The organism is Kitasatospora sp. MAA19 (assembly GCF_029894125.1).
Lineage (GTDB): Bacteria > Actinomycetota > Actinomycetes > Streptomycetales > Streptomycetaceae > Kitasatospora.
Window position 1 is genome coordinate 1 of record NZ_JARXYZ010000015.1, and the last position, 55923, is coordinate 55923.

49 protein-coding genes and 5 pseudogenes (1 of these 54 only partly in view) are annotated in these 55923 nt (G+C 74.3%); 20 read left to right on the top strand and 34 right to left on the bottom strand.

Annotated features, from left to right (window positions below; translation table 11 throughout):
- The 9 genes and pseudogenes from P3T27_RS22600 to eccD all read right to left on the bottom strand — a co-directional run.
- Positions 1-2644, bottom strand: a pseudogene (locus P3T27_RS22600) (hypothetical protein); the annotation flags it as partial.
- Between the two features lie 77 nt (positions 2645-2721).
- A complete protein-coding gene (locus P3T27_RS22605) occupies positions 2722-3024 on the bottom strand; it encodes a hypothetical protein (RefSeq protein ID WP_280681240.1) in 303 nt (100 codons plus the stop codon).
- Positions 3017-3484: a YbaB/EbfC family nucleoid-associated protein gene (locus tag P3T27_RS22610; RefSeq protein WP_280681241.1), complete on the bottom strand. Its 468-nt coding sequence runs from the start codon at positions 3482-3484 to the stop codon at positions 3017-3019. Before P3T27_RS22610 ends, P3T27_RS22605 begins: the two co-directional genes overlap by 8 nt.
- 38 nt (positions 3485-3522) lie before the next feature.
- Positions 3523-5853: a hypothetical protein gene (locus P3T27_RS22615; protein WP_280681588.1), complete on the bottom strand. Its 2331-nt coding sequence runs from the start codon at positions 5851-5853 to the stop codon at positions 3523-3525.
- 69 nt (positions 5854-5922) lie between these two features.
- Complete coding sequence (locus P3T27_RS22620) at positions 5923-6384, bottom strand: hypothetical protein (protein WP_280681243.1); 462 nt, start codon at positions 6382-6384, stop codon at positions 5923-5925.
- 39 nt (positions 6385-6423) lie between these two features.
- Positions 6424-6708, bottom strand: coding sequence for a hypothetical protein (locus P3T27_RS22625; RefSeq protein ID WP_280681245.1), 285 nt, complete (start codon positions 6706-6708; stop codon positions 6424-6426).
- Between the two features lie 69 nt (positions 6709-6777).
- Complete coding sequence (locus P3T27_RS22630) at positions 6778-7122, bottom strand: hypothetical protein (protein WP_280681248.1); 345 nt, start codon at positions 7120-7122, stop codon at positions 6778-6780.
- A gap of 104 nt (positions 7123-7226) precedes the next feature.
- Entirely contained in the window at positions 7227-8675 is a 1449-nt protein-coding gene (gene eccB / locus P3T27_RS22635) for a type VII secretion protein EccB (RefSeq protein WP_280681250.1), read from the bottom strand.
- Positions 8676-8725: 50 nt separating this feature from the next.
- Complete coding sequence (gene eccD, locus P3T27_RS22640) at positions 8726-10117, bottom strand: type VII secretion integral membrane protein EccD (protein WP_280681252.1); 1392 nt, start codon at positions 10115-10117, stop codon at positions 8726-8728.
- A gap of 304 nt (positions 10118-10421) precedes the next feature.
- Here eccD and eccCa point away from each other — a divergent pair, with 304 nt between their 5' ends.
- From eccCa to P3T27_RS22660, 4 genes are all read left to right on the top strand, one after another.
- Positions 10422-14402, top strand: coding sequence for a type VII secretion protein EccCa (gene eccCa / locus P3T27_RS22645; protein ID WP_280681254.1), 3981 nt, complete (start codon positions 10422-10424; stop codon positions 14400-14402).
- A gap of 76 nt (positions 14403-14478) precedes the next feature.
- Entirely contained in the window at positions 14479-17313 is a 2835-nt protein-coding gene (locus tag P3T27_RS22650) for a hypothetical protein (RefSeq protein WP_280681269.1), read from the top strand.
- Positions 17314-17453: 140 nt separating this feature from the next.
- Entirely contained in the window at positions 17454-20231 is a 2778-nt protein-coding gene (locus P3T27_RS22655; protein ID WP_280681270.1) for a BTAD domain-containing putative transcriptional regulator, read from the top strand.
- Positions 20232-20430: 199 nt separating this feature from the next.
- Complete coding sequence (locus P3T27_RS22660; protein WP_280681606.1) at positions 20431-20619, top strand: hypothetical protein; 189 nt, start codon at positions 20431-20433, stop codon at positions 20617-20619.
- 9 nt (positions 20620-20628) lie between these two features.
- On the opposite strand, the pseudogene P3T27_RS22665 reads toward P3T27_RS22660, so the two are convergent.
- A pseudogene (locus P3T27_RS22665) lies at positions 20629-21006 on the bottom strand (helix-turn-helix domain-containing protein); the annotation flags it as partial.
- Positions 21007-21148: 142 nt separating this feature from the next.
- On the opposite strand from P3T27_RS22665, the pseudogene P3T27_RS22670 reads away from it, so the two are divergent.
- A pseudogene (locus P3T27_RS22670) lies at positions 21149-21238 on the top strand (DUF664 domain-containing protein); the annotation flags it as partial.
- Positions 21239-21248: 10 nt separating this feature from the next.
- Here P3T27_RS22670 and P3T27_RS22675 read toward each other — a convergent pair.
- The 3 genes from P3T27_RS22675 to P3T27_RS22685 all read right to left on the bottom strand — a co-directional run bounded on the left by P3T27_RS22675 (position 21249) and on the right by P3T27_RS22685 (position 23519).
- The gene (locus P3T27_RS22675; RefSeq protein WP_280681271.1) at positions 21249-21650 is read right to left on the bottom strand and encodes a TIGR03618 family F420-dependent PPOX class oxidoreductase; all 402 of its coding nucleotides are present in this window, start codon (positions 21648-21650) and stop codon (positions 21249-21251) included.
- An 80-nt stretch (positions 21651-21730) separates the two neighbouring features.
- Entirely contained in the window at positions 21731-22360 is a 630-nt protein-coding gene (locus P3T27_RS22680; protein ID WP_280681273.1) for an MBL fold metallo-hydrolase, read from the bottom strand.
- A 73-nt stretch (positions 22361-22433) separates the two neighbouring features.
- On the bottom strand, positions 22434-23519 hold the full coding sequence (locus P3T27_RS22685) for an S-(hydroxymethyl)mycothiol dehydrogenase (protein WP_280681275.1): 1086 nt from the start codon (positions 23517-23519) through the stop codon (positions 22434-22436).
- 643 nt (positions 23520-24162) lie between these two features.
- Between P3T27_RS22685 and P3T27_RS22690 the strand changes: the two genes are divergently transcribed.
- The 3 genes from P3T27_RS22690 (at position 24163) to P3T27_RS22700 (ending at position 26969) form a co-directional block, all read left to right on the top strand.
- The gene (locus P3T27_RS22690) at positions 24163-25380 is read left to right on the top strand and encodes a cytochrome P450 (protein WP_280681277.1); all 1218 of its coding nucleotides are present in this window, start codon (positions 24163-24165) and stop codon (positions 25378-25380) included.
- Positions 25377-25640 (top strand): ferredoxin, encoded by a 264-nt coding sequence (locus P3T27_RS22695; RefSeq protein ID WP_280681280.1) that lies wholly within the window; start codon positions 25377-25379, stop codon positions 25638-25640. The genes P3T27_RS22690 and P3T27_RS22695 overlap by 4 nt, the downstream gene beginning before the upstream one ends.
- 132 nt (positions 25641-25772) lie before the next feature.
- Complete coding sequence (locus P3T27_RS22700; protein ID WP_280681282.1) at positions 25773-26969, top strand: MFS transporter; 1197 nt, start codon at positions 25773-25775, stop codon at positions 26967-26969.
- On the opposite strand, the gene P3T27_RS22705 is transcribed toward P3T27_RS22700, so the two are convergent.
- The 4 genes from P3T27_RS22705 to P3T27_RS22720 form a co-directional block, all read right to left on the bottom strand.
- A complete protein-coding gene (locus P3T27_RS22705; protein WP_280681284.1) occupies positions 26962-27867 on the bottom strand; it encodes a LysR family transcriptional regulator in 906 nt (301 codons plus the stop codon). The two genes, P3T27_RS22700 and P3T27_RS22705, sit on opposite strands and share 8 nt — an antisense overlap.
- Positions 27868-27913: 46 nt before the next feature.
- Positions 27914-29158 carry a phosphotransferase gene (locus P3T27_RS22710; protein ID WP_280681286.1) on the bottom strand — a complete coding sequence of 415 codons (1245 nt, stop codon included), beginning with the start codon at positions 29156-29158 and terminating at the stop codon, positions 27914-27916.
- 74 nt (positions 29159-29232) lie between these two features.
- Entirely contained in the window at positions 29233-30090 is an 858-nt protein-coding gene (locus P3T27_RS22715; RefSeq protein WP_280681288.1) for a PhzF family phenazine biosynthesis isomerase, read from the bottom strand.
- 94 nt (positions 30091-30184) lie between these two features.
- The gene (locus P3T27_RS22720) at positions 30185-31282 is read right to left on the bottom strand and encodes a DUF5937 family protein (RefSeq protein WP_280681290.1); all 1098 of its coding nucleotides are present in this window, start codon (positions 31280-31282) and stop codon (positions 30185-30187) included.
- 101 nt (positions 31283-31383) lie between these two features.
- Between P3T27_RS22720 and P3T27_RS22725 the strand changes: the two genes are divergently transcribed.
- The 5 genes from P3T27_RS22725 to P3T27_RS22745 all read left to right on the top strand — a co-directional run bounded on the left by P3T27_RS22725 (position 31384) and on the right by P3T27_RS22745 (position 36155).
- The gene (locus tag P3T27_RS22725) at positions 31384-32682 is read left to right on the top strand and encodes an MFS transporter (protein WP_280681292.1); all 1299 of its coding nucleotides are present in this window, start codon (positions 31384-31386) and stop codon (positions 32680-32682) included.
- A gap of 90 nt (positions 32683-32772) precedes the next feature.
- On the top strand, positions 32773-33339 hold the full coding sequence (locus P3T27_RS22730; RefSeq protein ID WP_280681294.1) for a hypothetical protein: 567 nt from the start codon (positions 32773-32775) through the stop codon (positions 33337-33339).
- 96 nt (positions 33340-33435) lie between these two features.
- The gene (locus P3T27_RS22735; protein ID WP_280681296.1) at positions 33436-34239 is read left to right on the top strand and encodes an MBL fold metallo-hydrolase; all 804 of its coding nucleotides are present in this window, start codon (positions 33436-33438) and stop codon (positions 34237-34239) included.
- Positions 34240-34245: 6 nt separating this feature from the next.
- Entirely contained in the window at positions 34246-34677 is a 432-nt protein-coding gene (locus P3T27_RS22740) for a nuclear transport factor 2 family protein (protein WP_280681298.1), read from the top strand.
- Between the two features lie 215 nt (positions 34678-34892).
- A complete protein-coding gene (locus tag P3T27_RS22745) occupies positions 34893-36155 on the top strand; it encodes an FAD-dependent oxidoreductase (protein WP_280681301.1) in 1263 nt (420 codons plus the stop codon).
- An 87-nt stretch (positions 36156-36242) separates the two neighbouring features.
- Here the strand turns inward: P3T27_RS22745 and P3T27_RS22750 are convergent, their stop codons facing one another.
- From P3T27_RS22750 to P3T27_RS22785, 8 genes are all read right to left on the bottom strand, one after another.
- A complete protein-coding gene (locus P3T27_RS22750) occupies positions 36243-36803 on the bottom strand; it encodes a hypothetical protein (RefSeq protein WP_280681302.1) in 561 nt (186 codons plus the stop codon).
- 443 nt (positions 36804-37246) lie between these two features.
- The gene (locus P3T27_RS22755; RefSeq protein WP_280681303.1) at positions 37247-37435 is read right to left on the bottom strand and encodes a hypothetical protein; all 189 of its coding nucleotides are present in this window, start codon (positions 37433-37435) and stop codon (positions 37247-37249) included.
- Positions 37432-37581: a hypothetical protein gene (locus P3T27_RS22760; RefSeq protein WP_280681305.1), complete on the bottom strand. Its 150-nt coding sequence runs from the start codon at positions 37579-37581 to the stop codon at positions 37432-37434. Before P3T27_RS22760 ends, P3T27_RS22755 begins: the two co-directional genes overlap by 4 nt.
- Entirely contained in the window at positions 37578-37910 is a 333-nt protein-coding gene (locus P3T27_RS22765; protein WP_280681307.1) for a hypothetical protein, read from the bottom strand. Before P3T27_RS22765 ends, P3T27_RS22760 begins: the two co-directional genes overlap by 4 nt.
- A 94-nt stretch (positions 37911-38004) precedes the next feature.
- Entirely contained in the window at positions 38005-38856 is an 852-nt protein-coding gene (locus P3T27_RS22770) for a helix-turn-helix transcriptional regulator (protein WP_280681310.1), read from the bottom strand.
- A gap of 13 nt (positions 38857-38869) precedes the next feature.
- Positions 38870-39394, bottom strand: a complete 525-nt coding sequence (locus P3T27_RS22775) for a DUF6879 family protein (protein ID WP_280681312.1) — start codon at positions 39392-39394, stop codon at positions 38870-38872.
- A complete protein-coding gene (locus P3T27_RS22780) occupies positions 39366-39608 on the bottom strand; it encodes a hypothetical protein (RefSeq protein ID WP_280681314.1) in 243 nt (80 codons plus the stop codon). Before P3T27_RS22780 ends, P3T27_RS22775 begins: the two co-directional genes overlap by 29 nt.
- A 140-nt stretch (positions 39609-39748) precedes the next feature.
- Entirely contained in the window at positions 39749-39907 is a 159-nt protein-coding gene (locus P3T27_RS22785; RefSeq protein WP_280681316.1) for a hypothetical protein, read from the bottom strand.
- Between the two features lie 177 nt (positions 39908-40084).
- Between P3T27_RS22785 and P3T27_RS22790 the strand changes: the two are divergent.
- Positions 40085-40291 (top strand): annotated as a pseudogene (locus P3T27_RS22790) (oxidoreductase C-terminal domain-containing protein); the annotation flags it as partial.
- Positions 40292-40474: 183 nt separating this feature from the next.
- Here the strand turns inward: P3T27_RS22790 and P3T27_RS22795 are convergent.
- Positions 40475-41199: pseudogene (locus P3T27_RS22795) on the bottom strand (ABC transporter permease); the annotation flags it as partial.
- 11 nt (positions 41200-41210) lie between these two features.
- Entirely contained in the window at positions 41211-42146 is a 936-nt protein-coding gene (locus P3T27_RS22800; RefSeq protein WP_280681590.1) for a right-handed parallel beta-helix repeat-containing protein, read from the bottom strand.
- A gap of 180 nt (positions 42147-42326) precedes the next feature.
- On the opposite strand from P3T27_RS22800, the gene P3T27_RS22805 reads away from it, so the two are divergent.
- Positions 42327-42743 carry a DUF3592 domain-containing protein gene (locus P3T27_RS22805; RefSeq protein WP_280681318.1) on the top strand — a complete coding sequence of 139 codons (417 nt, stop codon included), beginning with the start codon at positions 42327-42329 and terminating at the stop codon, positions 42741-42743.
- A gap of 55 nt (positions 42744-42798) precedes the next feature.
- Here P3T27_RS22805 and P3T27_RS22810 read toward each other — a convergent pair whose 3' ends face one another.
- The 5 genes from P3T27_RS22810 to P3T27_RS22830 form a co-directional block, all read right to left on the bottom strand.
- Positions 42799-43896: a Clp protease N-terminal domain-containing protein gene (locus tag P3T27_RS22810; protein WP_280681320.1), complete on the bottom strand. Its 1098-nt coding sequence runs from the start codon at positions 43894-43896 to the stop codon at positions 42799-42801.
- A gap of 118 nt (positions 43897-44014) precedes the next feature.
- Positions 44015-45574, bottom strand: a complete 1560-nt coding sequence (locus tag P3T27_RS22815; RefSeq protein ID WP_280681322.1) for an APC family permease — start codon at positions 45572-45574, stop codon at positions 44015-44017.
- 331 nt (positions 45575-45905) lie between these two features.
- Positions 45906-46322 carry a hypothetical protein gene (locus tag P3T27_RS22820; protein ID WP_280681324.1) on the bottom strand — a complete coding sequence of 139 codons (417 nt, stop codon included), beginning with the start codon at positions 46320-46322 and terminating at the stop codon, positions 45906-45908.
- A 6-nt stretch (positions 46323-46328) separates the two neighbouring features.
- A complete protein-coding gene (locus P3T27_RS22825) occupies positions 46329-46883 on the bottom strand; it encodes a universal stress protein (protein ID WP_280681326.1) in 555 nt (184 codons plus the stop codon).
- Positions 46884-47163: 280 nt separating this feature from the next.
- On the bottom strand, positions 47164-49563 hold the full coding sequence (locus P3T27_RS22830; RefSeq protein WP_280681328.1) for a DUF4118 domain-containing protein: 2400 nt from the start codon (positions 49561-49563) through the stop codon (positions 47164-47166).
- Between the two features lie 136 nt (positions 49564-49699).
- Between P3T27_RS22830 and P3T27_RS22835 the strand changes: the two genes are divergently transcribed.
- The 4 genes from P3T27_RS22835 (at position 49700) to P3T27_RS22850 (ending at position 52976) form a co-directional block, all read left to right on the top strand.
- The gene (locus P3T27_RS22835; RefSeq protein WP_280681330.1) at positions 49700-50047 is read left to right on the top strand and encodes a GntR family transcriptional regulator; all 348 of its coding nucleotides are present in this window, start codon (positions 49700-49702) and stop codon (positions 50045-50047) included.
- On the top strand, positions 50044-51087 hold the full coding sequence (locus tag P3T27_RS22840; protein WP_280681332.1) for a DUF1648 domain-containing protein: 1044 nt from the start codon (positions 50044-50046) through the stop codon (positions 51085-51087). The genes P3T27_RS22835 and P3T27_RS22840 overlap by 4 nt, the downstream gene beginning before the upstream one ends.
- Positions 51088-51217: 130 nt before the next feature.
- On the top strand, positions 51218-51988 hold the full coding sequence (locus P3T27_RS22845) for a hypothetical protein (RefSeq protein ID WP_280681335.1): 771 nt from the start codon (positions 51218-51220) through the stop codon (positions 51986-51988).
- A gap of 148 nt (positions 51989-52136) precedes the next feature.
- A complete protein-coding gene (locus P3T27_RS22850; RefSeq protein WP_280681337.1) occupies positions 52137-52976 on the top strand; it encodes an SAM-dependent methyltransferase in 840 nt (279 codons plus the stop codon).
- Between the two features lie 6 nt (positions 52977-52982).
- Here P3T27_RS22850 and P3T27_RS22855 read toward each other — a convergent pair whose 3' ends face one another.
- Together P3T27_RS22855 and P3T27_RS22860 are read right to left on the bottom strand one after the other, a co-directional pair.
- Positions 52983-53711, bottom strand: a complete 729-nt coding sequence (locus P3T27_RS22855) for a response regulator transcription factor (RefSeq protein WP_280681339.1) — start codon at positions 53709-53711, stop codon at positions 52983-52985.
- A complete protein-coding gene (locus P3T27_RS22860) occupies positions 53708-54898 on the bottom strand; it encodes a histidine kinase (protein ID WP_280681340.1) in 1191 nt (396 codons plus the stop codon). The genes P3T27_RS22855 and P3T27_RS22860 overlap by 4 nt, the downstream gene beginning before the upstream one ends.
- 132 nt (positions 54899-55030) lie before the next feature.
- On the opposite strand from P3T27_RS22860, the gene P3T27_RS22865 reads away from it, so the two are divergent.
- Positions 55031-55923, top strand: the 5' portion of a protein-coding gene (locus tag P3T27_RS22865) for an ATP-binding cassette domain-containing protein (RefSeq protein WP_280681341.1). The gene runs 19 nt beyond the window's last position; the window shows 893 of its 912 coding nt (coding positions 1-893); its start codon is at positions 55031-55033; its stop codon lies beyond the right edge, outside the window.

Here is a 55923-nt window from a genome sequence, read left to right on the forward strand (position 1 = left end):
ACGCGGGATCGGGCAGCGGCTCCTTCTCCCCACCCTCCGGCCCCTTGGGCGCCTCACCATCCGCCTGGGACCGCTTGGCCGCCTCCGCAGCCTCCCTCGCCCTCCGAGCCTCCTCAAACCGAACGCGATCCGCCTCACCCTGTAGGCGTTGTTCCCGGACGCGTTCCCGCTGGAGTTCGAACTCGGACTTGGGTACGTCCTTGTCAGGACCGTTCGGGCCGGGATCCTTCCGGTCGCCCGGGCCGCCCTCGGTCTTGGGCGGCGGTCCGTCGCCGCCGCCGTCCTTCGATGGGTTCGGGTCAGGCGTCTTCGGGCCCGGCTTGTGATCAGGGTTCGGGTCGGGCTTGATCGGGCCCGGCTTGTGATCAGGGTTCGGGTCGGGCGTCTTCGGGTCCGGCCTGTTCGGGTCCGGCCTATCCGGAAGCGGCTTGTTCGGGTCCGACTTGATCGGGTCCGGCCTGTTCGGGTCCGGCCTATCCGGAAGCGGCTTGCTCGGATCCGGCTTGATCGGGTCCGGCCTGTTCGGGTCCGGCCTATCCGGAAGCGGCTTGCTCGGATCCGGCTTGATCGGGTCCGGCTTGATCGGGTCCGGCTTGCTCGGATCCGGCCTATCCGGAAGCGGCTTGCTCGGATCCGGCCTGTTCGGAAGCGGCTTGTTCGGCTCGCCGCCGCCCGCCGGCGCCGTGGTGCCACCGGTCTTCTTGCCCTGGTCGCCCCCGGACTCGGTGGGGCGGGGGGTGGCGGGGTCCGGGGCGGTCCGGCCGCCGGTGCCGGTCTGCGAGCCGGGCTTGGAGGTCTTGTCCCCGCCCGGCGCCTCCGCGCCGACCGTCGACTTCGAGCCCGTCGACCCGCCGTCCGTCTTCGACCCGCCCTCGGTGCTGGGCCCGCCGTCGGTGCGGTGCGAGCCGGACGGCGGGGTGAGCGAGGGGGTGTGGCCGCCGCCCTCGGTGCTGGTCAGGTGCGCGCCGCCCTCGGCAGGGGCGGGGAGGCGCTCGCCGAGCCTGGGCACCGGGAACGGCACGGCGTGGCCCGACAGGTTGGTGGCCACGGACAGCAGGGTGAGGGGGTGGAGCGGGTGGAAGTACTTGCTGCCGTCGTGGGGGATGTCGGCGTGCTGGAGGTCCCGGACGAAGTTGACGTACTTGGTCATCAGGGGCGAGGTGACGCCGTGCAGCAGGTGACGCGCGCCGCCCATGAGGAAGCCGGCGAGGAAGCTCGAACCGCTGGCCGAGAACTCGTGGTTCGGTTCGAAGATCAGGTTGTAGAAGCCCTCACTCAGGTACTGGTTGACGCCCATCTTGACCTGTTCGCCGAGCGCGTGGCCGAGCACGAACATCTTGTTCATCTTGTCGACACGGCCGGCGAGTTCGGGCAGCTTCTCGGCCAGGACCCGGAGTTCTCCGTTGGCGATCTTGGAACTGTTCGCGATCTCGCGCAGGGTGGCGGCCAGGCCCGCGCGGGCCCCCGGCGACTTGGCCCACTTCTCGGCGAACTCCTTGCCGAACTTCGTTCCCAGCTCGCGGGCGAGGTCCTTGCCGAGGGCGGCGCCGAGATGCTTCTCGAAGGCCTCCGCCATGCTCTTCGTGAACTGGGACCCGGCCTTGGCGCCGGTCTTGCCGGCGGCCGCGAAGCCCTTGGAGAGGTAGTTGGAGTGCTCCCGCAGGATCTTGTCGAGGCTGTTGGCGAACTCGTTCGCCGTCTTGTCGCCGATCGCCCGACCGGCGCCCGACCCGGCCTCCTTCCCCCCGAGGTTCCCGGCTTCCTTGCCACCGAGGTTGCCGAGTTCCTTGGACCCGAGGTTCTTCAGTTCCTTGGCGCCGAGGTTCGCGAGCTCCTTGGCCCCGAGCTTCTCCAGGTCCTTGGCCCCGCCCTTGGCGAGCCCGGTGGCCAGGCTCTTCAGCGAGGCACTCAGTTCCTTCGAGACGAAGAGCTTTCCGAACATCTTGCCGAAGAGCTTGCCCAGGCCCATGCCCAGCAGGTGCAGCGGACCGGCGATGACGCCGCTGATCGCGCCGAAGATCGCGGCCTGCTTGGTCAGGTCCTTGTCCCACTCGTGGCGGTCGCCCCGCCCGAACTGGATGCCCTGGATGATCCCGTCCATCACCAGGCCGCCGACCACACCGAAGAAGGTGTGCATCAGGATCACCTGGAGGAGCTTCTTCAGCAGGTTGATGATGATCGTCTTGACGACCTGCTTGCCGGGCTCGACCGCGAGGAGCGAGGCGCCGCCGGTGAACGGGGACCAGAAGATGGCCAGCGCGATCTCGATCAGCAGCTGGATGATCTGGCCGACGATCATCCACTTCGTGTACTCGACGGTGTTCGCGACCTTTCCCGCGAACCCGCTGAGCTGCTTGCAGAGTTCGGTCGCGACACCGACGTAGTCGGTGTCGCTCCCGTCGCCGATGAACCGCCCCATCTCGCGTTCGAAGGCTTCGGCGGCCTCCCCCTCGAACTGCTTCCGGCACGCGGCCACCAGATCCGCGATGTAGGTCTTGAGCTGCGGCAGCTCCTCGGCGAGCGTCGCGTACTCGTCCCGGACGTCCCGCAACGCCCCCTCGTTGGACTCCGGCCACGGCATCCCGGTGAGGATGTGGAAGAACGTCGCGACGCCGGGCGAGACGTTCATCGAGGAGTGGGCCATGGCGGGGAGCCTCCGGCTGCGAAGCCTGCTGAGTGCGGTGCGGGTGGGGAACGGCGCCGTCCGGCGCTATCGGCGGGTCACTTCACCAGCTCGGTGTTGTGCTCGTCGGTCGAGTCGAACAGGTTGGCCGTGCTCACGCCGTGCCTCCCGACGCTCGCCAGCTTGTCCCTGATGGAACCGACCAGTTCGAGCAGGTTGGCGGTCGGCTCGTCCACCTTCTCGTGGTACTGCTTGCCGATCTCGTCGGAGCCGGCCGCCGTCTTGTTCATGATGTTGACGTTGTCGACCTCGCCGTAGATCTTGTCGACGAACGCGGACATGTCGTCGAACTTGGTGAACGCTTCCTTCAGGTCCTCAAGCTTCCTCAGCTGCTTAGCCATTGAACTCGTCCTGCTTGTGGGAGGTCCTGGCCCGGTCGGCTCCCGGCCGCATCGCGGTGAGCGGCGCCAGCAGCGCGTCCAGGTCCAGACCGCCCAGCGCCGACAGCAGCGGGTCCTCCTCGCGCTCGCCGGTGACCGCCAGGCGCAGCGTCTCGCCGACCCCGTCGAAGGAACGCATCGACTGGCTGATCCGCTCGCCCATCCGGGCCTTGGCCTCGTTCAGCACGTCCTTGAGGACGGCGGCCAGTTCGGCGGGAGCCATCTCCTGGTAGGCGGTGGTGTGGAAGGTCAGCGCGAGCACCTCGCCCTGCGCGCCGACCTTCGCGGTGACCATCCGGTCCTTGGTCGTCGCCGAGGCCGTGGCCACCTGCAGTTCCCGGGCCATCTCGGCCATCTTGGCCTGCTGCTCCTCCATGGCCGCCATCGCCTGGGCGAGCTGCTCCTCGAACGAGAACGTCATCTCCGTGTTCCTTTCCACTCTCGAAACGCGAGGCCGGCTCAGCGGCCGATCACTCCGCTGACCGCACCGGTGTCGGTGCCCCAGACCTCTTCGTCCTCGGCCAGCCAGGTGGTCCGCTGACGGCCCTTCTCGCCCTGGCCGCCACCCATGCCGCCGCCCATCGGAGGCATCATGGGCATCCCGCCGCCGCTGGTGTTCACCGAGCGGCCGCGCATCGCGGCGGCCTCCTCGGCGGCGAGCGCGGAGGCCTTCTGGCTCATCGCGGACTTCTCCGCGGCGGCCGCGCCGGCACCGGCACCCGCGCCGGCACCGGTGCCGCCGACCTTCGGCGCGGGCGGCAGTCCGCCGTTCTCCGCCACCTGGGGGCCGACCCCGCTGGAGGTGTTGAGGATCCGGGGGCTGCCGCCGGAGGTGCTGAGGCCGCCCCCTCCTCCGCCCACGCCGCTGAACAGCCCCGGGTAGGAGCCGAACGAGCCGATGCCGCCGTTCTGGTCGAGGCCGCTGCCGCCGGTCCCCAGGTCCAGGGTCCAGGGCGCGCCGGTGGACGGCGGGCGCGCACCGCCGCCGATGTCACCGCCCCAGGTGATGGTTCCACCGCCGCCGCTGCCGGTGCCGCCGGCCGTGGTCCAGGCGTGCTGGAGGTCCCGCGAGCGCTGGATGTAGTCGGAGATCGGCTTCTTCTGGGCGTCCAGCAGGGTGCCGTCCTCGGCGATCGAGGAGTCCTTCTCCACCACGATCGGGTTGCCCTGGGAGTCCAGGACGGGCTTGCCGTCGGCGTCGACGACCGTGCCGTCCTCGCGGATGGTCGAGCCCTTCGGCACCTTGGCGTTGGGGCCGTAGATCCCGCCGCCGGTGCCCGCCGGCACGTTCGCGCCGGGCGGCACGACGATCGGCTTGCCGTCCTTGTCCAGCACCTCCTTGCCGTTGGCGTCGTACACCTTGCCGCCCGAGAGGTAGCCGCCGGGCGGGAGGAGGATCGGCTTCTTGTCCTTGTCCAGGAGCACGTTGCCGTCCTTGTCGCGGATCGGCGTCCCGGCACCGGTGCCGCCACCGGCACCGCCACCGGCGCCGCCGCCGTTCCCGCCGGCGCCGCTGCCACCGATGATCGGCGGGGGGATGTGCAGGTTGTTCCCGTTGCCGCCGCCCCCGCCACCGCCGGTGCCCCCGGCGCCGTCGCCGAGGTTGAACTTGTTCCCGGCGCCGCCGCCCCCGCCACCGGCCCCGCCGCTGCCCCCGCCGCTGCCCCCGCTGCCGTCGCCGATGTTGAACTTGTCGTTGCCGCCGGTGCCGGGCGGCGGAGGCGCGTCGGGGTTGTTGGGGTCGGGCACGGCCTTCGGGGGCAGCGTGATGCCGACCGGCAGGAGGTCGAAGCCGAGCTTGGAGATCAGCGGCTCGTACGCGGTCCCCAGCGCCGTCATCGCGTCGTCACCGGGCTTGTCCAGAAGGGTGGCGACCTTCTCCAGCCACCTCAGCTTGGCCTTCGCGTCGAGTGCGGTGTAGAAGGCGTCAGTGCGGGGGTCGCCCAGCGAGGAGGTGTCGTACTTCCAGGTGCTGTCCGCCGTCCAGTACATGGGCGCCTTGCCCATCTCCTCCCGCAGTACCTCCAGGATGCACTGGTACGGGAATCCGACGGCGTACCAGGCCACCTGTGCCGCGTTGACGGCCTCGATGGCGACGCCGATCCGCTGCGCCGCGAACTTGAGGTACGGCCCGTAGCCGGCTCCGACCAACTGGTGGCTCAGGTCGTCGAGTTCGACGGCGAACCGCTCAAGGAGCTTCTTGAACTCGCCCGCCGCGTCCCCCTCCCACGTGTCGCCCGGGCCGTCGATCTGGTCGGCCCACTTGCGGAACTCCTCGGCCTGTGTCGACAGCCACTTGGTGGTGTCGTCGATCGCCTTGGCCCCGGCCACCAGACTCTGCGGGTCGATCGTGTCGTTCCCGCGGGTGCTGATCGGGAACTCGCCCTGCTTGGCGTCCGGAGCCACCGTGGTCGGGACGTCCGGCCGGATCGGGCCGAGGATCAGCTCGGCCTGGTGGTTGAACTTGGAGAGCACGCCGCTGGGGTCGTTCCCCCACTTGCTGTAGTCGATGTAGACGTTGATCTTGAAGTGGCGCGGGCCCCCCGTGTTGTTGTTCGCGGTGCCGTCGTAGAAGTTCATCGCCCACCAGACGGACGGGTCACCCGTCCCCGAACCGTCCTTCAGGTACGAATGGGTGGAGGCGTCGTTCGGGTCGAAGTACCCGTTCTCGACGGTCATCTTCCCGGTCAGCCAGGGAGCGGCCTTCGGTCCCGCGACGTCCTCCCGCTTGGTGATCCCGACCGGAGACTGCTTGGATTCGAAGGCGGCGAGGACCGCCTCCCAGAGCATGGACACGAGGGTCTCCAGACGAGTAGGAGGGTTCAGGGGTTCAGGGGGCCGATCAGGAGGGGGAATCCACTACTTCCCGCCGCCTCCACCACCGCCGCCACCACCGGCGCCGATGACGTCCTGCAGGATCTGCATCACCTCGGCGGCCGTCAGGGCCTCGTCGTGAGCGGTGTCCATCGTCTTGAGGAAGTCCAGGACGTCGAGCCGGGCCTTCTCCATCTGGTTGTGGAAGATCTTGAAGTCGCCCACCACGGAGCCCGCCAGATGCGCGAACCCCTTCTGCAGGTTGGTGCCGCCGTCGAAGTTCCCTGCCAGCAGCGCGACGTAGTGGTGGTCCTTGGCCGCCGTGCCCTGGCCGCTGAAGCCCAGCATGGCCGAGTAGCCCGGGTCGGTCTCCAACTGGCTCAGGTAGGACGGCAGGATCGTGTTGGCGAAGTACTCCAGGTCGTCGTGGTTGACGCTGAGCGTGTGGCCGTGGTCCGGCTTCGAAGGCCCTGGCGGGGGCGCGGGCAGCACCGGATCAGTGGACATCGCACCCGCCCCTCCGGTCGAGCCGCTCCGTGGCCGTCATCAGATACCCGCCGCACCGCGCCGGTCCGCGTCGCGGAGCAGGCCGTGCATGGTGCGCAGGACGTCGGCGCCCTTGGTGATGTCGTCGGTCATGGCGGCGTCCTGTCCGGCCAGCACCTGGTAGAAGGAGTGGGCGGCGGCGGCCAGGTCACCCTTGAGCTGGTGCTCGGCGGTCTGGATGGCCTGCAGGCAGTCCTGCATCGCGGCGTGCATACCGCTGCCGGCCTGGGTCAGGGCGTCCGCCGCCTCGTCGATGTTGGCGTGGTGGAGTTCGATGCTTGCCATGGCTGGTCCTTTCGGTCGGCTGGGGTCCGGCCCGGGGTGGCCCGGTCCGGTGGGTCGGCGGGGGTGGGATCAGGGGTTGAGGCCCTTGTAGACCTCGGACCCCGGACCGCCGCCGCCCCAGCCGTTGTTGACGTCGAAGGCCTGGTCGTGGGCGTTGTTGATCTGGACGTGCCCGGCGGAGAAGCGCCCCTGGAAGCTCTGGTAGGCGTTCTTGAGCTGCTGGTACCGCTCCTGCCAGTCGTGGATCTTCCCCTGGTAGGCGGTGCTGCACGCGGCCTTGAAGTGCTGCTGGACCTCGTCGTTGACGTCCTGGACGCGCTGACCGGCGTTCATCATGGCCTGGATGTGGTTGTCCAGGGTCGCCATCACGGCCTTAACGGCCGCGTCGTCTGTCTGAACGATGGGAGTGCTCACTGCTTTCCCTTCCTCGGTGCGGATTCCCGGCTGCGGCGGGTGCCGCGCGGGCGGGTCGGCCGACCCGGTCCATTTGCTTCAACGGGCCCGTGGCGGACACAGGTTCACCTCGAACAGGCCGGTCCTGAGGGCCGCGGCGCGGGGGTCGCGGCGCCGGTCAGCGCGGCCGGGTCGAGGCTGGGCCCGGTCGGCAGCAGGGACAGCAGGGCCTCGGGGACGGCCGACGGGACGGTCTCGCCGTAGCCGAGCTGCTTGACGGCCGCGACGGAGGCCAGCGGGTACTTCACCCCGGCGTCGGTGACCAGGTAGAGGGTGGCGCCGACGCCCGCGCTGGACAGCGCCCGGACCAGGGCGCCGCCGCCGGGCTTGACGGCGATGCTGTCGGCGCCGGCGCAGGCCGGGTCCACGCCCGGCTGGGCGGCCGGCGGCGGGCCCGCGACGGCACCGGTGTCGACCAGGGTGACGGAGGTGGTCGGCGCCTGGTCGGTGAGCCTCAGGTCCGCGCAGACGCCCCGGCCCTGGGGGACCGTCACCAGTTCGGGCGGCGCGGTGGGCAGCCCGGCCGCGGCGGGGGCGGCCGGGGCGGGCGCGGTGTGCGCGGTGAGGTCGGCCGGGCCGAGCTGCGCGGGGGCGACGGCCTCGCCCGCGTAGGCGGCGTTCTGGGTGCGGGGGTCGTTGCGCAGCAGCTCGAAGGCCATCCGGCTGAGCGGGGCGAGCCCGGCCGTGGTCAGCAGGTAGGGGTCGCCGCCGGGGCCGGTGAACAGCTGGCCGATCCGGGTGGCGTGGGTGCCGAGCTGCGGGCCGGGCTTGCCGCGGTCCGCCGGGTCGGGGGCGGCCAGGTCCGGGCCGGCGGCCAGCGCGTTGAGGAAGGCCGCCGTCACCGGGTAGGGGGCGACGGCGGTCTGGCCGAGGGCCTGGCGGGCGCCGTTGGCGGTGTCCAGGCGCAGCCGGCGGCCGTGCCAGAGCAGGTACACGGCACCGTCCGGGGCGGAGACCAGGGCGCCCTGGCCGTCCGTCAGGCCGGTGCCGCGGCGGCCCGGGCCGACCGCCAGGGCCAGCTCCGGGAGGCGGCCGCCGGACGGTCCGGGCGTGCTGACGGCGCAGGCGAGCCAGGGCGCGTCGGCGAGCTGGTCGGCCCCGGGCAGGCCGTCGGGGGCGCCGAGGATGCCGATCGGGGCGCCGCGCGGGGTGTCGGCCAGCGAGTGCACGCTGACCTGGTCGACCACCAGCTGGTCGCCGGCCAGCAGCCGGGCGCTGGCCTCGTTCAGGACGGGGTGCAGGCTGCCGTCCAGGAAGAGGTAGCGGACGCCGCTCTCCTTGACCACCACCAGGGTGCCGGGCTTCTGCCAGCCCGTGGCGCCGCCGGGGACGAGCGCCCCGAACACGGCGGCCCCCAGGCACACCAGCACGGCGATGATCACCCCGATGACGGTGCCCCGCGAGGTGCGCCCGGCCGGGGTGTCGGCGGCATCGGGCTCGCCGCGCAGCATGCCGGTGGCGAGCCTGCCCATCACGAACAGGTGGGCCTGCACCTGGTCGCGCTTCGACTGCATCTCGTGGTTCTCCTCGGGGCGGCGGAAGGTGAGGGTCCGTCAGGGTCGGCTCAGCCGGCCAGGGCGCGCAGCTCGTGGTAGACCCCGGCCACGGCCAGGGCCAGCGGGATCACCGCCATCGCCGCGGCGGTGTGCAGCAGGTCCGCGGCCCGGCCCCAGTAGGGCAGCAGCCGGCGCCCGGGGATCGTCCAGGAGACGACGGCCAGGGCGGCCGCCAGGGCGAGCAGGCCGACCAGCACCAGCAGGCGGCCCCCGGTCCCCTCGCCGAGGGCCAGGTGGCCGAGCAGCAGCGCCAGGCCGTAGGCGCCGGGCAGCAGGACGGACAGTCGCTGCGGGATGCTGCCGATCGCCCGGGAGTGCAGCAGCAGCAGGACGGACAGGGTCACCGTCAGGGTCGTGGCCGCCCAACCGGGTTCGCCGGCCACCAGCGTCACGCATCCCGTGAGGACCGTGCCGAGCGCCAGGTGGAAGGCGGTCAGGAAGCCGTCGGCGACGTCGCTGCGGCTGCGGACGGTGGCGCTCGGGACCGGGGCGATGCCCTCCTGGAGCTCCTCGGCGTTGCGCGGCAGCGCGGGCAGCCGCAGCCCGGACAGGCGGAAGCAGATGCCCGGGACGAAGGCCCCGAGGATCACCGCGAGCACCGCCAGCACGGCCGCCACCTGCGGGCCGCCCTCCCCGCCCAGCGTCAGCCCGCCCGCCACCATGACGTACAGGGCGAACAGCACCACGCCGAGGAACAGCGGCGCCGAGCAGCCGACGGCGGCCAGCGCCAGCACCGCCGCCCCGGCGGCCGCGCAGCCGCCCGCCAGCATCCGGGCACCGACCGCGCCGGCCCCGCCACCGGCCGGCAGCAGCGCCCCGGCCATCGCGAGGTAGGGCACCGCCATGGCGCCGAGCGCGGTGCCCGCGCCGGCGTCGCCGACCGCCCGGGAGGCGCTCAGCGCACCCAGCAGCAGCAGCAGGCCGGTGACGGCGGCGGCCAGGGCGCGCGTCTGCGCCGGGCCGGGGAGCAGCAGCACCGCGAGCCCGCCGGCCAGGACGGCCACGGCCAGTCCGAGCGCCACGTGGTGGGTGAGCGCCGGGCGCCAGGTGTCGGAACGGGCCCGCATGCCGGTGGCGACGCCGTCGGCCAGGTCGTCGTAGTGCACCTCGGGCAGGGCGTCGCGGCGCGGGCGCAGGTAGAGCTCGTCCCCGTCGTGCAGGTCGAGCGCGTCGGCGCCGAGCTCCTCGTCCAGCGGCGGGCCGCCGAGGCGCTGCAGCACCCAGCCGTCGTGCTCGACGCCCTGTTCCTCCAGCTCGGGGCCGGCCTGCGCGAGGACGGCCGGCAGCAGGTCGGCCAGCGGTACATCGGCGGGGACGGCGAGTTCCAGGACCGCCTCCGGCGTCCGGAACCTCAGTCGGCACAGTCCGGCGACGGCGGTGCCGGTCGCGCTCCCGTTCACACTTCTCCCTTTTGCCCTGGCCTCCGAACGGCGTGGCGAGGTGACGGCCCGGGAGCGCCTGGGGGAGGACGAGCCCGGGCGTCACCTCACCAGGAGGGACGGCCGGTGGCGCCCGCGGGGTTCAGCGCGTGGCGGAATCCGTTCGCGCGGCCGTTCCCGGCGAGCGTTCCCGGCAGCACCGCGAGCGTTCCCGGCGAACCGGGTGAACCCGGCCGGGCCCGCCGCCCGTCGTCCCGGGTGGACGGTGCGCGTCCCGGGCCGCCGAAGCACCGAGCGGCCGTTCCCCTGCGCGAGGAGCCCTTCGTTGAGTGTGGTGCTGGTCGACCGTCCGCCGCGGCGCCCTGGCCCGGCGATGCCCGACGGCGAGATCCAGTTGCAGGAGCCGCCCGTCCTCCCCGAGGCGCAGAGCGGTATGTCGAACATGATCGCGATGGCGCCGATGGCGCTCAGCTCGCTCTCGATGGTGTTCGTCTTCCTGCGCCCCGGCGACGGCGGCGGCGTCCTGACCTACGTCGCGATCGGCATGATGGCGCTGTCCGCCGTTGGCATGCTGGTCACCCAGCTGATCCGCGGCGCCAGTGACCGCAAGCGCGAACTGCGCGCCGAACGCCGGGACTACCTGCGCTACCTCTCCCAGGTCCGCCGCCAGGTGCGCGGCCACATCGCCCGCCAGCAGGAGGCGCTTGCCTGGCGCCACCCCGCCCCCGACACGCTCGCCTCGCTCGCCCGCACCTCCCGGCTGTGGGAGCGGCGCAGCACCCACCCCGACTTCGGCGACGTCCGGATCGGCCTCGGGCACCAGCGGCTCGCGGTACGGCTGGCACCGCTGTCCACCAAGCCGGTGGAGGACCTGGAACCGCTGTGCGCGCACGCGCTGCGCCGGTTCATCAACGCCTACGGCACCGTCGCCGACCAGCCCATCGCCGTCTACCTGCGCGGGTACGCGCAGGTCCTGCTGCGCGGCGACGACCGGGCCGCGACCCGCGCCCTGGCCCGCGCCATGCTGGCGCAGCTGGCGCTCTTCCACGCCCCCGACGAGCTGCGGATCGCCGTCGTCACCGACGCAGAGCACCAGGCCGAGTGGGAGTGGACCAAGTGGCTGCCGCACGCCCTGCACCCCGAGGACACCGACGGGGTCGGTCCGGTGCGGCTGGTCGCGGGATCCGTGGTGGAGATCGAGCAGCTGCTCGGCGGCGAGTTCGCCGGCCGGCCCCCGTTCGAGCCGGAGACCCAGCCCGGCCGGGACGAGCCGTTCACCGTGATCGTGCTGGACGGCCCCCAGGCCGGGGCCACCAGCCGGGCCGCGCTGGCCGGCTGGCGCAACGCCGTCCTGATCGACCTCGGCGACACCCTCGAATGGAAGCCGCTGCGCTTCCGGCTGCGGCTGCGGATCGAGGACGGCCGACTCGACATGGTCGGCGCCGACCGCAACCACCGCGACGACGTCACCGACCTCGGCCGGCCCGACGCCCTGTCCGGGACGGCCGCCCGCCGGCTGGCCACCCTGCTCGCCCCGTACCGGATCGGCGACTCGGCGGACGCCGGGGAGCCGCTGGCCACCGACTACGACCTCGCCTCCCTGCTCGGCATCCGCGACCTGCACCGGCACGAGATCGCCCAGGGCTGGGCCGGACGCGGCGTCCGGGACCGGCTACGGGTGCCGCTCGGCGTCTCCGGCGACGGCACGCCGGTCGAACTGGACATCAAGGAGTCCGCCCAGGGCGGCATGGGCCCGCACGGCATGCTGATCGGCGCCACCGGCTCCGGCAAGTCCGAACTGCTGCGCACCCTGGTGCTGGCGCTGGCCCTCACCCACTCCTCCGAGGTGCTCAACTTCGTCCTGGTCGACTTCAAGGGCGGCGCGACCTTCCTCGGCCTCGACCGGCTGCCGCACACCTCGGCGGTGATCACCAACCTCGCCGACGAGGCCGCCCTGGTCGACCGGATGCGCGACGCCCTGCACGGCGAACTCGTCCGCCGCCAGGAGCTGCTCCGCTCCGCCGGCAACTACAGCTCGCTGCTCGACTACGAGACCGCTCGCGCCGCCGGCACCCCGCTGGAGCCGATGCCCACGCTGTTCGTGGTGGTCGACGAGTTCAGCGAACTGCTCGCCGCGCACCGCGACTTCATGGAACTCTTCATCATGATCGGCCGCCTCGGCCGCTCCCTCGGCGTGCACCTGCTGCTGGCCTCGCAGCGCCTGGACGAAGGCCGGATGCACGCCCTGGAGTCCCACCTGTCCTACCGGATCGGCCTGCGCACCTTCTCCGCGATGGAGAGCCGGGGCGTCCTCGGCGTCCCCGACGCCTACCAGCTGCCCTCCCAGCCCGGCAACGGCTTCCTGCGCAGCGACATCGCCACCCTGACCCGGTTCAAGGCCGCGTACGTCTCCGGCCCCTACCGGGCCCGGCGCGCCGCCGCCGCCCGCCAGCAGGCGGCCGGCCAGGTCGCCCGGTACGGCACCGCCTACGTGGCGCCGCGTCAGCCCCTCGCCCCGTCGGCCGCCGAGGAGCCCGAGGAGACGCCGGAGCAGACCCACACCCTGCTCGACCTCGCCGCCGAGAAGCTCACCGACGCCGGCCCGCCCGCCTACCAGGTGTGGCTGCCGCCGCTGGGCGTCCCGCCCACCCTCGACCAGCTGCTGCCGCCCCTCGCCCCGCACCCCGAGCACGGCCTCACCACCGAGAGCGCGGCCGACCGCGGCACCCTGGCCGTCCCCGTGGGCGTCATCGACCGCCCCTTCCAGCAGATCCGCGACCTGCTCACCGCCGACCTCTCCGGCGCCGGCGGCCACATCGGCATCGCCGGCGGCCCGCAGAGCGGCAAGAGCACCCTGCTGCGCACCCTGATCACCGCCCTCGCCCTCACCCACACTCCGCGCGAAGTGCAGTTCTACTGCCTGGACTTCGGCGGCGGCACGCTGTCCTCGCTGCGCGGCCTGCCGCACGTCGGCGGCATCACCGGGCGGCACGACCCCGAGCGGGTGCTGCGCACCATCGCCGAGGTCAACAGCATCCTGAGCCGGCGCGAGCAGCGCTTCGCCGAGCTCGGCATCGACTCCGTCTCCGCCTTCCGCCGCCGCCTCGCGGCCGGCGAACTGCCCGACGAGCCGCACGGCGACGTCTTCCTCGTCATCGACGGCTGGAACACCATCCGCCAGGAGTTCCCCGACCTCGCCCCCGCGCTCACCCTGATCGCCCAGCGCGGCCTCAACTACGGCATCCACCTGATCGTCGGCACCACCCGCTGGGGCGAGGTCTCCAGCGCCCTGCGCGACCTCCTCGGCACCCGCTTCGAACTGCGGCTCGGCGACGCCGTCGACTCCGCCATCAACATGCGGGCCGCCGGCACCGTGCCGAACATCCCCGGCCGGGGCCTCACCTCCGACCAGATGCACTTCCTCACCGCCCTGCCCCGGCTGGACGGCAGCGGCACCGCCGCCGACCTCGGCGAGGGCGTCGCCGACCTGGTCGACGCCGTCGCCGACCACTGGACCGGCCCGCGCGCACCGGAGATCCGGATGCTGCCGCTGCAACTGCCCGCCGCCGCCCTGCCCGCCCCCGAAGGCCGGCTGCGCATCCCGATCGGCCTCCAGGACGTCTCGCTCACCCCGCTGTGGCACGACTTCGAGGAGAGCCCGCACCTGCTGGTCGTCGGCGACAGCGAGGCCGGCAAGACCAACCTGCTGAAGCTCGTCGCCGCCGCCGTCACCAGCGCGTACCGGCCCGACGAGGCCCGGATCATGCTCATCGACTACCGCCGGGTCCTGCAGGAGGCGGTGCCCCAGGAGTACCGGCTGGGCCACGCCGTCAGCGTGGACGTGCTGCGCCAGATCGTCGACGGCGCCGCCCGCGCCATGGCCAACCGGCTGCCCGGCGCCGACATCGCCCCGGCCCGGCTGCGGCTGCGCGACTGGTGGGAGGGGCCGGAACTGTTCATCGTGGTCGACGACTACGAGCTGGTCTCCGGCTCCCCCGGCGGCCTCCACGACCACCCCTTCGCGCCGCTGCTCGACTACCTGGCGCAGGGCGTCGAACTCGGCCTGCACCTGATCGTCGCCCGCAGCGCCAACGGCATCGGGCGGGCCTCCTCCGACCAGCTGCTGCGCAAGCTGGAGGAGGTCAACACCCCGGTGGTGCTGCTGTCCTGCCCGCCCAGCGAGGGCTTCCTGTTCGGCTCCACCAAGCCCCGCGCCTTCCCGACCGGGCGCGGCCTGCACATCACCCGCCGGCGCACGGTCCAGGTGCAGACCGCCGTCCTGGAGGAGGACGAGGACGAGGGGTGAACCCGGAGGGGCACGGGGGCCGTAGAGCCGGGTGACACGTGCGGCAGACGCGGCCGGGCGGACGGAGGGCGGGACGATGAGCACATCAGCGCAAGCGGCAGGGGACGCGCCCGGCGCCGCACCGGCGAAACGCCGGCTGACCCTCCGTCGGAACTCCGCCGCCGCGACGCCCGCCACCCTGCACCAGGTGGGCCCGCACTTCGTCATCGCCCCCGGTGGCGGGGACGGCACCGGCCCGGCCGCCCCACCCGCGGCACTGACCGCGGCACTGGCCCGGCTCACCCACGTCGCCCGGACCGTCACCGTCCTCGCCGCCGCCCCCGACGCGCCGGCCGTCCTCTTCGGCCGGCTCGACGAGCTGACCCGCACCGCCACCACCCGGGACGCCACCGCGCTCGTCCTCGCCGCCTCCGGCCTGGCCACCGCCCCGGACACCGGGCGCCGACCCGCCGAACGGATCGCCGAACTGACCGGCCTCGGCGTCGTCGCCCCGGACGGGCTGGTCACCCTCCGGCCCGACGGCACCCTGCTGACCAGCGGGCCGGCCGACGACGCGCCGTCATCCTGGTGGCTCTGCACCCCGACCGGACAACTGCGCCGGCTCGGGCCGGTCTGGCCGCTGCCGACGGAGCCGGCCGCCGATCCACCGACGGAGGAACCGGCGGGCGGCGAAGCGGCGGAGACCGTGGTGATGGCGAGCCCGGTGGCGGCGGCCGAGCCGACCGTGGCGGTGTCCGTCCCGGCCGTGCCCGTCCCGCCGACGCCCGAGCCCGCCGAGCCCGCCGAGCCCGTCCGGCGCGGCCCGGCCACGCCGCCGGGCGGCGCCGCCGACCCGCTGGTCACCGCGCTGCCGCACGGCTACTGGTTCCGCAGCAAGCCCGACCCCGACGGCCCCCCTGGCCCGCTCACCAGGGCCACCGCGGGCGAGGACACGGTGATCCTCGTCGTCGGGCACCCGGGCACACCCCTGCCCCCGGCCGCCGACCTCGCCGCCCGGCTCCGCGCCCTGCTCCCCGGCCCCTCGGCCGACCTGCTGCTCAGCGCCCCCTGGGCCCCCACCACCGCGCTCACCGCCCTTGCCGCCGGGCTCGCGGCCGAACTCGGCCACGACCTCCGCGCCGCCGTCGGCCTGCCCATGCGCACCACCAGCGGCCTCTCCTCCCGCGTGCTGACCGCGGACGGCACCCCCGGCTGGGAGCCGTGGCTGACCGAGCTCACCGCCTCGCCGGAGCGGCACCGCGTCGTCGCCTCCGCCTGGCGCACCACCTCCGACGGCCCGGCCACCTGCGGACCCGCTCTCTACGAGTCCCCGGTCACGGGCTGGCGGCTTGAAGCCGTGCCCGCCGGCCTGTGGCTGCGCCCCGAGGAGCCGCCGCAGGACCGCGGCCCACGCCTGCGCGACCCGGACCCCGCCCACCCGCTGCTGATCGCCGGGGCGGACGGGCGAACGGTGCCCCCGGAGGTGCTCGCCGTCCTCGACGACCTGCGCGCAGCCCTCACCGCCCCCGGCACGACCGCACCCGAGTTGCTGATCGACGGCGCGCGCCGCCCAGGCGCCCTCCGCTCGGAACAACCCGCCCGGCCCGCCCTCCCGGCCACCCCGCAGCCCCCTGCCGAGCTCGCTGAACAGCCTGACTCTGCAGGCGAGTTCACCATCGTCGCGGCAACGGTCACGCCGGCACCCACGCCCGCTCCCACACCCGCACCCGCACCCGCACCGCAGGCCACCGCCGAACCCGCCGTCACCGCCCCCGAGCCGCCCGTCCAGACCGCCACGGCGGCCATCGGACCGGCCCCGGCCGTCCGGACCCACACCGCTGACCCCGAGGGCCGGTCCGCCACCGCGACGAGCGCGCCCGCACCCACACCCGCACCCACCCCCGTACCCGCACCCGCACCCACACCCACCCCCACCCCCGAGCCGCCGGCCCACGGCACGATCCGCCGAACCACCCCCGACGCCGAGTCCGCCGCCGCGCCGGACCCCGCCCCCCACCCCGACGCCGAGTCCGCTGCCGAACCCGGGTCCGCCCCCGAGCAGGCCGCCCCGAACCTTGAGCCGGCCACACCTCCCGACACCGCCGAGGAGCCCGCACCCCGCGCCGGCACCGCGCCCGAGGCCCCCCGCACCGCCCGACTCCTCACGCCCGACGGCACGGCGGTCTCCGGGCGGCCGAGCACGGCCGCCGAGCGGACCGCCTTCCGGGCACTGCTGGGCGAGCACTTCCAGCGCTGCGCCAGCCGCGCCGAGCAGGTCGCGATGCGGCTCCCGGCGCTGCGCTCGCACGCCCGGGACGACCTGAAGAGTGACCTCGCGGCGGTCTACCTGCACCACACCGACACGGGTGTCCCGGCCTTCCACGCAGACCTGGTCGAGGCGGCCCGCCGGCCCGGCTCCGGACCACTGGATCCGTATCTGGCGTGTCTGGGGTCCGGACTGCGGCGGCTGCCGAACCACCGGGGCGCCGTTCTGCTGGGCGCCGACGCGGGCGAGGAGGAGTTGCGCCACTACGTGCCGGGAGCGCTGCTGGCGGAGCCCGCGCCGGTGGTCGGGACGCCTGCGGCGGAGGTCGTGCCGGGGACGTCCGTCGAGTTCCTGGTGTGGTCCGCCACCGGCCGCCGCACGTCGGTGATCTCCGAGGACGGCGAGCCCGAGGTGGTGTTCCCGCCCGGCTCGTGGTTCTCCGTCCTGGAGGTCCTGCCGGGCGGCGAGGACCTCCCGACCCGCGTCCTGCTCCGCGAGGTCGGCCCGGGCACCATGTCCGGGACGGCGGACGACCGGGACCAGCAGGCCCGCGTCCGACTGCTCGCCTGGCAGTCGCGCCGCGACCTCCTCTCCCCGGACGAGCTCCGCCCCCCGTCCCGCCCCGAGCGCCTCCACCTCACCCCGGGTGTCACCACCTGCCGGTGATCGGTCCCACCCGGAAGAGGCCCTGACGGCAGGTCGACGTCCGGCACTCCCCGGACGACGGGGTGCCGACCACCGGTTACCCACGGGTAAACTTCCCGACGGCCTGTCCGGTCCCTCCGGACGACGGCGGGACGGGAGACATGGGGATACGACTGCTCGGCCCGGTCGAGCTACGGCACGGCACCGGTGCGGACGATGGCACCGACTCCGCCGTCCCCGTCGGCAGCGCGCAACGGCGGGCCGTACTCGCCCTGCTCGCACTGGAGTTGGGCCGCACCGTCGCGGTCGGCCAACTCCTCGAACTGCTCTGGGCCGAGCGGCCGCCCACCCGCGCGAAAGCCGCGCTGCAGGGGCACGTCGCCACCCTGCGCCGGCTGCTGGACGGCTCGGGCCTCGCCATCACCACCAGCGCCCCCGGCTACCGGCTCACCGGGCACCCCGAGGCCGTCGACGCCCTGCACGCCGAAGCCCTGGCCGCGCGCGCCGCCGCCACCGACGACGACACCACCGCCGCCGCGCTGCTGGAGCGGGCCCTGCGGCTGTGGCGCGGCGCGGCCCTCGCCGACCTCCCCGCCACCCCGCTCGCCGCCGCGCTCGCCGCCCGCCTCGACGACACCCGGACCGAGCTGCTCACCGCGTGGACACGATGCCTGCTGCGCCTCGGGCGCGGCCATGCGGCCGTGCCGGCGCTGGAACAGAGCGTGCGCGCGGACGGGCTGCGCGAACCCACCGCCGCCCTGCTGGTCCGGTGCCTGCACCAGAGCGGGCGCGGCGCCGACGCCGTCCGCCTCCACCGGCAGGCCACGGCCCGGCTCGACGAGGAACTCGGCGTCGGCCCTGGACCGGAGCTCCGGGCCGCCCTGGCCGAGCTGACCGAGGCCGGCGAAGCCCTCACCGACGGCGCCCCGACGATCCGCCACTTCCCCTCCGCGCCGGACGGGTTCGTCGGCCGCGAAGCCGAGGAGCGGTGGCTCGACCACCACGGCCGGGCCGAGCAGGGCGGCGGCGGGCTCGCCGTGGTGGTCGGCCCCGCCGGGGTCGGCAAGAGCGCGACCGTCCTGCGCTGGGCCCACCGCGCCGCCGCCGGTTTCCCCGACGGCCGCCTCTTCGCGGACCTGCGCGGCTTCGATCCGGCGGGCCCCGCCGACCCGGCCCAGATCCTCGGCCGCTTCCTCCGCTCCCTCGGCCTGCCCGAGCAGGCCGTCCCGGAGGGCCTCGCCGCCCGGGCCGACCTGTTCCGCGCCCTCACCCGACGCCGTCGGCTGCTGGTGGTCCTCGACAACGTGCGCACGGCCGCCGAGGCCACCGAACTGCTGCCCGCCGGACCCGCCTGCGTCACGGTCCTGACCAGCCGCAACACCCTGGAGGAACTCGTCGTCACCGACGGCGCCGCTCTGCTCCACATCGACGCACTGCCCGCCTCCGACGCGCACCGCCTGCTGGAGCATCGGCTGACCGCCGAGCGGGTGGCCGCCGAGCCCGCGGCGGCCGCCCGGCTGATCGAACTGTGCGACCGCCTCCCCCTGGCGCTGCAGATCACCGCCGACCGCCTCGCCGCCCGCCCCGGCTGGAAACTCGCCTCCCTCGTCGACGAGTTGGCCGACGAACGGACCCGCCTCACCGCCCTCCGCACCGACGGCGGCGCGGTCAGCGTCCGGACCGCGCTCTCGCGCACCTACCCCCACCTCCCCGGACCCGCCCGCCGGCTCCTCGCCCTGCTCACCGCGCACCCCGGCACCACCACCGACGTGTCCGCGGCCGCCGCCCTGCTCGCCGCCGACGCCGAGACCGCCCGGCACGCCCTCGGCAGCCTCGCCGCCCACCACCTGCTGACCGAACCCGCGCCCGGCCGCTACGGTCGCCACGACCTCGTCCGCCTCTACGGCGCCGAACTGTTCGACGGCCTCCCCGCCGAACGGCGGGACACGGCGTTCCAACGGCTCGCCGACTACGAGCTCGCCGCCGGCGGCCACGCCGTCCAGCGCACCAACCCCCACTACCGGCCGTACCGGCCGCCCGGCCCCGGCCCGCAGGCTCTCCCTCGCCTGTCCGATGTCCGCGCCACCCTCGACTGGTGCCGCGCCGAGGAACCGGTCCTGCGGGCCCTGGTCACCGCCGCCGCCGAGCGCGGCGACCACGAACGCGCCTGGCGCCTCGCCGAGGTGACCGCCGTCCTGTACTACGGCGCCGACCGGGTCGTCGACCGGCTCTCCTGCCTGCGGGCCGGCCTCCACGCCGCCCGGCTCGACGGCGGTCGGGAGGGCCTCGCCGCGATGGAGGCCGCCACCGCCTGCGCGCTCGGCACCGTCGGGTACGTCGCCGAGGCGCTGCCCCTCGCCGCCCGGGCCGTCGACCGCACCACCCCCGAGGACGGCGACCGCCACATCCACGCCCTCTCCGTCCTCTCCTCGATGACCGCCCTGTCCGGCGACCCGGCCGAGGCGGACCGGATCTCCCGGGCCGCCCTCGCCCTCGTCCGGAGCAGCGGGCTGCGCCAACACGCCGCCACCATCCTCAGCAACGCCGCCGCGATCAAGCTCAGCCTCGGCGACCCGGCCGCGGCCCTCGCCCACGCCCGCGAGACCCACACCCTGCTGCCCCACCGGCCCAGCGCCAACGCCGCCATCTGGGCAGTGGTCAGCGAAGCCCTCGCCCACCAGTCGCTCGGCGACCGCGACCGCGCCGAACTCGCCTGGCACGACGCCCTCCACCGCTGCCGCTCCACCGGCAACGTCCGCCTGCACGCCCTCGCCCACCGGCAGTTCGCCGAGTTCCTCACCGTCGGCGGCCGCTCCGCCGAAGCCGCCACCCACCACCACGCCGCCGCCGAGCTCTACACCGCCCACGGCGACGCCCCCCGCGCCGAACACCTCGACCGTCAGCTCGTCGAGCCCGCCCGCCGCACGGCCCCGCGGTAGCCCCGCCTGCCGCATCCGGTCGGTGCGCCAACCGGCCCGCACCTCGACAAGTCGTCAAGTTGTCTGTACATCTCCGGTCCCCTTGGCGGCCATCGGATCGTCATCGAACTCCCCGGCCCCGGTCATCTCGGTCCCTTACAACAAGGCTCGTCCGGGTCGAACAGATGGCCCGGCGCCCGTCAGCAAGGAGCCCCACCCGATGAGTCCGATGCCCGAACTGTCGCGCCGCAGCCTGCTCGGCGGCGCGGCGGCGGCCGCCGTGCTGTCCGCCCTCCCGATCAGCATCCAGCAGGCACTCGCCGCGCCGGCCCGGCCCGGGCGGCTGGCGGACATTCAGCACGTCGTGGTGTTCATGCAGGCAACACCAACACCAACCGCGACCACCTGATGACCGGGACCAGCGGCGGCCGTCGCCGTCCTTGGGGAAGTCCACCGTGTCGAACCAGCTGACGCCCCGGAACCTCGGGTAGCCGGGGGTGTCCCCGGACTTGACCCGCCGGAAGGACGCCTGGAACGCCTTGTCGAGACGGCGAAGCGTCGCCTGCTGCGAGCTGAACGACCAACGCCCGTGACGCTCCGGGTCGAACGCCCGGATGTCCTTGAGCTGCGCCGACTGATCGCCGTACCGGATGCTCGTCTTCGAGATGTGCCGGTAGGCGTCCCGGCGTTCCTGGAGCGCCCCGTTGTACAGCGAGCAGTGGTCGCGCAGCATCTCCCCGAGGGCCTGGGCCTGTCCCACGGTGGGCCTCATGAGGAACTTGTACGCGCGGATCATTGGGCACACCCCCTCGGCCGTTGAGGTGATCAACATGCCACACGTCACTGACAGTGCGCACTGCGCTCCGCCGCTCCGCGCCTCCGTGTCAAGGACCCATTCCCGCCCGGCCTGAAGGCCGGGATTCCCTGGGAGAAGAGGGATAGCGACGGAGACCGCGCGGCACGCGGGCCACGTCGACATCCTGCGCGAGCTCATCGACGGCGCGGCGGGGGACCACGACCGCGCCTGACGGGTGGGTCTCAGGCGCGGCCGAGGACCCGGTCGACGGCGATCTCGATGACCACCCGGTCCGGGTTCACCCGGGGCTCGCGGTAGCGCTCGGTGTAGCGCCGCTCGGCATCGACGACCTGCTCCGGCTCGTCCCGGACCACGGCCACGCCCTCCAGGGTCGACCAACGCGCCCGGTCCACCTGGCAGACCGCGACCCGCAGGCCCTGTGGCCCGGCCGCCGCCACGTTGCGCGCCTTGCGGCTGGTGCGGCTGGTGATCACCCGGGCCGTCCCGGTCTCCGGCTGGTACGTCACGCCGACCGGCACCACGTGCGGCGAGCCGTCCGGGCGGGCGGTGGTCAGGGTGGCGATGTGACGCTCGCGCCAGAAGGCGAGGAAGGCGTCGTCGAGGTCACGCGGGTCGTGGGACATGGTCGCGATCGTACGGCCCCCGGAGCAGGGTGCTGCTTCCAGGGGCCGTACGGTGCTCACTGCGCGTTCGGTGAACGCGCTCAGTGCCCGCGGGCGATCCAGTCCGGCAGGGCCGGGGCCTCGGCGCCGATGGTGGTCGGGTCGCCGTGGCCGGTGCGGACCACCGTCTCGGCCGGGAGCGACAGCAGCCGCTCGCGGATCGAGTCGATGATGGTCGGGAAGTGCGAGAACGACCGGCCGGTCGCGCCCGGGCCGCCGTGGAACAGGGTGTCGCCGGTGAAGACGGTGCCGAGCTCCGGTGCGTACAGGCAGACCGCGCCCGGGGCGTGGCCCGGCGTGTGCAGGACGGTCAGCGCGGTGCCGGCCACCTCGATCCGCTGCCCGTCGGCGAGTTCGCCGTCCGGGAGGCGCTCGGGGTGGGTGAGCTTCCACAGCGGCAGGTCGTCCGGGTGCAGCAGGATCGGCGCGCCGGTGCGGGCCGCGAGCGCCGGTGCGGCGTCGATGTGGTCGTTGTGCGCGTGGGTGGAGACGATCGCCAGCAGTCGGCGCCCGCCGAGCGCGGCCTCGATCGCGTCGGCGTCGTGCGCGGCGTCGATCACCACCGCCTCCTCGTCGTCGCCGACGATCCAGACGTTGTTCTCCACCTCCCAGCTGCCGCCGTCGAGCTCGAAGGTCCCGGCCGTCACCAGCCGGTCGATGCGGGCGCTCATGCGTCCACCTCGCTTCGCTCGGCAGGCGCTTCGCCCCACGCGCACCTCTCGACGGTTCGCTCGCTACGCTCGTTCACAGGACCACCACCGAGCGGAGCACGTCGCCCTGGTGCATGCGCTCGAACGCCTGCTCCACCGCGTCGAGTTCGATGGTCTCGGTGACGAACGCGCCGAGGTCCAGGCGGCCCTGGAGGTACAGGTCGATCAGCATCGGGAAGTCCCGGGAGGGCAGGCAGTCGCCGTACCAGGAGGACTTCAGCGCGCCGCCGCGGCCGAACACGTCGAGCAGCGGCAGTTCCAGCGTCATCTCCGGCGTGGGCACGCCGACCAGGACGACGGTGCCGGCGAGGTCGCGGGCGTAGAACGCCTGCTGATAGGTCTCCGGACGGCCGACCGCCTCCACCACCACGTCCGCGCCGTTGCCACCGGTCAGCTCGCGGATCGCCTCGACCGGGTCGGTGGTGCGGGAGTTGACGGTGTGGGTGGCGCCGAGCCGGCGCGCCGTCTCCAGCTTGCGGTCGTCGATGTCGACGGCGATGATCCGGGCCGCGCCCGCGAGGCGGGAGCCCATCACGGCCGCGCCGCCGACGCCACCGCAGCCGATCACCGCGACCGAGTCGCCGCGGCCGACGCCCCCGGTGTTGATGGCGGCGCCGAGGCCTGCCATCACACCGCAGCCCAGCAGGCCGGCGACGGCCGGCGAGGCCTCCGGGTCCACCTTGGTGCACTGGCCGGCCGCGACCAGGGTCTTCTCGGCGAACGCCCCGATGCCCAGCGCCGGGGACAGCTCGGTGCCGTCCAGCAGCGTCATCTTCTGCTTGGCGTTGTGGGTGTCGAAGCAGTACTGCGGGCGGCCACGCCGACAGGCGCGACACTGGCCGCACACCGCGCGCCAGTTGAGGACGACGAAGTCGCCGGGCGCGACCTCGGTGACGTCCTCGCCGACCGACTCGACGATGCCCGCCGCCTCGTGGCCGAGCAGGAACGGGAACTCGTCGTTGATGCCGCCCTCGCGGTAGTGCAGGTCGGTGTGGCAGACGCCGCAGGCCTGGATCCTGACCACCGCCTCGCCCGGGCCAGGGTCCGGCACCACGATCGTGGTCACCTCCACGGGCGCGCCCTTGGCGCGCGCGATGACTGCCTTGACCTGCTGGGCCATCCGAAATCCACCTCCGTCGGCCGATGCGGCTCTGCACCGGCGTGACCTGCGACAAACGACTGCCCACGAAGCGTAGCGCCCGTTGCGGCGGCCACCGACGGAACGGGCGGGGTGATCCGGCTCACCGCGGCGGCCGGGACGGCCGGATCGACCGTCATATGCCGCCGAGATATCCGCCGGTCACCCGGCCCGGCCCGGCGAGCGGGGCGCACGGGCGGCGCCGAGCGCCCGTCAGCGAGCCCCGAAGTGCCCGGAAAGGACCGCCGTTGGCTGGAAGTGCCGCTGACGCACGCACCGCGGCCCACGTACGGTCGTAGCAGAAGCGGTCCACTCGACCACGCTCAGCACACTCGCCCCACCCGACGGTGCGCCACCGCGAACCGTCCGTGCCGAGGCGTACCGACCGTCCGCCGTCGCACGATTCGCGCCATCCATCCCACCGATCGGCCCTTCGCCCCTTCGCCCCGTCCCGACCCACCCGTTCCTCCGATCCACCCGTTCCACCGATCCACCTTCGTCCCGGTCCACCCGAACCCGGCCCGAGCCGAGCCGCCGGCCCGCCCCACCCGTCCCCGCACCATCCCGGTTCCACCCCCCGTCGGGCCGCACCGCGCGGCCCCCCGCCCTGGAGTCTGGAGTACGGATGTCCGCCGAGAACAGTGCGACCGGTGCCGGAACCGGCACCGTCCCGCTCATCCCGATGCACTGCCTGCGCCGCCTGGAGCCCGGCCCGCCCCGGCTCGCCGCGCTGCCCACCGGCACCCCCGTCTGGCTGGTCAGCCGCCACGCGGACGTGCGGCAGGTGCTGACCGACCCCCGTCTGGGCCGCGCCCCGCTGTACGCCCCGGACGCGCCGCAGATCACCGTCATCCCCAACATCCTGGATGACCCGCAGAGCATGCTGAACATCGACGGCACCGAGCACCAGCGGCTGCGCCGCACCGTGCAACGGGCCTTCACCCCGCGTGCCATCGCCCGCTGGCGGCCCTGGGTCGCCTCGGTGATCGAGGCCCTGATCGACGAGCTGATCGACCACGGCTCCCCCGCCGACATCGTCGCCGGCTACACCCGCCCGCTCCCGGTCCAGGTGATCAGCCGGCTGATGGGGCTGGACAACCTGGACGGCAAGAAGCTCGCGCACTGGAGCGACCACGCGCTCTCCGCCACCGCCTACACGGCCGAGGAGATCGGCACCGCCATGGCCGAGTTCGCCGGCTTCGGCGCCGCCGTGATCGCCGACCGTCGCGCCGACCCCGGCGAGGACCTGGTCAGCAGCCTGCTCGCGGCCGCCGCCGAGGACGGCTCGATCACCGAGGGGCAGCTGGTCACGCTGGTCATCGGCCTCGTCGTGGCCGGCCACGAGACCACCATGACCAGCCTCGGCAACGCCCTGGTCTACCTGCTCTCCGACGGCCGCGAGGCCTGGCAGCGGCTGGCCGCCGACGAGGCCAGCGCCACCGCCGCGACCGAGCAGATCCTGCGCGCCGTCCCGCTCGGCGACGTCCAGCACACGCCCGGACTGCTGCGCCGCACCATCGAGGACGTCGAGATCGGCGGGGTGGTGATCCCGGCCGGCAGCGTCGTCGCCGCCGACACCGGCGCCGCCAACCAGGACCCGTCGGTCTTCACCGGGGACCTGCTGACCGAGCTGTTCTCCCCGCTGGCGGCGCCGATGCTGACCTTCGGCGCCGGGCCGCACCACTGCCTGGGCGCCTGGCTGGCCCGGATGGAGCTCGAACTCGCCCTGCACCGCCTGGCCCGCCGGCTGCCCTCGCTGCGCCTGACCGGGCCCATCGAGGGGATCGACTGGCGGCGCGGTCTGCTCACCCGCAGCCCCGAGTCCCTCCAGGTCTCCTGGTGACGGCCCGATCAGAGACGGGCGCCGACCCGGTGGTCGTCCGGGTCGACCGGGACCGCTGCATCGGCTCCGGGATGTGCGCCCTCAGCGCCCCCGGCTCGCTGGCGCTCGGCGCCGACGGGCTGGCCGAGCCGGTGGCCGAGTACGCGGCCGGCGGCGCGGAGTTGACGGAGGCGCTGACCGAGGCGGTCGACTTCTGCCCGGTCGAGGCGCTCACCCTCCACTCGGCGCTCGGCGGCCACCGGATCGCCCCGGCCGAGTGACCCCGCCCCGGTGCCGCCTCCCGCACTGCGGCGGGCGGCACCGGGGACACCCTCGGATCGATGAGCCTGGCTCATGGATGGATGAGCTCATCGATCTTGTTCGGCCCTCGGCGCGGGTGGTGGGCTGGCCCCATGACCACCGCCGAAACCCTCGCGCCCCCGGCCGCCCCCGGCAGTCCGCCCCGCTGGGCGCCGATCGTCGCCGTCGCCCTCGCCACCTTCACCGTGGTCTCCTCCGAGATGATGCCGGTGGGACTGCTGACGCCCATCTCGAAGACCCTCGCCGTCTCCGACGGCGTCACCGGGCTCTCCCTGACGATCACCGGGATCCTCGCCGCGGTCCTCTCCCCCTTCGTGCCGGCGCTCATCGGCCTCCGGGACCGCAAGGGCGTGCTGATCGCCTTCCTGCTGCTGCTGTCCCTGGCGAACGCGCTCACCGCACTCGCGCCCAACTACCCCGTCCTGGCCGTCAGTCGGGTCCTTCTCGGCCTGGCGATGGGCATCGTGTGGGGCATCACCGCCGGGCTGGGCCCCCGGCTCGCCGACGGACCGCGCATCGCGCTCGCCACCACGCTGATCTTCTCCGGTGTCTCCATCGCCTCGGTGCTCGGCGTCCCGCTCGGCACCTACCTCGCGGCCCTGCTCGGCTGGCGCTCCGCGTTCTGGACCCTCGCCCTGCTCGGCGCGGTCTCCGCCGCCGTCCTCGCCCGCACGCTCCCCGCCCTCCCGGTCCACGAGCGGGGCCGGCTCGACGGCATCGCCGACGCCCTGCGCAACCGGGGGGTCGCCGCCGGGCTCGCCGTCACGGCGCTCGTCGTGCTCGGCCACTTCACCGGCTACACCTACGTACGGCCGGTGCTCGAACTCGACGCGGGCCTGAGCAGCGGCGCCATCGCCGCCTGCCTGCTCGTCTACGGACTGGCCGGCGTCGCCGGGAACTTCACCCTCGGCCCGCTGGCCGGACGGCACCCGAAGGCGGCCGTGACCACCGCGCTCGCGGGCGTCGCGCTCGCCGCCGCCCTGCTGCCGTTCCTCACCGGGAGCCTCGCGGCGGTCCTGCTCGCACTCGCCGTCTGGGGAGCCTCGTACGGCGGGGTCTCGATCTCCACCCAGACCTGGGTCCGCACCGCCGACCCGGCCCGGATCGAGGCCTCGGCGGCGCTGTGGGCGGGCGTGTTCAACGCCGGCATCGCGCTCGGCTCGCTCGCCGGCGGGCTGGTCATCGACCGGGCCGGGAACCGCGCCGTGCTGCTCTCGGCCGGGCTGGTCACCGCGGTCGGGCTGCTGCTCGCCGCGATCTCCCGGCCGCGCGGCGGCCGGCTCACCTGACGGAGCCCGCCAGCAGCTCCACGAACCGGTCGGCCAGCGGGTGCGAGCTCCGCTCGCTCTCCACGACGAGCAGCGTCGACGGCTCCAGGTCCGGCACCGGCAGGTAGCGGATGTCGGGCCGCTGGACGTAGGCCGTGCTCGCCTCGCACAGCAGCAGCCCCCGGCGGGTGCTGGCCACCGTCGACAGCCCCTCCTGGACGGTGGCGGCGCCGGCCTGGTAGGCCAGCTCCCGCCCGTCCCGGGTCCGCCGCGGGGCGTTCGCCCGGCGCCAGTAGTCGGGGGCGGGCCCGCGCGGCTCGATCAGTGCCAGAGCGGCCAGCTCGTCCCCGGCGACGCTCGGCGCCCCGGCCAGGCGGTGCGCGGCGGACAGCGCGACGTACATCGGCTGCCGGGAGAACTCCAGCAGCACCCGCAGGCCCTCCTCCCGGCACGGGGACAGCACGATCGCCAGGTCGATCTCACCCCGGCCCAGGTGGGAGAACGGATCTCCCCAGGACAGTTCCACCAGGTGGGCCGCCCCTTCCGGCAGGCCCGCGATCGCCCGGGCGACCGGCTCGTACACGGCGCACTGGAAGCCCAGGCGCAACGGCCGGTGCGTCGAGGCCGCCCGGGCCCGGGCGGCCTCGTACCCCGCCCGCAGCCGGTCGAAGGCGGGCACCACCTGCTCGGCCAGGGCGCGGCCCAGCTCGGTCAACTCGACCCGGCGGCTGGTCCGTCGGAACACCGGGGCGCCCACCCGGCTCTCCAGTCGCTTGATCAGCTGGGAGACCCGCCCCTGGGAGACGCCCAGCAGCTCCGCCGTCCGCCCGAAGTGCAGCTGGTGCACCAGCACGGAGAAGCACTCCAGCTCCTGCAGCGGCAGCTCCGGCAGCACGGGGCCTGGCGTCGTCCGATCCACCCCGGAAGTCTACGGTCCGCCGGCCCGCCGGCCTCAAGGCCCGCCGTCAGCGCGGGCGGACGGCGCAGGCCAGGGCCGCGCGCAGCTCGGCGGCCGGATCGCCCTCGTGGTACGGGCGCTCGCTCGCCTCGATGTGGTCCAGGAACTCCTGGTACCGCAGCGCGTAGGACAGGTGGTACAGCGGCTCGACGAGTTCCAGCGCCCGCTGCGGCCGCGCGCCGGGAACGTGCTCCTGCCAGGCCCGCGACCAGACGGCGGCGAGCTGCTCCCAGCGCTCCGGCGCGAGGTAGGCGCGCGGGCGCAGCCCGTCCAGGGCGGGGTGGCCCAGGCAGGAGTCGGCGTAGTCGACGACCACCGAACGCTCGCCGTCGGAGCGCCAGTTGCCCGGGTGGAAGTCGCCGTGCACCAGCGTCTGCGGGAGTCCGCAGCTTTCCAACTCTTCCAGCAGCGACGGGAGTTCGTCGACCAGCCGACGGGCGTCGGCCAGTTCCCGCGCCGTCAGGCCGGTCGGGCCGGGGAGCCGGTCGAGCAGCGCCCGGGCCTGGGCGAGCAGGGTGCGCGGCGTCCGGTCGCGCAGCCCGGCCGCCGCCGCGCGCCCATCGGCGGCCAGTGCCGCCTGGGCGGCGACCAGCCGGGGCACCACGTCGGCGACGGTGGCGGCGGACGGGCCCCAGCAGTCCGTGCCGGGCACGTGGTCCAGCAGCAGCCGCCCGCCCGCCGGGTCGGCGGCCAGCACCGGCGGCACGAGGGCCTGGTCGACCCCGCCGAGCAGCGCGATGACCTCGCCCTCGCGGGCGTTGAAGGCGGGCGTCGTGGTCTTCAGCCAGGCGTCGCGGCCGGTGGCCGTCGGGATGCGGACGAGGCCCGAGAGGTTCCAGGTGCGGACCTGCCGTGCGGGTCCGGCCGCCGGGCGGCCCACCCGGGTGAGCTCCGCCCGCGCCCAGGCCAACGCGTCCCGCAGGCCGGCCGGGGTGGCCCAGGCGGCGCGGTGCTCGGCGGGGCCGAGCAGGGCGGCGGTGCCGGCGTCCGGCGTCCGGGCCGCCAGCGCGCCGGGCCGCTCCAGGGCCTCGGCGTGGTACCACACCTGCCCGCCGTGCCCGCCCTGCTCGCTGCGCCCCCGCACGAGCCGCACCACCAGCACCGGCACCCCGGCGAGTTCGGACGTCCGCGCCACCACCCCGTCCACCGACGACCACCACCCGCCCGCCGCCTCGAACGGGCCCACCGGCCCGAAGTACTCGTCCCCGTGGGTGAGATGGACCGTGACGGTGCGTTCACTCGCTCGCTGCATCCGGGCAGCTTCGCCCACGCCGCCCGGGTGCGCGAGCGAATATCCGGCGGCCGAGGGGGGCGTGGCGGCGGGCCCTACGGGATCGCCACCGCCGCGCCGGACACCCGCACCCGGGGGTCCTCCGCCCGCAGCTCGACCCGCAGCACGCCCGGGCGGCCCAGGTCCTCGCCCTGGTGGAGGGTCAGCACCGCCGGGGCCGTCACCGCGCCCTGGTCCCGCAGGTAGGCGCCGAAGGCGGCGGCCGCGGCGCCGGTGGCGGGGTCCTCGACGACGCCGCCGACCGGGAAGGGGTCGCGGACGTGGAAGACGTGGGCGCTCTCGCGCCAGACCAGCTGGAGGGTCACCAGGTCGCGGGCGCGCATGTAGGCGGCGAGGCCGTCGAAGTCGTAGGCGAGGCGGGCCAGGCGGTCGCGGGTGGCGGCGGCGAGCACGAGGTGGCGGGCGCCGGCGTAGGCGACCCGGGGCGGCAGCGTCGGGTCGAGGTCGGTGCGGGCCCAGCCGAGCAGCGCGAGGGCCTCGTCGACGTCGGCCGCGGTCACGTCCGCCACCCGGGGCTCGACGCTGGTGAGGGTGGCGCGCAGCACGCCGTCCGCGTCCTGGTCGACCTGGACGGGGACCTCGCCCGCCGCCGTCGTGAAGACGTAGCGCCCGGGGCCGGTGCGCCCGGCGAGGGCGACGGCGGCGGCGACCGTCGCGTGGCCGCAGAACGGCACCTCGGTGAGCGGGCTGAAGTACCGGACGTGGTGGGCGCCTTCGGTCCGGCCCGCGGTCAGGAAGGCCGTCTCGGAGTAGCCGAGCCCGGCGGCGATGGCGAGCATCCGTTCGTCGGTCAGTCCGGTGGCGTCGAGCACCACCCCGGCCGGGTTGCCGCCCTCGGGGCGGGTGGTGAAGGCGGCGTAGCGCAGGATGCGGGGCGAGGCGTCGTCGGTCATGCCCGGACGAACGCGTTCCGCTCCGCCGCTGTTCCCGGTCACCGCACCAGGGTCACCGCAGCACGGCCACCACAGCACGGCCAGCGCGGCGTGATCACCGCAGCACCGCCTCCAGGAGGTCCGAGCCGAGCCGGGCGCTGCCGGCGAGGTCGAGCTGGTAGAGCATGTACCGCCCGCGCCGCTGGGTGGTGAGCAGCCCCGCCTTGCGCAGCACGGCCAGGTGCCGGGACACCTCGGGGGCGCTGAGCATCCAGGCGGCGGCGAGTTCGCCGGTGGTGTGCGGCCCGCGCGCCATGGTGCGGGCGAGGCGCAGCCGGACGGGGTGGGCGAGGGCTTCGAGCCGCTGCTGGACGAGGGCGAGCGAGACCGGTTCGGGCAGGCCCGCCTCGGCCACGGGGTACTGGAGGACGGGCCGCCAGCCGGGGGCGTGCACCACGAGCAGGTGGGGTCGGCCGAAGGCGGTCGGGATGAAGGTGACTCCCCCGCTGTCGGTGCCGCTGGTGGAGTTGTCCTGGAGTTTGTCGATGACGATCCGCCGCCGCCCGTCCGCGCCCTGGTCGAGGGTGACGGAGGGTGAGATCGCGGCCAGCGCCTCGCCGGGGCCGCGCCGGGCGAGCAGGTCGGCCTTGTGCCGGGCGTCGGCGGCGAGGTCGGGCAGGACGCGCTGCCAGGCGTCGGCGAAGAACGCGGACTCGCAGTCCTCCAGCATCCGCCGGACCAGGGCGCGGACGGCGGGCGGGTCGGCGAGCAGCCGGTCGGCGAAGGCGGCCTGCCGGGGGCCGCGGGCGAGGGCGAGTTCACGGGCGCGCTCGTTGGCGGCTGGGTCGGTGAGCGGCGAGGCCTGCCGGTGGGCGAGCCGGGAGGAGCCGCAGGTGGTGATCAGGGCGGCGGCGACGTACAGCTCGTCGTCGATCCGGTCGACGGCGTCGAGTTCGGCCCTGAGGGTGGCGCCGGGAAGCCCTGGGACGAGGAAGTCGGCGCGGGAGGAGCGCCACAGGAAGTCGGCCTCCAGCAGCCGTTCGGACAGCTCGGGCGGGACGGCCGCGGTGGTGCTGGACGCCCAGCCGTGCAGCGCGGGGTGGTGCGCGGGCTCGGCGAGGACGTGCAGCATCGCGTTCAGCTCGCCGAGCGGGGACGGCGTGAAGAGCAGGCGCTCGTCGGGCAGGGCGGTGATGTCGATGGTCACGCTCACGGCCCCGATCCTGCCACCCGGCCCGAGCACGGCCGGCGTCGATTGACGCGAACCGTCAATCCGCGTGCCCGGCGGCCGCCGGGCGGCGGACGGTACCGGCCATGAGCCTGATCCAGGAGAAGTCCGTCCACGACCACGCCGCCGTACGGGCCGGTGAACCGCCCGCCCCGCCGGTCGGGGCCGGTCGCCGGGGCCCGTCCGCGCTGCTGAGCCTGCTGACTGCCGCGGGCGGGCCCCGCTACGCGGTCGCGCTGGCGGTGGACGCGGTGGGCGGCGGCATGCTGCGTCCGTTCCTGTTGCTGTACGGCGTCGGGGTGCTGCACCTGGGCGCGGGCGCGGCCGGGCTGGCGATGTCGGCGGGGATGGTCGCCGGCCTCCTGGTGGTGCCGCTGACCGGCCGCTGGATCGACCGCGGTGCCCGGACCCTGCCCGCCGCGGCGACGCTGGTGCTGCGGGCGGCGGGTGCGCTGACGCTGCCGGCCGCGAACGGCCTGGCCTGGTTCACCGTGGCGGCGGTGCTGTTCGGGATGGGCAGCCAGTCCTGGCCGACCACCCACGCCGCGGTGGTGTCCACGCTGACCGAGGGGCGGCTGCGGGACGCCGCGCTCGCCGCCGGGCGGTCGCTGCGCAACGCCGGGCTGGGCGCGGGCGCGCTGCTGGCCACCCTGGCGGTGACCGGCGGGGCGGGCGCGGTCCGGGCGCTGGCCTGGGTGACGGGCGCGGCCTGCCTGGTCGCCGCCGCCCTGGTGCTGTCGCTGCGGGTGCGGGCCCCGCAGGCCGTCACCGACCGTGCGGCTCGTCCGCAGGAGGCGGGCGAGCCGCTGCGGCGGATCAGCCTGCTGGGTCTCGCCAACCTGCCGTACGCGTTCTGCTTCGACGTGCTGGAGGTGGCGCTGCCAGCGCTGCTGGTGCTGCACCTGCACGCCTCGCCGGCCTGGTCCTCGGGGGTGTTCGTGGGCAACACGGTGCTGGTGATCGCCCTCCAGCTGGCCCTGGTGCTGCGGCTGGCGGGCCGGTCGCGGCGGTCCGTGCTGGCGGCCTCGGGGGTGGTGCTGGCGCTGTCCTACCTGGGGTTCTGGGCGGCCGGGTCGCTGGGCGGGGTGCCGGGGGCGGCGGGCGTCGCGGTGGTCTCGGTGCTGTACACGCTGGGCGAGATCCTCTACACCGGCTCGGGCACGGCCCTGGTCGCGGCGGTCGCCCCGCCGCACCTGCTGGGGCGGGCCCTGGCGCGCTGGGAGGTGTCGTCGGGCGTGGGCCGGGCGGCGGCGCCGGCGGTGCTGACGGCGCTGCTGGCGGTCGGCCCCGGGCTGCTGTGGCCGGTGCTCGCCGGCGCCACGCTGCTGGGGGCGCTGGCGGTGCTCCGGCTGGGGCCCGTCCGCACGCCCCCGCCTGCGCGGTGACCCGCCCTCGACGCCGAGGGCGGGCACCCCGCTGTCTCATGCCCCCGCCTGCGCGGTGACCCGGCCGGGTGCGATGGCATGATCGTCCGCATGGCGCTCACCCCCTTCCAGCAGCAGCTTCGCGACCGGGTCCTCAATGCCGAGGTGACGGCCCCGCCGGAGCCCTGGCGGCCCGTGGGCCGGGGGATGGTCCCGGTCGGCGGGCTGCTCGGCATCGGTTTCGCCACCGACCCGGGCACCGGCCACGACCTGGTGCTGGTGGTCTCCAGCAGCGGGCACGGCCTGTTCGACGCGGTCACCGGCGAGAAGCTGGAGCGCGAGTACGACCCGGAGGAGGACCCGGACGGCCCGGACCTCTCCTGCCCCGGCCTCGGCCCGGTCGCGGACCTCCGGATCCCGGTGGCCGGGCTGTGGGGCGGCGGCCTGCACACCAGCGCCGACGGCTGGGAGGTCGAGGTGGTCGCCCCGGAGTGGCCGCACCACCGGGTGCTGCTCATCGGCGGTGCGGCACCGGCGTGGAAGGGGACGCACGGCGAGACCTGGTGGCACGTCTTCGACTCCCGCTGGTCCACCTTCCGCGCCGCCGGCTTCTCCCCCTCCGGCCGCACCCTCGCCGTGGCCACCAGCAGCGACCTCACCCTCTGGAGCCGTGTCTAGGGCCTTTCGAGCGTCGGGTCCCTCCGGATGCGGGCGGGGCGCCCAGCGCCGATGCTGGCCGCGAGGCGTGCCCGGCCCAGAGGAAGGAACTCCCCCATGAGCGCACTCGACTTCGAGATCATCGACAGCCCCGACAGCTCGCTCAACAAGACCTCCGTGCTGGTCACCGGCCCCAAGGACGTCCTGCTGGTGGACGCCGGGTTCACCCGCTCCGACGGCCGCCGCCTGGTGGAGCGGATCCGCGCCACCGGCAAGCGGCTGACCACCGTCTTCATCAGCCACGGCGACCCGGACTTCTACTTCGGCGCCCAGGAGGTCCAGGACGCCTTCCCGCAGGCCCGGTTCCTGGCCACCGCCGACACCGTCGAGCACATCCAGGAGACGTACGAGGGCAAGCTCAAGGCCTGGGCCCACCTCGGCCCCGAGCTGCCCACCCGGCTGGTCCGGCCCGAGGTGATGCACGGCGACGAGATCGTCTTCGAGGGCCACCGGTTCGAGCTGCGCGGCGCCGACTTCCACCTGCCCGACCGGCACTACCTCTGGCAGCACCACCACCACGCGGTGCTCGGCGGCGTGCTGCTCTTCGAGGGCCTGCACGTGTGGACGGCCGACACCCCCTCCTACGCCCAGCGGTCCGCCTGGATCGACCTGTTGGACGGCATCGAGGCCCTCCAGCCGCAGTTCGTGGCGGCCGGCCACCGGATCGCCGGGACGCCCACCGACCTGACCTCCGTCCAGCAGACCCGGGACTACCTGCGCGCCTTCGAGACCGAGATCGACCGGGCCCCGGACGCGGCCGCCGCCAAGGAGGCGCTGGAACGGCGCTTCCCGGACCTGGGGCTGCGGATCGCCGTCGACATCGGCACCAAGGTCGTCCTGGGCGAAATGGCCTGGAGCTGAGCCGCGATGATCGAGATCCCGAGGGACACCGCCTCGTTCGCCGAGTCCGCCGCCCCCGCCGACGTGGTGCGCCGCCAGTACCTGGCCTCGGCCCGGGGCGACCTGGCCGCGCTGCGCTCCACGCTCGCCGACGACGTCGAGTGGACCGAGATGGTCGGCTTCCCGCTGGCCGGCACCTACCGCACCCCGAAGGGCGTCACCGCCAATGTGATGGAGCGTCTGGCGGCCGAGTGGGACAACTGGACGGCGCACGACGACACCTACGTCGTCGACGGCGAGAACGTGGTCGTGCTGGCCCGCTACACGGCCGTGCACAAGGCCACTGGAAGGCCGCTCGCGGTGCGGGCCGCCCACCACTTCACGGTGCGCGGCGGCCGGATCGTCCGCTTCGAGCAGTTCACCGACACCGCGCTGGTCAGGGAGGCCATGAACCCGTAGCGGCCCACCTTCACCCCCAGCGGCCCACGTTCACTCGTACGGGGGAGCGTGGCGCGGCGCGCCCGGTCCGGCCTCGACACGCCACCCGGACGGCGGCAGGCTGACCCCGAGGGCCCGCCGGCACACGCCCGCCGGGCGTCCGGACGGCGGGAGTCTCCGGAGAGCGGGAGTCCGAGGACGGGCCCTGGTTCCGGCCGGAGAGTGAGGAGTTCAGCATGGGCACGGGTACGGCGGGAACGGCGGAGGGCGGCGGGCGCGAGCGCCCGATCGTGATCGTCGGGGCGTCCCTGGGCGGCGCCAAGGCCGCGGAGGCGCTGCGCGCGGCCGGCCACCAGGGCGGCATCGTCCTGATCGGCGAGGAGCACGAACGCCCGTACGAACGGCCGCCGCTGTCGAAGGGGTACCTGCTCGGCACGACGCCCCGGGAGAAGATCTACGTCCACCCGCCGCAGTGGTACGGGGAGAACGACATCACGCTGCGGCTGGGCACCTCGGTGGTCGCGATCGACCCGGCCGGGCACACCGTGACGCTCGCCGACGACGGCCAGGTGGCGTACGCCAAGCTGCTGCTCACCACCGGCTCGGTGCCGCGCCGGCTGCCGGTGCCGGGCGAGGAGCAGGACGGCGTGCTCTACCTGCGCCGGGCCGAGGACAGCGAGCGGATCAAGGCGGTGCTGCGGCCGGGCGCCCGGATCGCGGTGATCGGCGCGGGCTGGATCGGCCTGGAGGTGGCGGCCGCGGCCCGGGCGGCGGGCGCCGAGGTGACGGTGCTGGAGGCGGCCGAGCTCCCGCTGCTGCGCGTGCTCGGCCGCGAGGTCGCGCAGGTCTTCGCCGACCTGCACCGCGACCACGGCGTGGACCTGCGCTTCGGCGTCCAGGTGACCGAACTGACCGGCACCGGCGGCACGGTGAGCGGCGTGCGGCTGGGCGACGGCACGACGGTGGCGGCCGACGCGGTGGTCGTCGGCATCGGCATCTCCCCCGCGACCGGTCTGGCCGCGGCCGCCGGGCTGGAGGTCGACAACGGGGTGAAGACCGACCAGCACCTGCGCACCTCCGACCCGGACGTCTACGCGGCCGGCGACGCCGCCAACGCCTTCCACCCGCTGTTCGGCAAGCACATCCGGGTCGAGCACTGGGCCAACGCCGTCAACCAGCCGCAGACCGCCGCCCGCGCGATGCTCGGGCAGCCGGACGCGGTGTACGACCGGGTGCCGTACTTCTTCAGCGACCAGTACGACCTGGGCATGGAGTACGTCGGCTACGTCGAACCGGGCGGCTACGACCGGGTGGTGTTCCGCGGCGATCCGGCCACCCGCGAGTTCATCGCGCTCTGGCTGGCCGACGGCCGGGTGCTGGCGGGGATGAACGTCAACGTCTGGGACGTCACCGACCCGATCCGCGAACTGATCGTGTCCAAGCGTGTGGTGGCTGCCGACCGCCTGGCGGACCCGAACGTCCCCTTCGGCGATGCCTGAGACACGGCGCCCTGGTCGGCGAGAGACCAACCGAGGCCCCGTCCGTGCACTGCCGAGGGATGCGCACGGACGGGGCCTGTTCAGTGGTCAGGGCTCCACCCGGCGCGCGTAGACCCCTTCGGCGAGCAGGGAGAAGCCGTGCCGCGCCCAGGCCCGGCGCAGCTTCTCCATCGCCTCCTCGTCCGGCCGCCGCACCTCGGGGTCATCCGAGTCGAAGCTGCACGGCTCGTCCGGCCCGTGGTCGTGGATCGGGGCCGGGTAGCAGACGGCAAGCGCCCCCGGCACGGCCAGGCGGCGGAGGGCCTCGACCGCCAAGCGCATCCCAACTCCCTTCCCCCGCCACTCGGCCGAGACCTCGACGGACTCCAGCAGGAGCAGCAGCGAGGGGCGGATCTCTGCCAGCACCGGGACGAGTCCTCCGTCCTCGGTGAAGATCACGCGGGGGATGCGGTCGAGCAGGCCGGGGTCCTGCCTCAACGCCTCGCGGGGGTTCGGCGTGGCTCCCGGGATGACTCGGGTGATGTCGGCGGTGCCGAAGACCTTGGCTCCGTTCTCGTAGAAGCTGGCCCGCCAGCGGTCCGCCTTCGCCGACCAGTCCACGTCGGCGAAGTGGCGCGACTCGTACGAGATGACGAGACGATCGGCCATCGGCGCTCTCCCTTGCAAGTGGGGGCAGGCCCCTCGCCAACACGCGCGAGGGGCCTGCCAGTGTTTCAGGAACCGCTACTGCTGCGGCGGGGTCGGCTCCGGCGCGGGCTTACCCGCGTGCTTCGGCGGCGGCTTCTCGTTGCCCTTGTGCTTGGACACGATGATCTCGACGCGCATGGGGTGACTCCTCCTACTCGACGGGGATGTTGGCGGTGGTGGCGACGTCCGCCGGCATGGCTCCGGGCGGCCGCTCGGGCTTCTTCTCCGGGTCGTGGCCCATACTGGTCACTCCTCACACTGTGAGGTCCCGACCGCCGGATGGCGGCCGGGCCGTTCGGTGTTGCGGACCCCGCTCCGATCGGTGTGCTGTCCAAGGAACGCCGATCGGGGCGGGAGCTTCGGGCCCCCGCGCGCCACGGGGGAACGACGCACGGACGGAAGTCTCAGTGGGGCAGCCGCCAGCCCAGGGCGGCCATGCACAGCAGTCCAGCCACGACGTAGGCCAAGACCTCAGCCCGGGTAGGCGGGGCGCGGTCAGCCCGTTCTGCGACCTCCCGGTACTCGGCCATCAGCCTGCCCAGGTCGGCCGCCGTGACCTGGTAGCCGGACCGGGGCGGCTCCTGGCCGCTCACGTCCGCATCCAGACCGGCAGGGAGTTGATCAGGTGCGTACGCTCCCGCAGCCTGGCCAACGTCTCGGACTCGGCAGGTTCCAGCGCGGGAGCGCCGGTATCGTCCTGCTCGGTCTCTACCGCCTCGTCCGCCTCGTCGCCGCTCACGACGCGAGCAGCTTGCGCACGTGCTCCGGAACCTCCACCCGGTCCGGCAGGCCCAACTCGGCGAGTTGGTCAAGCATCGGCCCCGTCAGCTCCCCGCGCAGCAGACGGCCGGAACACCAGGCGTGGGCCGCCACGTGCTTGGCGAACGCCTCGGCCTGCGGGAGGTTCATCCGGAGCTGCACGAGCGCGCCGCGCTCGCTGGCCATCGGGAGCACCGACACGTTCGGGAGGCCCGCCAGTCGCGCCGCCACCTCGACGGCGTCAGCTGCACGCTCCGCCTTGGCGCGGTTGGCCTGCGCCAACCCCTGTAGGTCCGTCGTCTGCGACATGGCCTCGGCTCCCGTCTCCAACTCTGATCTGTAGTCAGGACGTAGGGATGCCCAAGGACGCAGCGCCACGAAGTTCTCTGGACTTCTATGCCGATCACTCCAGGGCGTTAATCACCTCTGAGATCAAGGCCCGGGCAGCCGCCCCGTACACCGCCAGAGAGGCCAGCTCACCGAACGCCCGAACGTACTGCTTGACCTCCGTTGGCGCGGTAACGGTCACAGCAGCAGTCAGCAGTTCCACGTGCACTCGCTGATCGTCAAAGACGTTAAACGCCTCCAGGGTCCACATCTCGCGTCGGGCAGAGAACGGCACGATGCCGAGCGACACCCGAGGAAGGCTCATCAGCGCCAGCAAGTAACCGAGCTGGCCGGCCATGGTCTGCGAGTCGCCCACCTGGTTGCGCAACACCGACTCCTCGATCAGGACGGCGAACCGGTGGTCACCCTCCCGAACCACGCCGTCCGAACGGGCCAGCCGTGCCGCCACGGCCTCCGCCACGTCGTCAGGGGTCTGATGAAACCGGGTGATAGCCCGTAGCAACGCCGTCGCGTAAGGCTCGGTTTGGAACAGCCCCGGGATGACGTTGGAGCAGTAGACGCGAAAGAGCCGGGTGCGCTGGTACAGCGGCACACGGGACTCCTGCACCCGCCGCAGGCCCGCCCGTTGGACTCGACGCCACTCGACGTACATCGTGTCAGCGGCACGCGATGCCGCGATCAGGTCGTCAGTCTGATCGTCGGCACCGCACGCCGAGCACCACGCCCGAATATCCATGTCGGACGGCGGAGTTGTTCCGTTGGCAATGCGGGACACTTTGGACCCCTGCCAGCCTGTGCGCACGGCGATATCCACCTGCTTGAGCCCAGCGTCCTGACGGAGCTCCCGCAGCCGTGCGGCCACCGCATCGCGGGCCGCTTGAACGCTGGAAGAAGGGGATCGAGCCATGGATTTGAGAGCGTCAGACCTCGAAGTCCTGGTGAGGAACTCCGCGCTCCCACACCGCCTCAAAGGCGTCTACGCAGCGCTTGACCACCTCGGGGTCGTCGCTCATCACGTTGCCCAAGAACGAGCCGTCGCCGGAGAACAGGCCGAACTTCGCCACCCTGCCATCGAACAGCCACAGGTCATTGCCCGGCAGCATCAGGTCAGAAGCGAGCCGCCGGGGCAGCCAGCGGACCGACTCCCCCGCAGCGATGTTCTGGAAGGTGCACGAGTGCTCGTACCGGATGTAGTCGGTCACGGGCACCGAGACGACCCGGGCCCGGCGGAACGCCACTCCCCGGGCGACCGCTTCCGAAACCGTCGTCAGGAAGGGATTCCACCAGGACGCCCGGTCGTCCGGGTCATGGCGGTGCCCGGCCTTCCACGCGGCGAAGTCGGCGTCTTCCTCCTCGACGCCGTACACGTCGCGCATCTCCAGGTGGACGGCGCTGTATCGGCTGTCCGCCAGCAACTCAGCGAACGTCGGCACCTTCAGCGACACTGCAAGCCTCCCTGATAGCGGCCACCATCCGGGCAGGCACCCGGACGACCGCCTCGGACTCCGGGATGTGCCCCACCGTGAGGCACTCGACCTCGGTGTCGGCGTCGGCCTTCCACCCCTGAATCACAATGTCGCGCGTCTCCGGGTCCACCCAAACAGTGGGGCAGTTCTCCCCATTCGTGTTGGGGTCCTTGGCGATGAACACTAGCTTCACGCTGGCCTCCGTTGGAGGTCCCTTCCGCGATGTTCTACGCGGTTCAGCCGACGGAGTACCCATTGACGGGCCATGCGAAGCACAGGACCTCGGTCCCCGGTCGGCATGAGCTTCGATCCCCGTCTCGGTCGCGCGCCGCCTCACGCCCCGATCGCCCCCTCCAGCTGCCGATACAGCGCCCAGTCCTCGGTCCGCTGCCGGGCGTGAACATCCTTGCCGCAAGCGGCGTGGCCCTCCCGCTCACACCAGAAGCACGGCTTGTCGGCGGACTCCGCCCCGCGCTTCCGCTTTCTGGCCATCACTGCACCCCCAACGCGCCCGAGCGCCCGCTCGGCCAGCCTGACTGACCGACAGAGGCCCGTCCGACTCCTCGTCTGTAAGGGCGACACCGAGCTGTGCGACCAGCCGCGCGAACTGCCTGCGCTGGCGGTCCAGTACACCGAAAGGCGGGTGCGCGGCAGGCTGCCCAGTGGAGACCGGGCGGCTACGACCGGGTGGTGTTCCGCGGCGATCCGGCCACCCGCGAGTTCATCGCGTTCTGGCTGGCCGACGGCCGGGTGCTGGCGGGGATGAACGTCAACGTCTGGGACGTCACCGACCCGATCCGCGAACTGGTCCGCTCCGGGCGGGCGGTGGACCCGAAGGCGCTCGCCGACCCGGGCGTACCGCTCGGCGAGCTGTAGGGCCGGTCGTCGGCCCCCACCGGTGGCGGATCCGGCGGTTCACACCTGGCCGGAGTCCACGAGGTGCCCACCGGTGGGTCCGAGGCTCGGACCGTCGCCGCTTCCTCCCGCGGCGGCCTCCGCTACGACCCGCCTGCCCCGCCTCGACCTACGGCGGCCGGGCCGTGCGGGGTCCGCCGCCTCGCTCATCCGGTGCGCCAGGTAGACCGGCAGCGCCGACAGCACGATGAGTGCGGAGGCGACCACGTCCACCACCGGCCCCTGGTTCGGCCGGGCCAGGTTGTCGTAGATCCACAGCGGCAGGGTCCGGGTGCCGGGGCCCGCGGTGAAGGTCGTCACCACGATCTCGTCGAAGGACAGTGCGAAGGCCAGCAGCGCGCCCGCCAGGAGCGCGCCGCGCACCGCCGGGAGCGTCACGTACCAGAACGTCTGGAAGGTGTGCGCCCCCAGGTCCGCCGACGCGTCCTCGCTGCTCGACGGCAGCCGGCGCAGCCGTGCCGAGACGTTGTTGAAGACCACCACGATGCAGAACGTCGCATGGCCGACGACGACGGTGAACATGCCGAAGCCGATCCCGAGCGGCACCAGCACGGTGCGGAACGCGGCGTTCAACGCGATGCCGGTGACGATGCCGGGCAGCGCGATCGGCAGGATCAGCAGGAACGACACCGTCTGCCGTCCGAAGAAGCGGTAGCGCGTCGCCGCGAACGCGGCCGTGGTGCCGAGTACCAGCGCCACCGCGGTCGCGCCCAGCCCGGCACGTACGGACGTCCACAGCGCGTCCCGCAGGCCCACGAGCCGGCCGCCGCCCGCCACGCCGCGGACCACCAGCGCAGGCTGAAGCCGGTGGGCGGCCACGCGAAGGAGCGGGAGGCGTTGAACGAGTTCACCACCACGACCAGCAGCGGCTCCCGAGAGGTCAGCCGACCGGGACGCCGGGGTTGACCAGACCCCGCCCCCCGGTGACGGTGTTGCCCGGGCCGATCGTCACCGGGCAGGCGGCGGCGTAGTCGGTCACGTCGATCGCGTACCGGTCCGGCCCGGTGGCGCCGGTGAGGTCGGAGCGGTTGCCCCGGAACACCGTGCCGCAGCCCCAGCCGGGTTGGACGCTGTGGGTCTGGAAGCCGTCGTCGGTGGTGCGCACGCCGGTGTTGTTCTCGACGACGTAGCCGTTGCCCTTCACGTCGACCCAGGAGTCGTCGTAGTTGCGGCCGGTGAGGCCGTCGCCGTCGAAGGAGTTGCCGGAGACCAGGCCGCCGGTGGTGCCCTCCTTGAGGTCGACGTTCTCGGCGCCGATGTTCGGGCCGAAGGTGTTGCCGATGATCCGCACGTAGTCGCTGCGGTCGGCGAGGGTGTTGGCGGTGCCGACGTAGACGCCCTCGCCCATGCCGTCCCGGTTCAGGCCGGTGTCGTGGATGCGCGAGTTGCGCAGCGTGCCGTGCGCGCTGGAGTTGCGGAAGTGCACGCCCTCCATGGTGGTGTGATGGATCGTCACGCCGTCGATCACCACGTAGTTCGCGGCGTCCGTCATGATGCCCTTCTGGGCGCCGGTGACGGTCAGGCCCTGGACGGTCCAGTAGCTCGCACCGTTGAGGTAGAGGCCGTAGCCGCCGCCGGTCGGGGTGGTGAGCACGGCCTTGGCCGAGCCGCTGAGGGTGATCCGGGCGGCGGCGGTGCCGGGCGCGGTGGCCTTGAAGTTGCCGGTGTAGGTGCCGTCCGCGAGTTGGATGGTCTGGCCGGGCACGGCGGCCGCGAGCGCCGCCTGGAGCTGCTTGGTGGTGGTGACCTTGACGACGGCGGCCGCCGTCGGATCGGCGACGGCGGAGGGCGCGCAGCCGAGGGCGAGTGCGGTCAGCGCGGCGCCGACGGCGAGGGTACGGCGGGCGGAGGTGGGGGAGGTCACGGACGGTGCTCCTACGGGGTGGGGGGAAGGAACAGGCCGGGCCCCCACAATGGACTGGACCATTCCGGGCGTCAAGACCGCCTGCGGTCGGCGATACTGGGATTCCGGGGGCGATGCGGGCAAGGAGGCACGGTGGGCGGTACGGCCGGGTTCGCCGTGGTGGTGTTCGGTGCGCTGGGCGGCGTGGTCGCCTACCTCGCCGGGGTCGTCGGGCTGCGCGAGCTGCGACGGCTGCGCCGGGTCGGCGTCCCGGCCCTGGCGCTGGTGCGCGCCCGCGTCCCCACGCCTGAGGACCGCGCGCTTCCGCCGCGCCCGCTGCTGCAGTTCGAGACCGCGGACGGCCGGGTGGTGGAGGTCTTCTCCCCCGTCCCGTCCACCCCGCGCCACCCGCTGCCGGACGGCGGCCACGTGCCGGTCCGCTACGACCCGGCCGATCCCCGGCAGGTCCTGGTGGACGGCCACGAGCGCAGGCCGCTGGAGTACGCCTTCGTGGCGCTCGGGCTGCTGATGGTGCTGACCTCGATCACCCTGGCACTCGCCGTCCGCTGAGGCTCCGCGCCGATGGTGCCGCGCAGGTGGTGCTCCTCTCCTCGGTCCGATCGTTCTAGGGCGTGTCCGAGGGCCTGTCCGGCAGGACTGCGGCGAGCGCGCGCTGGAGGCCGTCGGGGTCGGTGCACAGGGTGTCCGCCAGGCGGCGGGCCCGGGTGTCCTCCTCCAGCAGGGTACGGACCAGCGGCCCGGTGCCCTGTCCGGCGGGGGCGCCGTCCAGGTAGGCGTCCACGGCGCGTGGGTCGGCCGGGAGCCGCACCTGGCCGACGGTCAGCGCGGTATGGGCCCGGGCGTAGTCGAGGCCGAGTCGGGCCAACAGCACGCCGCCCGCGTGCCGCTCGGCCGGGTCGGCGCCGCCCCCGCCGGCCAACTGCGGGTGCCGGCAGGCGATTTCGTGGACGGCCAGGACGGCCAGCAGGACGTGCTCGGTGCCCGGCGCGCGGCGGCCGAGGCGCTGCGCCTGCTCGTCGGTCTCCAGCCGGACCCAGGCCATCGGTGTGGTGGCGATGTTCGCTTTGGCGGAGCCCCGCCCCAGCAGCCGCTTCCAGCGCGGGAGCGGGTACGGGCGGCGGCCGAGCAGCGCGTCCCGGGTGGGGCGCAGCAGCGGGTCGAGGCCGTCGGCGGGAGCGCCGGGGCCGTCAGGGGCGGTGTCGGGGGCCTCCGGGTCGTCGGCGTCCAGGCGGTCGCGGACCGCCCGGGGTGCGGCGCCGGCCGCGTGCAGCAGTTCGACGGCCCGGGCGTGCCGGTCGGCGAGCAGGGCGCGCAGCAGGTGTTCGGCGGTGAACTTCCGCTCGCCGCCCTGCCGGGCCCGGTCCATCGCGCCGGTCAGGGCGCGGGCGGCGGCGCCGCTGAGCAGCAGGCCGCGGTCCCCGGTCGGGCCGAGCGCGTCCCGGGCGGGCACGCTCGCGCCGGCCTCGTCGTCCGAGCTCCAGCGCGCCGCGCCGTTGCCGCCCTGGCGGTCGCGCAGCGCGGCGAGCAGGGCGGTCGCGGTCGCCCCGGCGGCCGCCAGGGCCTCGCCGGCGGGGCCCTTCGTCCCGGCGACGGCGGCCAGCAGGTGTTCCGTCCCCAGTCGGCCGTCGCCGCCGCCGCGCGCGGCCCGGGCCGCGCCCAGGACGCCGAGCGTGCGCCAGTCCGGTTCCAGCGTCGTCTCCATACCGGCCCCTCCCGCAACAGTCATTTGCCGGAACTATATGCCTGCTTTGCCCACCCTTTACACGTGGTCGTGCGTCAAGGAGGCGTCAGAACCGGCCGATTCGGGGCCGTCGCCCGGCTCAGGGCGCGGCGGCCGGGTCGGCGGCGCTCACCGGGACGTCCGGGTGGCGGAACCAGGACCCCTGCAGCACCCGCTGCGCCAGCATCAACACCGCTCCGAGCAGCAGTGCGCCCAGGCCGATCACCGTCACCCCGCCGACCCGGCCGATCACCGGCAGGTCGATCGAGGTGGCGCCGTAGTCCGGGTCGGCGTAGACGTCGAAGGCGCCGTAGGCGAAGAAGTACAGCAGCATCAGGCCGCCGGCCAGCGGAAGCACGCCCTTGCCCACGAAGTCCCGGACGCTGCGGGTGAGCACCCGGCGGTAGTACCAGACGCAGGCGAAGCCGGTCAGACCGTAGTAGAAGGCGATGCCGAGGCCGACCGAGGCGATCGAGTCGGCCAGCACGTTGCCGCTGATCGCGGTGAGCAGCACGTAGAAGCCGATCGACGCCAGGCCCATGGCGACCGTCGACCAGGTCGGGGTCCGGTGGCGCGGGTGCACCCGGGCGAAGCCGCTGGGGATGGCCCGGTGGCTGGCCATCGAGAAGGTGGTGCGGGCCGTGGGCAGGATCGTCGTCTGGGTGGAGGCCGCGGCCGAGGTCAGCACCATCAGGATCAGCAGCCGGCTGAGCACCGCACCGAAGCCGGAGGTGCCGAACACCGCGTCGCCGAGGCCGGACAGCACGTCCCCCGAGTGCTGCGGGTTGCCGAGCCCGATGCCGTCGGCACCGACCCCGGCGAAGGACTGCGCCGAGGTGGCGACCAGGGCGTAGATGAAGAGCAGCAGCACGGTGGAGATGACCGCCGCGCGGCCGGGGGTGCGCGCGGAGTCGGCGGTCTCCTCGTTGACGGACACCGCGGTGTCCCAGCCCCAGTAGATGAAGACCGCGGCGAGCATCCCGGCGGTGAAGGCAGAGGTCGAGGGCACGTTGAACGGGTTGAACCAGGAGGCGTCGACCGGGATGGCGGTCGCGGGCGCGCCGGAGCTGTACGCCGTGACGAGCGCGGTGACCGAGAAGAGGACCAGCACCACCACCTCGACGGCCAGCAGCCACCGCTGCAGGGCGGCGGACAGCTCGATGCCGACGTAGCAGATGGCCGTCATCAGGACGATCCACACCACCCCCGCCGTGGTCGTCCACACCCGGCTGGCCGCGAGCGAGTCCAGGCCGACCAGCCGGAAGCCGTACACCCCGGCGATCTGCGCCAGGTTGGCCATCACGATGACGTCGGCGACGACGATGCCCCAGCCGCCCATCCAGCCGGTGCGCGGGCCGAACGCGCGGGCGGCCCAGGTGAAGGTGGTGCCGCAGTCCGGGTCGGCGGCGTTGAGCTCCTTGTAGGCGTAGGCGATCAGCAGCATCGGGATGAACGCCAGGACGGTGACGATCGGCGCCTGGAGGCCGACGCCGACCACGACGATGCCGAGCGTCGCGGCCAGGCTGTAGGCGGGGGCGGTGGAGGCGAGGCCGATGCACACCGAGGAGAGCAGGCCCAGGGCGCCGCTCTTCAGGCCCTTCTCACCCGCGCCGGAACCGGTCGGAACGCCGGTTGGGGGGCTGGTCGGGGAGGCCGACACGGGTCCCACCCCCTTGGGTGCGCAGCGGGGGCCGCGAGGACCGATCTGGTCGTCTCAGCGTAGCGCCCACCGCGGCGGGCGGCCGGGCGGCGGGGGCCCGGGGTGGGAGGCGGACGGGGCGCGCGGCGCGCGGCGGTGGTGCGGTCGCGGCGGTGCCCGACCGGATCGACGGGACCGCTGTCCGAACGGCGACCGCTCCGTCGCCACGGCGCCGCGCGCCGCCTACCTGTGTTCCACCGGTTGCCGAGGGCTCCGGAGTACCGGCCGGAGCCCGGGGTTCGGTGTGGCCCGCCGGCCGGCCCGAAGGCCGGTGACGGGCCGTCTCGGGGCCTCAGACGGGAGTGTCGAGGCGCAGCCGCGCCACCCGGACCGTCCGGCGCGGCAGGGTGGTGGGCAGGGCCACCAGCAGGGCGGTGGCGGCGAACATCGCGAGGTGCCCGCCCTCCGGCCACGGCCCGGACCAGCCCAGTTCGCCGTACCGGTGCTCGGCGAAGGCGTTGCAGCAGAGCCAGGCCGCCAGTCCGATCAGCGGCGCCGCCCGGGGCCGGGAGAAGCCGCCGACGATTCCGCACAGCGCGAGGTAGGCGACGTGGGCGAGCCAGCCGGAGTGCAGTTCGCCGAGCCCGCCGAGGCCCAGCGCCAGGGCGCCACCGGCGAGCAGGGCCACCGTGCCCGAGGTCGGGGCGGACAGCCGCTCCAGCACCGGGTGGTAGTGCCGCCCGCCGGGCCGGGCCGCGTACATCCGCACCGCGAACTAACCCTTCACGAAGAGGAGTTCGGACATCTCGCCGACCGGCAGGTGCCACCGGGTGCGCCGGTTCATGGCCTCCAGCTCGTGCAGCAGCCCGGGCACCGGGACGGTCAGCACCGGGCAGCCCGCCTTCCGCGCGCAGTACGCCGGCACCGAGCCCCGCAGCCGGCGGCGCAGCAGTCCGCCGCTCTGGCCGAGGACCAGCAGGTCCTCCGGCCGGTCGGCGGCTTGGACGAGGGCGGGCCCGGTCTCCCCCCGGATCACCAGCGGGCGCAACGGCACGCCCGGGTCGGCGCCGCCGAACGCCGCGTCGAGGGCGTCCAGCAGCCGCCGCTCGGCCGCCTCGCGCACCGCGGCGAGCAGCGGCGGGCACGGCGACCGGCGGTATCCGAACTCACCGCCGGGCGGCTCCCAGGCCAGCACCGGCACGAGTTCGGCGCCGCGGTGGCGGGCTTCCGCCACGCCGCGGTGCAGGGCGGCGAGGCTGCCCAGCGATCCGCTGACCCCGACCACCACCCTGCCGCCGCCACTGCCCTCGTGCCGTCCGTTGCCGTGCATGATCCGTCCTCGCGTCGTCGTTGCCTGCCTGGTCCGTCGCCCTCCACCCAACCGCCGCGCCCGCCGCCCGCCGCCCGTCCTTGACGCCTTCCTGACGCCCGGGGCCGCCTTCCCAACGCACTCCATACGCGGACCGGCCACCGGCACCCACCGTCACCCGTCCGGCCGAGCCGGACCTGCCCGGCCCGGAGTTCCGGCGCCGGCGATGGCCGCACCGGGCGGAGTCGACCGAAGTCGGCGCGCCACTCCGGGAGTTCGGCCTGACCGAGGGCGACCGACCCTAGCGCTGGGGCGCACCCGGGGCGCGGGCGAGGTCGAAGGTGTAGGCAGTGCCGCCGCCGGGGGCGGGTTCGGCGGTCAGTTCGCCGTTCATCGCCTCGACGAAGCCGCGTGCCACGATGAGGCCGGTGCCCTCGGCGGCCGGGCCAGGGGCCGTCACCCGGAGGTGGACCCGCCCGGCCACCGCGCCCGCGTCGACCAGGGCGGGCCGGGCGGCCGCCGTGAGGACGTCCGCGAGGGCGCGTTCCAGCAGGCCCGCGTCGGCGAGCACGGGCGGCAGGCCGTCCGCGAGGGTGAGCCGCACGCCGCCCTGCTCGCCGGGCAGGTCGGCGAGGGCGGCGGCGAGCACCGGGGCGAGGGCGGTGGGGCGCAGCAGCACCGGCTTCTCGCCGGCCCGCAGCCGGCTGAGGTCCAGCAGGTCGGCGACCAGGCGTTCCATCCGGCGCGTCTCGGCGGCGATCCGCCGCCCCGGCGGCCCCGGCAGGGCGGCGGCCTCGCGGCGCAGCGCCGCGAGCGGCGCGTGCAGGTCCTGCCCGGCGGCCTCCAGCAGCGCGGTGTGCAGGGCGTCGGCGTGGGCGAGGGTCTCGGCCGCCGCGGCCTGGACGGCCAGCCGCTCGCGCTCCCGGGCCAGCCGCAGCTGGGTGACGTAGGGGCCCAGCAGCCGGGTGTCCTCCTCGGTGAGCGCCGGTCCGCGCAGCGCCAGGACGGTGTCCGCGCCGAGGTCGACGGCGAGTGAGGCCTCGTCGGGGCGCTGCGGGAGGGTGGCGCCGGAGGCGGCGACCGGGCGCCAGAGCGGACCGGAGCGGACCAGGACGACGGAGCCCTCCAGGCCGAACACCTGGCGCAGGTCGGCGACCAGGTCGGGCAGTGCCCGGGCCCCGCCGTCGACCGTGTCGCCGGCCAGCCGGGCCAGCACGGCCGCCTCCGCGCGGGCCCGGTCGGCCTGCTGGGACCGGCGGGCGAGGCCGTCGATGAGGTGGGCGATGATCCCGGCGACGGCGAGGAAGAGCAGCAGTGCCGCGAGGTCGGCGCCGCGGGCGACGGCGAGGCTGTGCCAGGGCCGGGTGAAGAAGTAGTCGGCGGCGAGCAGCCCGACGGCGGTGCTGCCGGCGGCGGGCAGCAGGCCGCCGAGCCGGGCGGTGGCGGCGACGGCGAGCAGCAGGCAGAGCAGGGCGCCGGGTAGTGCGAGCGCGTCGCGCAGCGGGGAGAGCGCCCAGACGAGGGCTGCCGTCCCGGCCGGCCCGGTCAGCCAGGCGAGGCGTCGGCGGCGTGCCGGGACGGCGGCCGGGCGCCGGCGCCGGGGCGCGGGCGGAACGGCCAGCAGCCCGGGTTCGGGCGGGGGCACGACCCGGACGTCGATCGGTCCGGCCAGCCGGATGACGCGGTTGATCACCGAACCGGACACCAGTTCGCGCAGGCGGCTGCGGCTGGTCGGGCCGAGCAGGATCTGGGTGGCGCTCTCGGTGCGGGCGAAGTCCACCAGGGCGCGGGCGGCGTCGCCGCCGCTCACCTCGACGTAGCCGCCGTGGAGTTCGTGCAGCAGCGCGCGCTGCCCGGCGAGCGTGGGCGGCTCGCGGACGGCGGTGCCGTCGTCGAGCCGGACGTGCACGCCGATCAGGTCGCCGTGCACCCGGGCGGCGATGCGGGCGCCGCGGCGGATCAGGTGCTCGCCCTGCGGGGCCCCGTTGAGGGCGACGACGATGCGTTCCTTGGTCTCCCAGGGCGCCCGGATGCCGTGCCGGGCGCGGTAGTCGGCGAGTTCCTCCTCGACCCGGTCGGCCAGCCAGAGCAGGGCGAGTTCGCGCAGCGCGCCGAGGTTGCCGGCCCGGAAGTAGTGGTCGAGGGCGACGTCGATCCGGTCGGTCGGGTAGATGGCGCCCTGGGCCATCCGGGTGCGCAGGGCCTGCGGGCTGAGGTCGACGAGTTCGATCCGGTCGGCGGCGCGGACCACCTCGTCGGGGATCCGCTCGCGCTGGGCGACGCCGGTGATCTGTTCGACGACGTCGTTGAGGCTCTCCAGGTGCTGGATGTTGACGGTGGTGGCCACGTCGATGTCGGCGTCGAGGAGTTCGCGGACGTCCTGCCAGCGCTTGTCGTGGCTGCTGCCGGGGGCGTTGGTGTGGGCGAGTTCGTCGACGAGCGCGAGTTGGGGGCGGCGGGCGAGCAGGGCGTGGACGTCGAGTTCGGTGAACGTGGTGCCGCGGTGGCCGACCGTCCGGCGGGGCAGGACGGGCAGGTCGCCGAGCTGCTGCTCGGTGCCCCGGCGGCCGTAGGTCTCGACCAGGCCGACGACGACGTCCAGGCCCTCCTCGTCGCGCAGCCGGCGGCCCTCGGCGAGCATGGCGTACGTCTTGCCGACCCCCGGCGCCGCCCCCAGGAACACCCGCAGTCGTCCGCTCACCGCCGCGCCGCCACCTCCTCGGTGTCCATGCTCCGCCCGGGCGCCGGGGCGCGCGAGGGGACGGCCAGGGCCTGGCTTCGCCCCCGCCTGCGCGCCGACGCCGGATGATCCGCATGGTGCTATCGTCAATAGCACCATGTTGCTGAAGCTGGACACCGGCGACGCCCGCCCCCTGCACGAGCAGGTCGCGGGCGCGATCCGGCGGGCCATCGCCGAGGGCGAGTGCACGCCCGGGGACAGGCTGCCCCCGGCCCGGGAGCTCTCCCGGGCGCTGGGGGTGAACACCAACACCATCCTGCGCGGGCTGCGCACGCTGCGGGACGAGGGCGTGCTGGAGTTCCGCCGGGGCCGCGGCATCACCGTCGCGGCGGAGGCCGACACCCGCTCCGAACTCACCGAGCGGGTCCGGCAGTTGGTCGCCGACGCGGCCCGGGCCGGCTACAGCGCGAACGATCTCGTGGACATGATCAGGGGGATGTCGTGACGGACGAGGGGCCCAGGACGAACGGGCGTCAGGGGAAGGGGCGTCGGGAGAACGCGCGGCGGGGGAACGGGCCGCAGCGCGGCGCGGTCTGGGGTGCGGCGGCCTGGTCGGCCGGCGTGCTGGGACTGCTGATCGCGCTGCCGTGGGCCGCGCGCTCCCGGTTGCCGGACCGGCTCGCCACCCACTGGAGCGGGCGGAACCCGGACGGTGCCATGTCGCTGACGGCCGCCGCACTTTTCCCGGCGGCCACCTGGCTGGTGCTGGTGCTGGCCACCGCCGCCGCCTTCCGCTTCCGGCCCGCCCGCTCGCGCGGCGCCACCGGGGTGACACTGGCCACCGGCGGCGTGCTCCTGACCGGGGCGCAGACCTCCATCGTGCACGCCAACCTGGACCGCACCCGCTGGCAGGACGCCGCGCCGATGGGCGTCGAGGTGGTCCTCATCATCGCGGCGGCGGGCCTGGCCGGCCTGCTGACCTGGCTGGCCACCCGCCCGCACCAGGCCTCCCCGGCCGGGGCACGCCCGGCGACGGGGGCGCCGGTGCCGGCGGCCGCCCCGGGCGAGCAGCTGGTCTGGCTCTCCCGGGCCGTCAACCCCTGGCTGCAGCTGGCCGCCGCCGTCCTCGGGCTGGGCGCGGTGGGCGGCGTGCTGGCCCCGGCCAGCGGGCTGATCGCGCTCAACTGGTCGCTGATCGTGCCGTTCGCCTCCACCTCCGTCCTCGTGCTCGCCTGCTCCTCGGTGCAGGCCCGGGTGACCGACCGGGGCCTGTCCGTCGGCTTCGGCCCCTTCGGTTGGCCCAGCCGGCGCTGGTCCCCCGCCGACCTCGAATCGGCCCGCGCCGAGACCCGCACCCCCGCCCAGGCCGGCGGCTGGGGCTACCGCATCAACGGGCTCGGCACCACGGTGATGCTGCGCCGAGGGGTCTGCCTGGTGGTCCGCACCCGGCGCGGCGGCGAGTTCGCCGTCAGCGTGGACGACGCCGAGCGCGGCGCGGCCCTGCTCGACTCCCTCATCTCCAGGGCCGCCAGCCCCACCGGTTGACTCCCCTTCCGGCCCCGCCGCCCATCGCGTGACACTTCGCGAAACCGCCCGGTCACCCGGGGTACGGCGGGCGGCGGGGCGGGTACACCAGGTGACAGCTGGTCACTGCACGGAGGGCAAGGAGGCGTCCGTGACTCACGACGGACGGACGGCGGAAGCCCGGGGGCGCGACGAGGTCGCCGCCCGGGGAGGCACCCACACCAACCAGGACGAACGGACCATCACATTCCTACGGCTCGGCGTCGGCCTGATCGGCATAGTGCTGCCGCTCGCGCTGCCGCTGGGGAACTGGCTGTTCGCCGAGTTCCGAGGCCAGAGCACGGCGGGCTTCTGGCCGGCCTCGATGAGCGGCTCGTACTACACCAGCACCCGGAACCTCTTCGTGGGCGGCCTGTGCGCGCTCGGGGTGTTCCTGATCTGCTACCGCTTCGACCGCCGCGACGACCGCTGGAGCACCGCCGCCGGCGTGTTCGCGCTCGGGGTCGCCCTGTGCCCGACCGCACCCCGGGACGCGACGACGTTCCAGGCCACGGTCGGCGTGCTGCACCTCGTCTTCGCGAGCCTGCTGCTGTTCGTGCTGGCGATGTTCTGCCTCTTCTCCTTCCGGAACCCGAGTTCGGCCCAGCCGTCCCGGGTCGGCTGGGCGTACCTGGCGGCCGGGGTGCTGATCCTGGTCCTCCTGCTGCTCGCCGTCGTCGCCGGGGTGACCGGCATCGGTTCGAACTGGGCAGTCCGGCCGCTGTACCTCTGCGAGTGGTTCTCGACCTGGGCCTTCGGCGCCGCCTGGACGGGCGCGGCGCGTGAACTCGCCGCCGCCGGCGGATCGTACGGGAAGCACCCGGTCCTCCCGGGGCAGGCCGGCGCCCTCACCGCCGACAACCCGACGGCCCAGCCCCAGTAGTCGGCCGGGTCGCCCTGCCGGCAGCCCGGCGGGGCGACCCGGAGGCTGAGTGATCGTCATCTCGTCGTCCCGGAACACCGTTACCATGCGCACCATGGCCCGCCACCGTGGCGGCCGGTGACGGCACCCCAGCAACGGGAGGACGAGCATGTCGAACGAGGTCCGGGCGCAGCGCGGTCCGCAGGAGGAGTACCCCTCGGTGGATCTGCGGATGGACGTACCGCACTCGGCGCGGGTCTACGACTACCTCATCGGCGGCAAGACCAACTTCGAGGCGGACCGCGTCGCCGCGCACGCCTCGGTGCAGGCCTGGCCGTCGCTGCCGATCTCGATGCGCACCACCCGGGAGTTCATGCAGCGCGCCGTCCGCCACCTCGCCGAGGAGCACGGCGTCCGGCAGTTCCTGGACGTCGGCACCGGCATCCCGACCTCGCCCAACGTGCACGAGATCGCCCAGCGGATCGCCCCGGACGCCCGGGTCGCCTACGTCGACAACGACCCGATCGTGCTCACCCACGCGCGGGCCCTGATGTCCAGCACGGCCGAGGGCCGCACCTGTTACGTGGACGCCGACTTCCGCGACCCGGAGTCGATCATCCGGAACCCCCGGCTGCGCGAAGTCCTGGACCTGTCCCAGCCGGTGGCGCTGTCGCTGATCGCCATCGTCCACTTCGTGCTCGACCACGACGACCCGCAGGGCATCGTGCGCCGCTTCATGGACGCCCTCGCACCGGGCAGCTTCCTCGCCCTGACCGTGTTCACCGGCGACACCGACCCGGTGGGCGTGGGCGGCGTCGGCCGGGAGTACAACGCGCGCGGCATCCCGCTGCAGATCCGGGACCAGGCGGAGACCACGGCCTTCTTCGACGGCTACGAACTCCTCGACCCCGGCGTCACCCTGGTCCACCACTGGCGCCCGGACGCCGACGCCGCGCCGATCCGCGACCAGGACATCGCGATGTACGCGGGCGTGGCGATCAAGCGCTGAACCTCCTCAGCCCGTGACGGAGACCAGGCCCGCCTCGTAGGCCAGGATGACGAGGTGGACCCGGTCGCGGGCGTCGAGTTTGGCGAGCAGCCGGGTCATGTAGGTCTTCACGGTGGCGATGCTGAGGACCAGTTCGGCGGCGATCTCGGTGTTGGACAGGCCCCGGCCGACCAGGGTGAGGATCTCCCGCTCGCGGTCGGTGATCGCGTCGAGCCGCCGGGCGGCCGGGCTCTGCCCCGGTGCGGCGGCCGGGCTCTGCCCCGGTGCGGCGGCCGGGCTCTGCCCCGGTGCGGCGGCCGGCACCCGGGCCGGCCGCTGTTCCGCGAAGGAGGAGATCAGCCGACGGGTGACGCTCGGCGCGATCAGGGCGTCCCCGGCCGCGACCACCCGGACGGCGGCCAGGATGTCGTCCAAGGCCATGTCCTTGACCAGGAAGCCGGACGCCCCGGCGTGCAGCGCCGCGTACACGTGGTCGTCGTCGTCGAAGGTGGTGAGCACGACCACCCTGGCCGGCCCGCCGCCGCCGGTGATCAGGCGGGTGGCCTCGATGCCGTCCATGCCGGGCATCCGCAGGTCCATCACGACCACGTCGGGCCGCAGTTCCCCGGCCAGCCGGACGGCCTCGGCGCCGGTGCCGGCCTCGCCGACCACCTCGGCGTCGGTGGTCTCCGTGATGACCATCTCCAGCGCGGCCCGGACCAGCGGCTGGTCGTCGACCAGCAGGACGCGGATCACGCGCCCACCTCCACGGCGAGCGGCAGCCGGGCGGTGACCCGGAAGCCGCCCTCGGGGCGCGGCCCGGCGTCGAACTCGCCGTGCAGCAGGGCGACCCGCTCGCGCAGCCCGGCCAGGCCGAAGCCGCCGCCCGGCTCGCCGCCCCGGCCCCGGCCCCGGTCGGTGATCTCCACGGACACCTCGCCCGCCGTCCGGCGGTCGACCCGGACCAGGCAGGAGCGGGTGTCCGCGTGCCGCACCACGTTGGTGACGGACTCCTGGATGACGCGGAAGACCGAGAGGTCGACCTCCGGTGGCAGCGGGCCCTGGTCGCCCTGCCGCCGGACCTCGACCCGGACGCCGGCGGCGGTGGTCGCGGCGGCCAGCCGGTCGAGGTCGGCCAGGCCCTGCGGGACGATCGCGGACGCCTCGCCGTCGGCCCGGCGCAGCGCGACCAGCATCCGGCGCAGCCCGGCCAGGGTCTCCCGTCCGGCGTTCTCGATCTCGGCCAGCGCCTCCCGGGCCCGGTCGGGCCGGGTGTCGATGACCCGGCGGGCGGCGCCGGCCTGCAGGGCGACGATGCCGATGCTGTGGGCGACGGTGTCGTGCATCTCGCGGGCGATCCGCAGCCGTTCGGCGGTGACCGCCTCGGCGGCCGCCCGGGTGCTCAACGCCCGGGCGTGCTCGCGGTTCTCGCGCATCGAGCGGCCGACCAGCCAGGCGATCAGGGCGAGCAGCGCGGCGCCGTCGGCGGAGCCGATGTGGGTGCCGGTGAAGATGCCGACGGTGTTGCCGTGCACCAGGCCGATGTGCAGCACCAGGAAGACCATCACCAGCGTGAACGCGGCCCGGGAGCTGCGGCGCGGCCGGGTGGCGGTGATCAGGCAGAGCGCGACGTCCACGGCCAGCAGCGCGGCCGGGGGCACCTGGGTGTTCGCGGCCCAGCCGTCGGTCTCGGTGAAGGCGGCGACGAGCAGCAGGACGATCGAGAGCACCGGCAACCGGCGCACCAGCGCGGCGCCGACGAAGGCCACCGCCGTGGTGGCCAGGGTGAACGCCAGCCCGCCGTGCGCGGCGGCGCCGTGGTGCTGGCGGGCGGCGCCGCCGAGCAGGACGGCGGGGTAGGCGGCGGCCACGCACCAGGCGGCCCCGACCCAGACCTCGGGCGGGACGCGCCGGAACAGCGGCGGAGAGGGCGTCGCAGACATGTGAAGATCGTAACGACGGGCCCGGGTCCCGTCATCGGACCGTGGTTGTACGACCGGAGGTGGCAGCCGGGGCGCGGGGTGTCAGCGCCGGTCCGATGCGGTGGCCGGGCCCTGCCAGGCACCGTTGAGCCCATGATCGAAGTCACCGAGCTGACCAAGCGCTTCGGCCGCACCACCGCCGTCGACCGCCTCACCTTCACCGTCCGGCCCGGCCATGTCACTGGCTTCCTGGGCCCGAACGGCGCGGGCAAGTCCACCACCCTGCGGCTGATCCTCGGCCTCAACGACCCGACCGGCGGCACCGCCACCGTCGACGGCCGCCCGTTCCGGGCCCGGTCGCGCGGCCTGCGCGACGTCGGCGCGCTGCTCGACGCGGGCGACGTCCACGGCGGGCGCAGCGGCGCGGCCCATCTGCGGGCGCTGGCCCGCAGCAACGCGATCCCGGCCGCGCGGGTCGAGGAGGTGCTGCACGAGGTCGGGCTCACCAAGGCCGCCGGGCGCCGGATCCGCGGGTACTCGCTCGGGATGCGGCAGCGGCTCGGCATCGCCGGCGCGCTGCTGGGCGACCCGCCGGTGCTGCTGTTCGACGAGCCGCTCAACGGGCTCGATCCGGAGGGCGTGCTGTGGGTGCGCGGGCTGTTCCGCCGCCTCGCCGCCGAGGGGAGGACGGTCTTCGTCTCCAGCCACATGATGGCCGAGATGGAGCACACCGCCGACCGGCTGGTGGTGGTCGGCCGGGGCCGGCTGATCGCCGACGAGAGCCTCACCGAGTTCGCCGCCCGGGCCGGCCACACCGACGTCACCGTCCGGGCGGCCGAACCCGACCGGCTGGCGGCCGTGTTGACCGCGGCGGGCGCCACCGTCCGGCCCGGCCCGGACGGCGCGCTGGCCGTGACCGGTCCCGACGCCACCCGGATCGGCGAACTCGCCCTGGAACACCGCCTGTTGCTGAACTCCCTGACCACCCGCACCGCCTCCCTGGAGGAAGCGTTCATGGAACTGACCGCCGACAGCGTCGAATACCT

Bases quoted from the DNA above. Each gene is read 5' to 3' on its own strand.
- P3T27_RS22770 (WP_280681310.1), bottom strand. From the start codon at position 38,856: ATGGCTCGATCCCCTTCTTCCAGCGTTCAAGCGGCCCGCGATGCGGTG.
- P3T27_RS22725 (WP_280681292.1), top strand. From the start codon at position 31,384: ATGAGCCTGATCCAGGAGAAGTCCGTCCACGACCACGCCGCCGTACGG.
- P3T27_RS22750 (WP_280681302.1), bottom strand. From the start codon at position 36,803: ATGGCCGATCGTCTCGTCATCTCGTACGAGTCGCGCCACTTCGCCGAC.
- P3T27_RS22680 (WP_280681273.1), bottom strand. From the start codon at position 22,360: ATGAGCGCCCGCATCGACCGGCTGGTGACGGCCGGGACCTTCGAGCTC.
- P3T27_RS22745 (WP_280681301.1), top strand. From the start codon at position 34,893: ATGGGCACGGGTACGGCGGGAACGGCGGAGGGCGGCGGGCGCGAGCGC.
- P3T27_RS22810 (WP_280681320.1), bottom strand. From the start codon at position 43,896: ATGGAGACGACGCTGGAACCGGACTGGCGCACGCTCGGCGTCCTGGGC.
- P3T27_RS22690 (WP_280681277.1), top strand. From the start codon at position 24,163: ATGTCCGCCGAGAACAGTGCGACCGGTGCCGGAACCGGCACCGTCCCG.
- P3T27_RS22650 (WP_280681269.1), top strand. From the start codon at position 14,479: ATGAGCACATCAGCGCAAGCGGCAGGGGACGCGCCCGGCGCCGCACCG.
- P3T27_RS22605 (WP_280681240.1), bottom strand. From the start codon at position 3,024: ATGGCTAAGCAGCTGAGGAAGCTTGAGGACCTGAAGGAAGCGTTCACC.
- P3T27_RS22730 (WP_280681294.1), top strand. From the start codon at position 32,773: ATGGCGCTCACCCCCTTCCAGCAGCAGCTTCGCGACCGGGTCCTCAAT.
- eccB (WP_280681250.1), bottom strand. From the start codon at position 8,675: ATGCAGTCGAAGCGCGACCAGGTGCAGGCCCACCTGTTCGTGATGGGC.
- P3T27_RS22610 (WP_280681241.1), bottom strand. From the start codon at position 3,484: ATGACGTTCTCGTTCGAGGAGCAGCTCGCCCAGGCGATGGCGGCCATG.
- P3T27_RS22715 (WP_280681288.1), bottom strand. From the start codon at position 30,090: ATGACCGACGACGCCTCGCCCCGCATCCTGCGCTACGCCGCCTTCACC.
- P3T27_RS22710 (WP_280681286.1), bottom strand. From the start codon at position 29,158: ATGCAGCGAGCGAGTGAACGCACCGTCACGGTCCATCTCACCCACGGG.
- P3T27_RS22785 (WP_280681316.1), bottom strand. From the start codon at position 39,907: ATGGCCAGAAAGCGGAAGCGCGGGGCGGAGTCCGCCGACAAGCCGTGC.
- P3T27_RS22735 (WP_280681296.1), top strand. From the start codon at position 33,436: ATGAGCGCACTCGACTTCGAGATCATCGACAGCCCCGACAGCTCGCTC.
- P3T27_RS22860 (WP_280681340.1), bottom strand. From the start codon at position 54,898: ATGTCTGCGACGCCCTCTCCGCCGCTGTTCCGGCGCGTCCCGCCCGAG.
- P3T27_RS22685 (WP_280681275.1), bottom strand. From the start codon at position 23,519: ATGGCCCAGCAGGTCAAGGCAGTCATCGCGCGCGCCAAGGGCGCGCCC.
- P3T27_RS22765 (WP_280681307.1), bottom strand. From the start codon at position 37,910: ATGTCGCAGACGACGGACCTACAGGGGTTGGCGCAGGCCAACCGCGCC.
- P3T27_RS22655 (WP_280681270.1), top strand. From the start codon at position 17,454: ATGGGGATACGACTGCTCGGCCCGGTCGAGCTACGGCACGGCACCGGT.
- P3T27_RS22740 (WP_280681298.1), top strand. From the start codon at position 34,246: ATGATCGAGATCCCGAGGGACACCGCCTCGTTCGCCGAGTCCGCCGCC.
- P3T27_RS22660 (WP_280681606.1), top strand. From the start codon at position 20,431: ATGAGTCCGATGCCCGAACTGTCGCGCCGCAGCCTGCTCGGCGGCGCG.
- P3T27_RS22825 (WP_280681326.1), bottom strand. From the start codon at position 46,883: ATGCACGGCAACGGACGGCACGAGGGCAGTGGCGGCGGCAGGGTGGTG.
- P3T27_RS22850 (WP_280681337.1), top strand. From the start codon at position 52,137: ATGTCGAACGAGGTCCGGGCGCAGCGCGGTCCGCAGGAGGAGTACCCC.
- P3T27_RS22700 (WP_280681282.1), top strand. From the start codon at position 25,773: ATGACCACCGCCGAAACCCTCGCGCCCCCGGCCGCCCCCGGCAGTCCG.
- P3T27_RS22835 (WP_280681330.1), top strand. From the start codon at position 49,700: ATGTTGCTGAAGCTGGACACCGGCGACGCCCGCCCCCTGCACGAGCAG.
- P3T27_RS22615 (WP_280681588.1), bottom strand. From the start codon at position 5,853: ATGCTCTGGGAGGCGGTCCTCGCCGCCTTCGAATCCAAGCAGTCTCCG.
- P3T27_RS22620 (WP_280681243.1), bottom strand. From the start codon at position 6,384: ATGTCCACTGATCCGGTGCTGCCCGCGCCCCCGCCAGGGCCTTCGAAG.
- P3T27_RS22675 (WP_280681271.1), bottom strand. From the start codon at position 21,650: ATGTCCCACGACCCGCGTGACCTCGACGACGCCTTCCTCGCCTTCTGG.
- P3T27_RS22625 (WP_280681245.1), bottom strand. From the start codon at position 6,708: ATGGCAAGCATCGAACTCCACCACGCCAACATCGACGAGGCGGCGGAC.